This is a genomic window from Actinacidiphila rubida (assembly GCF_900110255.1).
In the GTDB taxonomy this organism is placed as follows: Bacteria; Actinomycetota; Actinomycetes; order Streptomycetales; family Streptomycetaceae; genus Actinacidiphila; species Actinacidiphila rubida.
In genome coordinates this window covers 1-57,671 of record NZ_FODD01000043.1, presented here as the reverse complement: position 1 = coordinate 57,671, position 57,671 = coordinate 1, and the positions used below count along the sequence as shown (strand labels likewise).

The following is a 57,671-nucleotide window of genomic DNA, read 5'->3' as shown; positions in this document are numbered from 1 at the left end:
TCCCGGACCACCTGCTGCAGTTGAGCGTCCCGGCATTCGAGTACCCGCGCAGCGACGCTCCCGCGGGGTTCCGCCTCATCGGGGCCATCCCTCCGGGCCCCGCAGGTGACTTCCCGCTACCGCACTGGTGGGCCGACCTGACGGCCGGTCGGCGGGTCGTCGTGGTCACACAGGGAACGGTCGCGAACGAAGACCTCGGGCAGCTCGTCGTCCCCACGATTCGGGCCCTGGAGGGCTCAGATGCCGTCGTCGTCGCCGCGACCGCACGCCCCGACGGCCCGGACCTGGTCCGTGCCGCGCTGGGCGACCGCGTCCCCGAGAACGTGCGCCTCGCCGGATTCGTCCCCTTCGAACACCTCCTGCCACTGGCGGACGTCCTGGTCACCAATGCCGGGTACGGCGGGGTGCAGTCCGCGCTGCGGCACGGTGTCCCGCTCGTGGTCGCAGGGGAGACCGAGGACAAGCCCGAGGTCGCCGCGCGCGTCACCTGGTCGGGCACCGGGGTCGACCTGCGCACGGCACGACCGGAGGAAGCCGCACTCCGCGCCGCCGTCGACAGGGTGACGTCCGAAGAGTCGTTCCGGGAGCGCGCGGAGGCCGTCCGGAACGAGATCGCGCAGCACGACCCCTTCGCGGCCGTCGCCGAGATCGTCGAGCGGGGTCGACCGACGACGCGGGGCTGAAGCCCAAGCCTCAGGCGCCCGCGTCCCCGCTGGTCCGCTCGATCGGGATCCAGAGCAGGGAGTCGGTCCCGCGCCGATCTTCACCGGCCGCGCCCGCAGGAGCTCCGGACCCGGTCGGCTCGCAATGGCTGCCGACTGGACGCGCTCGAAGGCGGATTCGTGTGAACGGAGCAGGGCGACGCGGGGGTGGCCGGCACGGCCACCCCCGCATGAGCAGTCCGGAGACCTGCCTCTGGTCAGGCTGTCGGGACGTAGGGGAAGGTCGCGCGCGGCTTGGAGGTGATCGACTCCTTGCCGATGGCGAGGGTGACAGCCCGATTGGCAGCGAAGGAGAACATCGCGTCGGGAGCATTGTCGATCAGCGAGCGGCCGTTCCAGGCGGCGAAGCCGAAGGACGCAGGCGTGCCGACCGTGTAGCGGAGGATGTTCGGCAGGAACCTCTCCGCCACCGTCCGGCCGTAAGCCTCGGCGTGTTCGGCGTTTCCGTAGGCCCGTACGACCCCGGCCACCTTGTCCGTGATCACCTTCCCGTAGGTCTCGCGGTCCTCGGAAGGGTGACTTTCGTTCAGGTGATCGCCCAGGTGCTCGTCCAGCTGGGTGAACAGCGGGTGGATCATCGGCAGCCCGGCGCGGTTGATCTGTCGCCAGCCCCCAGCGTCCGTCGCCAGAGACACGAGGCCCCAGACACCGATTCGGCGATCCGGCCCCGCGATCGGGGCAAGCTCCTCGTCGATGAGTTCCAGGACGAGCGAGTACACCGTGTGGCCGGCGAACAGGTTCGTGGCCAGGTCCGGAGTCCACTCGCCCAGCTCGATCCTCGTGCCGGCCTCGAAGGCGGCCCCCACCGCGTGCAGGACGTCCGGCTCGATCCAGAAGGGGTCGCCGGCCTTACCGGCCCAGGCCCGTCCACTCTCGAACTCGACGACCTGCCCTGTACGGCCCTGGGCGAGGACAACACCGCCGCCGAAGGCATCGCGCGCCTCCGCCCCGGCCAGCCGGCGTACCTCGTACGGCTGAGTGCCATCGCCCTCCGTCTCGCCGAAGGTGAAGCGATAGGTGACCTCCTCGATCGCGTCGCCATTCCCGTCGATCTTGAACTCGTACTTCCCCTCGGGGTGAAGACCGCGCGGGATGTCCTCGCCGGCGAGCGAGTGGCTGTGGTTGGTGACCAGGACCGTGCCCTGCTCGCCCCGGAAGACGTACAGATCGGTGATGTCCAGCCGGGGGTCCTGCCGGGCGATCGGAGAGTCCAGGTGGTGGGACATGGGGTGCGCTCTCTTCCAAGCGTTGGGTCGCGGCGAGCGAGCCGAAGAAACGAACCGGTCGTCGGCTGCCGCAAGGACGGGTCTTCTCCATCGCCTGACCGCACCGGGAGCCACCGGGCTCCGGGCGTGGGCCAGGCGTCGCGGCCGGCAGTGGCGCGGTACGGGGCGTCTGCGTCTTTGCAGAAGCCCCACCCGTCCACCGCCCGCGCTCCCTGATCCTCGGCGGGCGGGAGCCCGCCGGGTACCACCCGATCGGGAATGCCTCTCTAAACTGTGGTTATGAGAACGGCACCCCCCGACCTCAGCAATCTGAGCGTGCTGACGTCAGTGGCGGAGCTCGGCAGCATCGCGCAGGCCGCCGAGCGCCTGGGGATCAGCCAGCCGGCGGCGAGCAAGCGGCTGAGCCAACTGGAGCGCCATCTCGGGCTCAGGCTGGTGAAACGCGACACCCGCGGCTCGGTGCTGACCGTCGAAGGCAAGGCGGTGTGTCAATGGGCCGGGCGGGTACTGGCCGAAGTCGACTCGCTCATGGTCGGCGTCGCCGCGTTGCGCGGAGAACGCGCCATCGATCTGCACCTCGCGTCCAGCATGACGCTCGCCGAACACTTCGTGCCACGGTGGATCAGTGCTCTTCAACGCGTGGCGCCCGACACCTCCGTCACCCTCAAGGTGACCAACTCGGAACGCGTCACCGCGCTCGCCACAGCGAAGCGCATCAACCTGGGGTTCATCGAGACGTCCGCTGTTCCGTCCGGGCTCAACTCACGTCAGGTCGGCAGCGATCGGCTCATCGTCGTCGTGGCCCCCGAGCATCCCTGGGCGCAACTGCTGGAGCCCGTCGACCTGGACGAGCTGGCCCGGACCCGGCTCATCGTCCGGGAAAGAGGTTCCGGCACACGCGAGACCCTCGAACGAGTGCTCGCCCGGTCCGAGGCCAGGCCGGTCAGGCCGCTGATGGTGCTCGACGCCAACGCCGCGGTGCGCAGTGCCGTCATCGAAGGGGCCGGGCCGGCCGTGCTCAGCGCGGTCTCCGTCCAGGAGGACCTCGCCAACGGCCGCATCGTGGAGGTCCCGGTCAGCGGAGCAGACCTTCACCGGCAGCTTCACGCCGTGTGGCCGGAAGATCGCGCACTGACGGGTGCGGGCGGAGAGCTGCTTCAGATCGCACTACGCAGTCGCACCGCATGATGCCCCTGGGGGCGGACACCACGCTGACAGATCCGAGCCGCGGCACTCGCCGAAGGCAGTGACTCGAACGGGTCATCACACCGCTCGGGCAGGCCCAGCGACAGAGGTCACCGCATTGGCCCAAGGCGGCACGCGGGTGGACTTCGCTCACATGCGAGGAGAGCGCCTCATGTCTACATTTGAGGTGGAATGGGTGTTTCGTACTACAGATCAGCTAATTCCTTGCAATGCCTTGACGGCACCCTCTCGCGTCCCGCCTCACTCGGAGCCTACGAACCGCCGGAGGCCGTGGCAGCCTTCGCTCATTGCGGCACCCGAGTGTGCGGGCACCACGCCCACATCGAGTCGGAAGCCGTCGCCGGGGCTCCGGCGGACGCACCGTCCGCCCGGCGAGTGACCTGCGATGTGTGCCACCCGGCCGAAAGCGCCGCCGGACGCCACTGAGACGGGGCATCGGGCCGGCGCTGCCGCAAGGCCCACGCGGCTTGCCCCTGTCCGGCCACCGCTCGTCATCGGGTCCCCACGACACGCCGCTGTCGGCCCGGAAAGGCCGGCTCTCATCGACGACCTCTACGTCTTGGCCGGTGAAGGCAGCACTGTGTTCGTCGTGGACGTGATCTCCAACATCACCGGCGTCTCACCCGAACCAGCTTCCATCCCGAGGTCCGCTACGAATTCGAGGTGCACCTCGACGGCGCCGAACGCGAAGCGCTGACCTACCGATTCTCCTTCGGGCAGCCCGACGCCGATGGCAGCCAACCGCTGCGGGTGCACGCCTTGGCCGGCCCGGACGCACGCGAGGACTCCGCGGAGGGTGAGCTCGTGCTCGAAGGCCGCACGGGCTGCCGGCCATCGTCAACGGGACTGTGGCCAACGGCACCGCGGTGGACCTGTCGTCCTGGCGGCCGCGGGAAGCGATGTGTTCGCCCATGCGGGACCGCAATGACGTCGTTCGGCGGGATGGTGAGTGGGTTCGGCGCACGCTCGAGGAGATCGCGGTGCCGCCGACAATCCGAGACGCCGTCACCGAGCGGCTTGCCCGGATCGGCGCCGAGGCACAACGGGTTGCTGGCGGCTGCTGTACTGAGCGAGCCCGCGGACGAACGCACCCTGGGCGCGGTCAGCGGACTGGGCGGAGCCAAGCACTCCGCGATCGCCCGGCCGTCGAAGCAGCGGTCGCCGACGTCGGGCGCAGCGGCCTGCTCGTCGAGTACGGCTCAGGCGAGGGTCGGATCTCCTTCCGTCACGCACTTGCTGCCCGGACGGTATACAAACGTGCGGTGCCCGCCGCGCGCCGGGCTGCCCACCGGAGCGCGGCAGCCACGCTGGAGACCATGCGGCCCAAGCCCATCGGACGACTCGCCCACCATTGGCGGGAGGCCGGTGAGACGGTGCGCTGGTGCGGGTACGCCGAACAAGCGGCGGACATCGCTCTCGCGACCGGCGACCACATCGCCGCTGTCACCTCCGTCGCCGGCGGGCCGAGATGCCTCCGCAGGGGCCGCCCCAGATGACCACCGCCATCGCCGCGCCGGACGAGAAGTTCCCCGCCGCGGCCGAGCGCCTCGAGGCCGCCCGCGAGGACCTGCTGGCCTTCGCCGCGTTCCCACGCGTGGTCTGGAAGTCGATCTGGTCCAACACCCCGCAGGAACGGCTGAACAAGGAGATCCCCCGTCGCACCGACGTCGTCGGGATCTTCCCCGACCACACCTCGGTCATCCGCCTGATCGGCGCCGTCCTGGCCGAGCAGACCGATGAGTGGATCGAAGCCCGCCGCTACACCGGCAGCGAAACCCTCGCCCGCTGCCGCCTCCGCCCCATCGAAGGACAGGCCTCCGAACCAGTCACCGCCACAGCTTGACCGCCTAACGTGCAAACATCAGCAGTCCGGCTCGGCCAGGTTCGGGAGCGGTGTTTCCCTACGTAGCCAATCAATGCCAGGCTGTCGCCGTGAAGGGTTACATTCCGCTGGAGACGACGAGCTTCGTCGGCAGGGAACGCGAACTGGCGGAGCTGGAAACGGCCTTGAGCCGGCGTCGGCTGGTCTCGTTGACAGGGGTCGGCGGGGTCGGCAAGACACGGCTGGCGCAGCGAGCGGCGGGCGTGGCGGTCGGCGCCAAAATCGGGCAAGCACGGGACATCGGCGGACGAGCCGGTTCCGAAACTGCCGTCGGAGTCTCACGCTTCCCCGATGGCGTCTGGTGGGCCGACCTGAGCACGCTGGAAAGTCCGCGTTTGCTCCTCCCCACCATCAGCGACGCAGTCGACCTCGCCGACCACTCTCCCCAGATGCCCGTGGAGGCGCTGTGCGAGTGGCTGGCGGACAAACGGCTGCTACTCGTCCTCGATTCCTGCGAGCACCTCGTCGAGGAGTGCGCCCGCCTGCTGGGAGACCTTCTGACTACGGTCCCGGGTCTGACTGTTCTGGCCACCAGCCGCCGCCCGCTGGCCTCATGGGTCGAGGACATCCACGAGGTAGCGCCGCTGCCGGCCGACGGGGCAGAGGCACTCGTCCTGTTCAGCGAGCGGGTGGCGGCCAGGCTGGGCCCCACCTGGACGGCCGAGCCGGGCGCACTCGAGGCCGCCGCGTCCATCTGTCGCCGCCTGGAGGGAATCCCGCTGGCGATCGAGCTGGCCGCTGCCCAGGTCGGCCCGACCGCTGTCGGCGAGGTTGCCGCCCAGCTCAGCTCGCGCTTCGATATCTTGGCCCATTCCGGTTTCGTCTGGCCGCGGCGGCACCAGACCATGCGGACCGCGATCGGCTGGAGCCATGAGTTGTGCGCCCCGCTGGAGCGGCTGCTGTGGGCCCGCCTCAGTGTCTTCCGGGGCTCCTTCGACCTCGCTGCGGCTCAAGCGGTCGCTGTCGGCGGGCCCTTGGCTGCCCAGGAGCTGGAGCCGCTTCTGGAGCGGTTGGTCACCCAGAGCGTCGTCGACAAGACCACCGGTGACATCGGCGACCGCTACCGCATGCTCGACACCATTCGCGATTACGGCCACCAATGGTTGCAAGAGCTCGGCGAAGTCGCCGAGCACACCAGGAAGCACGGCGAGTACTTCACCGCACTCGCGCGACGGGCTGATGCCGGCTGGCCGGGCAGCGGCCAGCTCCTCGGCTACCGAATGATCGAGGACGCACACCCCGATCTGCGTTCCGCCCTGGACCACTGGCTTGTCCAGGACCCGGCCCAGGCCGCCGAACTCGCCGCGCTGCTGGTCTACTTCTGGACCTGCTGCGGTCATCTCAAGGAGGCCCGCGACTACCTCGATCGCGCACTGCAAGCCCACACCCTTCCTGGCCCGGCCCGCACTCGTGCCCTGATCGGCCTCGGGGCGACCGTCACCCTGCTCGGTGACCACGAGCTCGCCGCTCGGATCAGCACCGAGGTGCAGGCCGCGATGGACCTCGCCGGCGACAAGGAGGAGCACATCGGCGCCGCGTGTCTCACGGGTCTTCTGAACATGCTCACCGGCCATCCGCATGAGGCCCTCGACGCCGTACGCGCGGCGCTGAACGCCGCCCCGGGCGACGCCTTCGACTCCTCGGACCGGCTGCGCTGCCACTTGATCGAGGTCCTGTCCCTCACCGCCCTGGGTTCCTTCGCCGAAGGCCGGGAACGTGCCATGGAGTTACGCGGACGGTGCGTACAGGTCGGCGAGGTCTGGACCCGCTCCTATCTGGATTACCAGCTCTCCCTCGTCGCCCTCTTCTCCGGATCGCCCGCGGAAGCCGCCGCCTATGCGCGCGCCATGCTGGAGAGCAAACAGCTCCTCGGCGACGCCTTCGGCATCGCGCTGGGACTGGACCTCCTGGCGGCCGCGCTGGCGGCCGACGGCCACCCGGAAAACGCGGCGTCCGTCTACGGCACCAGCGGTGCATACTGGGCAAGCGTCGGCCACCCGCAACGCGGAGCACCAGAACTGCAGGCGATGCGCGAGCAGTGCGAGCGGACAGCCCGCGCCGCGCTCGGCGACGACTCCTACACCACCGCCTATGCCCGCGGTGCGACCATCCACGGCCCCACGGCAGTGGCCACAGCACTCCGCCTTTGACTATGGACGGCGGTCCAGGTCACTCCCGGTGAGACGGTCGGCTGAGCGTCAGGCCGTACCGCCGATGAGCCGGACTTCGACGCCGCCCGCAACGGCCGCTCCCTGCCGCATAGTTCCGGCGCCGTCGAGCGCAACGTAAGGAGTTCGGCATTCCTTGCCGAGCGATGCGCATGCGCATCCATCGGCGCAGTTCGGAGCCGAGGCGGGGCGGACGGCGGCAGGCACGCCGATAAAGAAGGCATGCCCGTGGCAGGCCCAGAATCAACCTCCTCGTGGGCCACCAATTTCCACGGCAGGTAGTAGTGCGGCTGATCTTCGGCCGTCGCTTCGGAACGCGTCAGAACGGCCACCACGGCAGGTGGCCGCCCGGGCACCTGCTCCTCAGGTAGGTGCCCGGGTCCATGCCGTTGTTGACGGAGAAGTCGACGGCGAACAACACAGCGCAGAGCACGAACGCGCCCAGCAGAGCGACCGCCGCACGGCTCCACCGCCTCTGGAGGGGGCAGACGCGCCTGGCGAGGAGGTCCCCCGCGACGAAGGCGGCGCCGTAGACCAGGACCCGGAGCAGCAACAACGGCAGCCACAGCGCCTGCCCGTCGTCGGGCGCCAGATACTCCCCGGGCGCCTCGTCGCTGCAGTACGTCCAGGTGCTCACCAGCGCACCGCTGAGCAGGAGCGAGGAGACGACGCCCGCCAGCAGGCCGATGAACACCCGCAGGCATCCGACTTTGCTCTCGCTCCTCGGCGCGACGAGGCCCGCCGGGTTCGCGGAGGCTGGGTTGGTGGGGGCCGGGTTCATGGGGCACGCCTCTCGTACACATCTCACGGACGGCCGCAGCCGCAGTGATCGTACGGCAGCGGTTCGCAGCGAAGGGGCGGGGGCGCCCCACCGGATCACCCGGTGGGCCGCCCCCGGCGGTCAGCCCCGGATCAGCCCTTGGACAGGCCGATCGGGCTGTTGGGCAGGTCACCTCCCTGCCAGTCCGACCCGGACGGAGGCGCCGTCAGGCTCGACGGGTAGGACTGGTACTCGGAGTACGGAGCCAACTGCGAAAGGTGCGCGTTGATCTCGTCGTCGATCGCCTGAGGAGTCAGCTGGTCCGGCTTGTAATGCGCGTACAGATCGATGCCGATCTGCCGGCCGACCCAGTTCCCCTGGGTGTTCGTCTGCGCGGCCCAGGCGTTGAGTTCGGCGCCGTGCTGGAGGTCGCCCGCACTGAATCCGGCCGCCCGCCCGACGTAGCCGTACGAGATGTTCGCCCAGATGTTGTAGTAGAGCTGGACGTTCGGGTTCTCGTTGAACCGCGTGTAGCCGGGGATCTCGCCCTGCTTGCTCGGCATACCCTGCAGGATCTTGACCACGGGGCCCTTGAAGTCCCACGGCTGGCCGGGAGCGACCATGGTCGCCCATTCTGCGAACGCCGACGTGATGTAGCTGCCGGGGTCGGCACCGGTGAGACCGCTCCACCACGGCGGGTTGGTGCCCATCTTGAGTTCGTCCTTGATGTCGCCGAACTGCCGGCTGCCGAGCATGTTGAAGATGGACGTGTAGATGAAGTCCCGCAGTGCCGTGTAGCGCGCCGACTTGGCGGCCTCGGCCTGCTGGGCCGCGTAGCGGTTCTCACAGGCCTCGATGCCCGCGACGTTACCCTCGCAGCCGCTGCCGTCGTCCGCGATCAGCCGGTGCCCGTCGAGCTCGACGTTGGACAACGGGTTGCCGCCGCCGAACGCGTAGCGGTTTCCGGTGTAGGGGTCCGTCGTCATGCCGCTGTCGGCCAGGGAGCTCTCGTACATGTCCCTGGTCAGGAACCGGTTGTCGGACGGGTCGTAGGTGCGGAACCCCATGTTGTAGTTGCCGGTGTCACTGTCGATCCGGTCCGCGTTGAACCGGTAGACGTTGTACGGGCTGGCCGCGGAGGTGCCGGAGGCGCCGTCGCCGGTTCCCTTGTCGACGCCGGTGTCCTGGCTGGTGTCGTCCTTTCCGTAGGCGGTGTAGCCGTAGGTCGACTTCGTGTTGCCGCTGGCGTCGGTGATGGCCTGCACGTCGGTGTGGGCGTTGTAGCTGTAGTAGCTCGCGGTCTCGGTCCCGTCGGTGGCGTGCGCGATCTGGTCGAGCCGTTCACCGTCGGGGGCGTACTGGTAGGTCTTGGTGACCGTGCCGTTGACCGTCTCGTCCACGATGGCCTTGGACGTGGCGAGATAGTCGAAGGCCGTCGTCTTCGCGCTGCCAGTGCCGGCGTTCTCGACCTGTGTGACGGTGCGGTCGTACGGGTCGTAGGTGTAGTCCGTGGTGACCGTGCTCGATCCGGTGTTCTTGGACTCGGACGCGATGTGGTCAAAACCGTCGTAGGTGTACCGGTTCACCACGGTGCCGGAGGCTGTCACCGTGTCGGTGCGGCCGAAGGGGTCGTAGTTGTAGTCGAGCGTGTTCCCGTTGATCGTCGCCGCCAGCAGGCGGTTCCGATCGTAGGTGTTGTTCGTGGTGGTCGCGCCGACGGTCTGGCTGGTGATGTTGCCCGCCAGGTCGTAGCTGTAGGTCTGGTTGTCGTTGCCGTCGGAGTTGGTGACGGAGGCGATCTGGTCCCGCGGTGTGTATGTGTCGGTTGCCGTGCGGTTCAGGTCCGAGGCGCTGTTGTCCGCGCTCTGGGTGGTCGAGGCGTCCTGCGTCTGGTTGCCGTTGGGGTCGTAGGTGTAGCTGTGCTGGGCCACCACCGTGCCGCCGGAGGTCTTCTCGACCGCGCCCGCCAGCGAATCGTCCAGATTGTAGGTGGAGGTCACGACATTGCCGTTGGCCTTGGTCTCGGTGGATATCCTGCCGGTGGCGGTGTAGGTGTAACCGGTGGTCTTCCCGCTGTCGCCGGAGTTCTCCTTGTTGACCACCTGCGTCACCAGGCTGCGCACGTCGTAGCCGAACGTGGCGGTGCCGCTGTCGTGTGTCTGGCTGACCAGTTTGCCGACGGAGTCGTAGCCGAATCCGGTGGTGTGTTTGACGGTGCCGCTCAGCTTCTCCTGCAGCTGCGTCAGGCGCCCCAGTCCGTCGTAGGAGTAGGCGTAGTCGTCGTACTGGGCGTTCGGCGACGTGTCGGCCAGGTCGCTGAGACTGCCGTTCGGGTCATAGGCGTAGGTGAAGGAGAGCGGCTGCGGCTGGGTGTCGCCGGAGTTGTCGCGGACCACCTTGATCGCGTCCGCGGTCACCGTCCCGCCGGAGCTCTGCGCCAGCGAGACCTGCTGGCCGCTGCCCGCCTGGGTGAAGGCGAACTTGCCCAGGGAAACCCACGTTCCGGCGTTCTTGCTCTGGTCGACAGTCGCGGTGGCCGTGCTGGTACCGCCGTTGTACTTGACGGTGTATCCGGCAGCGGTCGCCGCCCCCGCCACACTCGGGTACTGGGCGTAGACGGTGTAGTTGCCGTCCTGGGGGATGTTGAGGTTCCAGGTGAAGGCGTCGGTACCCGACCCGGACGCGTGACTCTGGTAGTTGGAGCCGTCGTAGCCGGTGCCGGTGCTGGAGGTGCTCCATGTGCCGGTCGCTGCCACGTTCTGGGTGTCGGAGTTGTCGACCATCTCGACGTTCAGGCCGACCGGGACGCCGTTGTCGCTGTGCGTCGCCAGCTTGCCGTCCGGGAAGTATGTCCAGGCCTGGGTGCGGGAGGAGGAGCCGCCCGCGCTGGTGATGCTGCGAGCGGTCTGCTTGCCGATCGCGTTGTAGTCGTAGGCAGTGGTGATGCCCCAGGGGTCGGTGGACGACTTGGTCCAGCCGTTGTCCCAGTAGCCGGTGGTGGTCACGGCCTTTGCCGTGCTGTTGCCCGAGGCGGGGGCCGTCACCTTGATGACACGGCCGTCGGCGTCGTAGGTGTAGTCGGTCTCCGGCGCGGTGTTGTAGTTCGCGTCGTTCGGGTTGTAGGCCCCGAACTCTGCGCTCTTGCGGTTGTCCGCGTCATAGCTGGTCTTCGTGGTGAAGGCGTTGGCGATGCCGGAGGCCACTCCGCGAGGTGAGACGACGGCGGTCCGGTTGCCGGCCTGATCGTACTGGTACTGCGTGGTGTCGTAGCTGATGGTGCCACCGGAGCTGGTGTGCGGTACCTGCTGCTGGATCAGGTCGCCGTTCTGGTCATAGCTGAGCAGCGTGGTGTTGCCGTTCTGGTCCGTGGTGGACGACTTCAGACCGTCGATGCCGTACGCGGTCGAGGTGGTGTCGCCTGCCGGGTCGGTCACCGTGGTGGCGCGATGGTCCAGGTCGTAGTCCGTCTTGGCGACGTGGCCCAACGGGTCGGTCACCTGTGTCTTGTTGCCGACGGTGTCGTAGGCGGTGGTGGTCTTGTGCCCCTCGGCGTCGGTGACCGAGGTGGCCTGGTTGGCAGCGTCGTACGCGGTCGTGGTGGTGTACGAACCGGCGGCGGCGCCCTGGACGTTGCCGTCCGGAGTGGTCGTGGTCAGCCGGTTGCCCACCGCGTCGTAGGTGTACGTGGTGATGCGGGCCGGCGAGCCGGTGCTGTCCTGCGGGGCGGTGGCCGACGTCACCTCGTCGTTGCCGTCGTACGCCATGCTCGTCACGGCGCTGTTGGCCGCGGTCTTCTGGGTGACGTTGTCGTTGGCGTCGTAGAGCGGGGCGGGGGTGGTGATGAAGAGCCCGTTGGCCTGGTCCTTGGGCTCCGTGACCTCCAGCGGGCGGCCGAAGACGTCATAGGTGCGCGTAGTGGTGTGGCCCAGTGCGTCGGTGGCCGACGTGATCTCGCCACGCGAGCCGTAGACCGTGCTCCCCGTGTTGCCGAGCGGGTCGGTGGCACTCTTCGGGTAGCCCGACGGGTCGTAGGCGGAGTAGGTGGTGGTGTTGTTGCCCGGGTCCTTGACCGTCAGCAGCTCACCCAGGCTGTCGTAGGTGTAGCTGGTGGTGTACCCCGAGCCCGCTGCAGTGCCGGCGGGGCTCTGCACGCTGGTCAGGTTGCCGTGCGTGTCGTAGCCGTAGTGCCAGTGGCGGCCGGCCGGGCTGACCTTGTCGGTGATGTCGGCGATGTGGCCGGACAGCGCGGTCTGGTACGTGTAGGTGATGGCGGCCGTGCCGCCCGCGTTGGCGACCGCGTCCGTGTGGCTGAGCGGGACGCCGGTGTTCGGGTCGTAGGTCCAGGTGCTGACGGCACCGTTGGCCTCGGTCAGCGATCTGACGTTGTTGTCGGCGTCCCAGGCCAGGTTGGTGGTGCGGTTCAGCGGATCGGTTGACTGCAGCAGCCGCCCGTTGGAGTCGGACTCGTACGACGCGGCATGACCGTTGGGATCGGTCACGGTGGTCGTGATCACCGAGTTGGCGACCGAGCCCGGCTCGGTGTAACCGATGCCCGTGGTGTGACCGAGGCGGTCGGTGATGTTCTGGGTCCACCAGTGGACCTTCGGATCCGTGGCCGGGTCGTAGTAGGCGATCTTCGTGCTGTTCCCCCGCGGGTCGGTGACCTGCGTGAGCTTGACGTTCTTGTTGCCCTGCGTGGCGTCATAGGTGAAGCCGAAGGTCTTGGCGGCGCTGCTGCCGGACCCGTCGACCATGCGCGCCATCAGGCCGTTGGTGGTGTAGTAGAAGGCGATCGTCCGGCCGGATACGTCGCTGATCGACTTGACCTGGTCGATGATCTGCGGGTCCGTCAGGTTCGTACCGGATACCAGGGCGCCGGTGGAGTCGACGTAGCTGTAGGTGTCGCCCTTGGCGTAGTAACTGACCGTCAGGGTTTTACGGCCCGTCGGGTCGGTGATGTACGCCAGGAACTCCCGCGGCGCGTTCTGCGACTGCCGGGAGGTGTAGGTGAAGTCGGCCTCGTTGCCGTTCTTGTCCACCACCGCGGTCGGGAAACCGTTGCAGTCGTAGTAGAACGCGGTACGGTCCGGGCGCGTCATCAGCCAGGCGCGCGAGTTGGTGACCTGCGGTCCGCAGGACGCCAGTTGCTGCAGGAACAGGTGCACGCCGGCGGGGGATGTCCAGGTGCTGGTGGTGGAGTTCCAGGTCCATACGTGGCTGGTGCCGTCACCGTCGGTCATGGTGACCTCGGTGGGGTTCGGGTTGGGGTGGAAGTCCAGGGGACTGCCGAGCCGGGTCGGCGTGGAGGCCTGCAGGGACCACCCGTAACCCATCGCCGCGTCGGTGGTGTCCAGCGAGTTGTACGAGACCCGGACGAAGGTGGCAAAGCCACGCGACGGGTTCGAGAAGGCGTTGTAGTTCCACACCGTGTTACCTGAGGAGGCGTTGCTGTACAGCGCCGCGCCCGCGCCGGTGGCCCGGGTGGTGTATTGGTAGAACTTCTCCAGCCCGAGCTGGTTGGAGCCGGGCTCCTCCACGCCTGTGGCCTGGGCCAGCGATCCGATGCCACCGCTGGAAGTGGACAGGTAGGCCCCGGTGGAGGTGTTCTTCAGGTCCCACGCGAGTGCGTACTGCCCGCGGGTGTTGGTGTCGCTCGGGGTGGGCGGGGTGACCTGTGCGTTGATGGTCTGCTGCGAGCCGGGAGCCATGTCGGCCGGCAGTTTGGTGGTCAACTGGTTCCCCGAGCCGGTGACGTCGGTGCCGTCGGGCAGGGTCCAGTGGTACGTCAGCTGCTCGGTCGAGGCGGCCCAGGTGGAGTTCGTCGTGTTGTTCACGGTCACCGGCACCGTGTAGGTGGTGCCCGGTGCCATCTTCGTCGGGGTGGTCGGCGCGTAGTACGTGTCGCCCGGGGTCGGGTCGAGGTAGGTGACCACCAGTGCCGGGGCCAGCAGCGGCTCGGCGGTGTTCGGGCCCGCGAACAGGGTCCGCTCCTGCGGCGCGCCCGACGCCTCACTGGACAGCTTGATCTCCAGACCGTGGTTCGAGCTGGGCGTGTTCACCCAGCCCTGCACGATCCCGGTGGCATCGAAGTTCTGGCGGTTGGGGTCGTCCGTCAGAGCGGAGATCGTACCGTTGGCGGTGGGCGCGTAGTCGCCGCCCGGGGTGGTCCAGGCCGTGCCGGTGGCGGCGTTGTTCCAGGTGGCCTGCGAACCGGTGAAGCTCCGGTTGAGGGCGTGCAACTCGTAGACGGCCCCTGCGGTTCCGGTGGTGGTCTGCTCCTGCCAGACCTTGAGGTGAGCCTCCATGACGGTCGCGGTGGAGGGGATCGAGGACGGCAGCGTCCCGAAGCCGAACACCGCGCGGGCGTTCCCGTAGGTGGCGGAGTTGTCACCGACCTCCAGCCACTGCTGCGGCACCGAGGAGGAGCCGTCGGACAGGGTGTTCAGCACCGTGGTCGGCTTAGCCGACGACAGCGTGGTCGCCGAACCGCCACGCAGGATCACGGTCGTCAGACCAGCCTTCGGCAGCCTGACCAGCTGGGTCGGCGCCGGAATCAGCGCCCCCGAGGCGGTCTTGACCACCACCATGTAGTAGTAAGCGTTGCCGTACGGGTCGGTGCTGCTGGTCGGCGTCGGCTGTGCCGTGGTGTCCGTGAAGCTCGTGGTGCCGGCCGCGACCGGAGCCACCTCGGTGGAGGACGACGGAGTGAAGGTCTGGTACACGCTGCGGTGCACCTGGTACTCGACGAGGTCGTTCGCCGAGTTGCCCGTTCCATTGGTGTAGCCGGACCAGGACAGCTCCGCACCGGTGGAGTGGATCACCGACGGCGGGTCCAACGTCACGCCCGGCACCCCGTACGTGAGCACCAGCTGCGGGTAGTTGGCCGTCTCCCCGCCGTAGGCGTAGAGACTTCCCTCGTACCGCGGACCGCCCTGGTTGAGCGTCGACTCGTTCGCCGCCTTCACCACGAACCCGTAATTCGGCGACGTGCCGTTGAGCCACCCCTGCACCGTGGACGTCACCGGGAAGGAGTTCCACACGTCCTGCGTGTTCGCTGCCTTGGTCGCGGTCCCCGACAGGGCGCCGGTGATCGCGTTCGCGCTGTTCCACGTCGCGGTCGTCGGGTCCCAGGCCGCGCCGGCCGCGTGGGCCTCCAGGGGAACGTTGTTCGCCGCGGTGGTGTGCGTCTGGTCGTAGTACAGGTTCAGCGACGCGGAGGAGATCGTCGTGTTCGCCGGGACCGTGGGCAGCGGGAACTTGATCAGCGCCCGCGACGCCCCGGTACTCGTGGTGCCGACCGACAGCCGCCAGCTGGTGTCGTAGTTCGACGACGGCCCGTCCGAGGAGATCATCACGTTCGCGGCCTGCGACGGAGTCGGAGCGACCAGGATCGTCGGATCGATCGTCACCGGATAGCGGCGCCCGGAGGCGGCGAGCCAGGACGCGTCGGGGCGCAGCGTCAGCCGCAGCGTGCTCGTCGTGGCGTTCCAGTCCATCGACTGCGAGATCTTCGTCGAGTACACGTTCCCGTACGGTGAGGAGGCATCCGCGCGCGCGTCGGACATGTACGGTGCCGGGATGACGAACGCCGGGCTCACGGCCTCCGTGCCGTAGAAGGCGATCGACCCGTCCCGGCGCCGGCGGGGGGTGAACCCGCCGAGTTTCAGCGTGAAGGAGTACGAAACTCCGGGTGAGGGCGCCTTGTTGAGGACGATGCGCTCCTTCAGGCCGCCCTCACCGACCTGGTACGCCAGATCCGCACCGCCGGCCAGCGCACCCGGATAGGTGACGGTGTCGCCGGACACCTTCGGCACTCCGGTACGGGCCTTGTCGGCGCCCATCTGCACGTATCCGGTGCCCTGTTCCACCCGGACCAGCGAGTTCGCGTGCGCTGAGAAGTAGCTGCGCAGCGAGTTGGAGGCCGCGGCGAGAGAGAATCCGCGGTGGGAGAGCGGGACGACCTTCGTGGAGATCGTCTGCCATGCGCCGTTTCCGTCCCGGTAGTGGACGGGCACCGCCGAGAGCACCTCGCGCACCCGGCCGTCCGACAGCCGGAAGAACGACGCGTTGGCCGTGCGGCGCTGTTTCAGCTCGGCGACGACGTGGGCCTTCGGGTCCGCCTTCACGCGCGGCGCGGTTCGCCCCCTGGGCGCTGTCCAGTCGAACGTCGAAGACTTGGGATGGGACGGCTTGATGCCGGTGACATCGCCGTTCTTGTCGCGTGGGATCACGCTGGATCCCTTGGTGTGCGTGGTCGCGTAGGCGACCTGCGGCAGCGCGGTCGCGAACATCGCCGCCACCGCGGAAACCACAACCAACCGTCTGAGCCGTGCCATTCTCACGTCCCCTCATCCGAACCCGTATGGGCGCGCACGGCCCGAAGACCGTCCACCCGCACACCGCAACAGGGCCCGGGAACGTCACCACGGGACGCGAAGAGTGACTCACGTCACACGACTCATGTGAGGTGACCATCGTTGCCCCGCTTTGCCCCCGCCACCCGTGAGGAGAGGTGCTCACAGGGTCTACAGATACGACGAACAGCCGCTGTAACGTCTGCGCTCGCTGAGACAGCCGCGCCGCCAAGGGCGTTGCCACCTCGGCCAACCGCTGTACCAGAGGAGGGGGACCGCACATGTCCGCATCGGCCCGCACACTGCTCTCCCGGATCACCACCGTCTCCGCAGCCGGAACCTGCCTGCTCGCCGCCGCCTGCAGCGGCACGTCCTCAGCCGCCGGCCATCCGGCACAAGACTCCCCCCGGCCGACCAGACACATCGTCAGCTACCAGGTCGACGGCCACGGCACCGCCGACATCACCTGGTCCGGTACGTCCGGCGGCACCGCCACGGGGGTCACCTTGCCCTGGCACAGGACGGGCCAGCGAAGCGACGGCACGCGCGGTGTGACGCTCACCGTGGTACTCGGACGGACCGGCGGGAAGGCCACCTGCTCCCTCACGGTCGACGGGCGACGTGTCGGCACTTCCCTCGCCCAGGGTTCCTACGGCCGCGCCGCATGCACGACCCAGGCCACGGCGACGGCACGTGGCAACGCCGCATCCGATGCCTGACCCGCACTTCCCGCCAACCGGTGTCTCCTCCAACCGCGCATCAGACGTGCTGCTCACGGTCGCCATCGAGCGCGCCCGCACCGGCGACGAGGACGCCTTTCGCCTCGTCTACCGGGCTGTGCAGCCGCGCCTGCTGAACTACCTGCGCGCCATGGTCGGCGAGACCGACGCCGAGGACATCGCCTCGGAGACCTGGGCCCGCGTCGCACGCGACATTCGGTCCTTCACCGGGGACGCGGACGGCTTCCGCGGCTGGACCACAACGATCGCCCGCCACCGCGCCATCGACCAACTCCGCCGACGGCGCCCTACACTGCCGCTGGAAGAGATCGGCCAGCGCCCCGCGGCCGACGACACCGAACAGGCCGCCACGGATTCCCTCTCCACCACCGCCGCCCTCGCACTCATCGCCCAACTCCCCCACGAACAGGCCCAAGCCATCCTGTTACGCGTCGTCATAGGCCTCGATGCCGCCTCGGCCGGCCGCATCCTCGACAAGAAACCGGGGGCCATCCGCACCGCGGCCCACCGTGGCCTGCGCAGTCTGGCCGGCAGGCTCCGTGAGCCGGTGCCCTCGGGGAACACGGTGTGACACCATCGACTCGCGATCAGCGAGAGGGGGCGCAATGAGCAACGGCAGCCCGGACGAAGAACTGGACGCCCACGAGGCGGAGGACCTCCTCGAGACTGCCCGCCATCGCCGGCCACCGGCCGACGACCCTGTCGCCGCCCTGCTCTCCGCCACGACGTTTCCCGACGTGGCACGGGTAGGCAGGGGCGAGGAAGCCGCGGTCGCGGCCTTCCGCGCCGCGGGACGATCCGAGGCCCGGTTCGCCGCGCCCGTCAAGTCCACGGGTCGCCGTCTCCTGAAATCGTTCGGGATCGCGGCCGCCGCGGCACTCACCCTGGCCGGCGCAGCCTTCGCCGCCGATCGCACGGGGATGCCTCTCCCCTTCAGCCACGCCACGCCTGCACACGCCCCCTCAGGCACCCCCTCCCCTCTCCCTACCGGCATGCCGACTTCGGCCCATGGCCCTCATACGTGGGAAACCAATCACGCACAGCCGCCCGAGGCGCCGTCGCAGAACGTTCCTCGCCCACATTCCGCGGTCCGCACTCAAGAGGTGCGCCCGTCACGACTCGGGAAGAAGCTGCACCCGCACGTGGCCCGGCCCCACGGTCCCAAACGTGGGCACTCCGCCGCCCGCGCGGTCGGGCTCAAGGCCGTGCCCAAGGCGGTGACCATGGCCGTTGCAACTGCCTGGTACACGCAGCGTTCCGGTCCGCGAATGTCGCCCGACGAATCCTGTGCGGCCCCGGCGCCCGTCCCCTGACCTGCCGGGACGGCGGCATCCCATCCCGCTGCGCCGTGCGTCCCACGTTCGGGCCGCACAACATCACGGTCTGCACCGCCGAACCCGGCACCGAGGACGCCGAACGCCTCGAACTGCTCGCCGTCATAGGGACCCAGTCGCTCGTCGACCGAAGGCAGGGGCCTGACGTACGTTCCCGGCGCACCCGGCTCAGTGCACGCAGCGCAGGCCGTCCAGGAATACGTCCAGCAACACCCCCGCTCTCTACCCGGCGAACCGTAAAGGGTTTGATGAGACCTGGCGGAGCCGGCGGCCTCGCTCGTTGTGCGCCGATCTGAACTTCTGAAAGGAACGCCGTCGTGAAGACCTTCACCTTGCCCGGCACCGACATCCTCGCGCCGAACGTCGTCCTCGGCCTGATGCGTATCGCCGACAAGACCGACGAGGAGGTCCGGGAACTCGTGCGCACCGCGCGTGACGCGGGTATCGACTTCGTCGACCACGCCGACATCTACGGCGGCGAACTGCACGCCTGTGAGCGCCGCTTCGCCGAGGCGATGGCGCTGACCCCGTCGCAGCGCGACGAGATCACGATCCAGACCAAGGCGGGAATCGTCACAGAGGGGCCGTACTTCGACTTCTCCTACGAGCACATCGTGAAGTCGGTCGAAGGTTCACTCGCAGCCCTGGGGACCGACCGCATCGACATCCTGCTGCTCCACCGCCCCGACGCTCTGGTCGAGCCGGAAGAGGTGGCTCGTGCCTTCGACGAGCTCGCGTCCTCGGGTAAGGTCCGGGCCTTCGGCGTCTCGAACCACACGCCACGTCAGATCGACCTGCTGCGCAGGTACGTGCGCCAGCCCATCGTGGCCAACCAGCTTCAGCTCTCGATCACGCACGCGCCGATCGTCACGCAAGGGGTCGCCGCGAACATGCTCGCGGAGCAGCAGTCCGTCACCCTCGACGGCGGCGGGATCGTCGACTACTGCCGCCTGAACGACATCACCGTCCAGGCCTGGTCGCCCTTCCAGGCCGGTTTCTTCACGGGCGTCTTCCTCGGCTCGCCGGACTACCCCGAGCTCAACGCCGTCATCGACCGCCTCGCCGCCCGCTACGACGTCCCCGCCATCGCGATCGCGACCGCCTGGATCACCCGCCACCCCGCTCAGATGCAGGTCGTGCTCGGCACCACCAGCCCCGAGCGCGTCGCGGGCGCGGCCCAGGGCTCGGACCTGCCGCTGACCCGGGCCGAGTGGTACGAGCTGTTCCGCGCGGCGGGCCACCTCGTTCCCTGATTGCGGGACGCTGTCGTCGACCTGCGTCGCCTGGACTCCGGCCCCGGACTGCGTCCCGAGGGGGACCAGGTCGTCGATCCTGACGACCGACGTTCGACCCTGACGGCAGCGGGTTCTCCGTGCGCAGGCCCCGGTAGCGGCGCTGTTGCCGGGTGGGCGGTGAACGTCCGGGAGCGGAGGTGGCGGAGGTGTGGCACGCAGATGTGAAGCAGCGGTGCCGGGTCGGTGGGTAGCCCCAGGCCGACCCGGCACCGCCGGGCTCACCTCACCGGGTCGTGAGTGCCACGTTCACCGGCGGGATGACGTAGGGCGTGTCGGTGACGAAGGCCAACTGGGCCTGGTACGTGCCCGGAGTGGACACCGCGGAGGCGTCCGTGCGCACCTGGACGGTCACGGTCTTGCCCGCCGGGACGGTGACCTGGGCCCGGGACGTCGAGAGCCATCCGACGTCCGAGCCGGTGACGCAGGCGTCCTGTCCCGGCAGCACCTCGGCGTACGGCGCCGGCATGGAGGAGGAGAGCCCGCCGCCGACGCGTGTCAGACCGCAGGCCGCGCCGCCGCGGAAGAGCGCGTAGGTCGCATTGGGCAGTGCCGACCACACACCCGTGGTGGGGTCGTACTCCTCCGCCTGGTTGGTGGCGTCGTAGGTGACGATGCCGCCGACGATCTGCAGTTTTCCTCCGGCGCCTGTGTAGCCCATTCCCCAGGTGGGATTCGGCATGTCGGTCACGCGCTTCCAGGTGTCGGACCCGGCGCTGTACTGGTACGCCGCGCCGGTCGGGTCGTCCGTCACCGGCCCGATGCCGCCGGCGCAGACCAGGCCGTCGCCCGATGCCGCGCAGCCGAGCAGTACCTCGTCCTGCGGGTAGTCGGCCAGCCGCGTCCAGACGTCCGTGTGCGGGTCGTACCGGTAGACGGACGACGCGGTGTCGCAGAGGGAGGTGGAGCAGCCCGCGACGACGTACAGGTGCCCGCCCACGACGGCCGCGGCCGCGTCCGTTGCCGCTGCCGGCATGTCCGCCGCCCGCGACCAGGAGTCCTTGGCCGGGTCGTAGACGTACGTCGTCGACGTCGGGTCGCCCTGCGGGTCCCAGCCGCCGGTGACGTACAGCTTCCCGTTGACGAACCCGCCCATGGCGTTCTCGCGCGCCTGCGGCATGGGGGCGATCGCTCGCCACGTCCCGGCGGACGGGTCGTACGCGGCTCCGTCGGCCGTGACTCCCGAGTCGTTGTAGCCGCTTACCGAGTAGACGGTCCCGCCGTGCTCCGCCACGACGTTGTCCATGATCGGCGTGGGGTAGTCCGGCAGGTCCGACCAGGCCGGGTTGACCTCGGCCTCCTTCGGTGGTGGCGTCCCTGCTCCGGCCGCGTGTCGGGGGCCGAAGGGACGCGGCGACGTCGCAACCTTCGTCCGCTTCAGCGGCGCTCCGGGCGAGGTGTCCTGGTGCTTCCCACCCTGAGGGGTGAAGCCGCCGTCCTGCTCGACGATGCTCACCGTCGCCGGCTGTGTGCCGGTGTTGGTCAGCGTCAGGGTGCTCCTCTGCGACGTCGTCGAGGAGCCCTTGCCGGAGCGCACCGAGATCGATGCCGGTCCGGCCGTCACCTGTCCGGCCTGCAGCGCCCAGTCCTTGTCGACGACCGCGTGCGCTCGCGGGGTGACCGTGGCCGTTGCCGTGGTGTAGTGGCGACCGGCCGCGGTCGTCGACCGGCCGGCAGTGCCGGGAGCGAAGAGCCAGTAGAAGCCGTCGCCGAGTGCCGGGTCGTCGTTCGTGGTCCCGGTGACGCCGGGAGTGCCGCCGGGCATCGAGACCTCGGCGCCCGTCAGCGGGGCACCGGTGTTCGCGTCCGTGACCTGGCCGGCGACGAGTCCGCCTGCCTGGGCAGTGCACGAGCGCGAGCCCACGAAGACGTTGTCGAGCTCCCAGAAGTTGTCGTAGTCCCCGGGGAACCGGAAGCGGACCTTGACGTCGGAGGCCCCGGCGGCCTGCGGCAGGGGCAGCGTGATCTGGCCCTGGATCATCAGGTGCGGTGTCGTCCAGACCGTCTGCCAGGTGGCGCCGCCGTCGAGGCTGAGATCGACGTAGCCGGTCTGCTCGCCGAACCCGGGGTAGTAGAAATAGGTGTCGAAGCCGATCTGCGGGGCCGTCTGACGGGTGAGGTCGAGCGTGGGTGTCACCAGGCTGCTGTCGTGGGTGGCGCCGTGGTACCAGTCGTCGAGGATCGCGAACTGGCCGCTCCCGCCCGTCAGGTTGCCCTTCTGACCGGGGTCGTCGAAGACCCACGTCTTGCCCTGCCCGGCGTCGTCGGTGACCGACCAGCCGTCCTGCGCGGCCGACCAGCCCGTGAAGTCGGCACCGGCGCCGTCGTAGGTGTAGCCGTAGCCGGCGGCGGTGCAGGTCGTCGCGTCGACGTCGAGCCCGATGTCGTGGGTGACCGTGCCGGATCCGGCGCCGAGGTCGACCGTGCCCGTCGCCGTGCGGTAGCCGGGCATGTCGACAGGCGTCGCGCTCAGTGTGTATGACGTTCCCACCGGCAGGTGCACGCTGTACCGCCCGGTGACCGGGTCGGTGAAGACGGCGCCGTTCGGATCGCCCTTGACGGTGATCCTGGCGTAGATCGGCCAGCCCTGCCCCGAGGCGTCGTGGACTGTGCCGCTCACGGTGCGGGTCCGCAGCTTCCTGAGATCGACGGAGCGGCTGACGCTGTGGCCCGCCGTGACGGTCACCCCGTCGAGGGTGCCGCCGTCGTACCCGAAGTCGGATACCGCCATCCGGTAGGTGCCCGCCGCGACTGCGACGTCGTAGCGGCCGTGCGCGTCGGTGACGCCGTGGAAGGCGTAGCCGTCGGGGCCCGTGAGGGTGACCGAGGCGCCGGGGAGCGCCTTGTGGTCCGCGGTGACCTTGCCCGTGACGTCGGCGGACGGGCCGAGCGTGAGCGCGGAGACGCCGTTCGGCGTCCCGACGCCGGTCGGCCCGTCCCAGCCGGGACCGGCGGTGCACGAGATGTCGCCGCAGGAGTCGTTGGTGCCGTCGGTCACGTCATTGAGCGACGCGTGCTTGCGGTAGACGTAGCTCGCCGGGTAGGTGCCGGGCACCGCCGGGCCGGCGAGTGCGTACATCGCGGAGACCAGCGGTGAGGCCAGGGAGGTCCCGCCCCACTGTGCCCAGCCGTCCTGGCCGAGCGTGTTGTAGACGGCGAGGCCGCTTTCCGAGTCGGCGTCGGCGGCGACGTCGGCGGTCGCCCGCTTTCCGGCGCACCCGGTCGCACTGTCCTGCTGGAAGCCGGGCGCGGACTCGTACAACGAGCAGCCGCTGCCCCCGCTCCACCAGGCGGTCTCGGTCCACCCGCGTGACGAGGACGAATCCTTGTTCAGCGTCGTGCCGCCGACGGCTATGACGTCGGGGTCGGTCGCGGGATAGCTCTGCACATGGCCGGAGTCGCCGCTCGAGACCGTCACGGCGATGCCCGGGTGGTCGTAGTAGTGGTCGTAGGACGACTCGTACGGGAACTCGCCGTCCACGCCGTACGAGTTCGAGATGGCCACGGCGCCCAGGCGGGCTGCGGTGTCGACCGCCTGCCCGAGGTTCGGCGAGCCGTTGTTGTCCGCCTGCACCAGCAGGATGTGGCAGTCGGGGCAGGCCGAGGAGACGGCATCGACGTCGAGCGCCGTCTCGATCGACCAGTCGGGGTTCTCGGCCGGGTAGTCCGTGCCGCCGCGCTGGTCGACCTTGGTGAAGCAGCCGTTCTCCGTCGTACAGGGGGAAAGCCCGTAGTGAGCGCGGAATACGGCCAGATCGGACTCCGCGCTGTCGTAGCCGAACGCGTCGACGATGGCGACCGTGCGGCCGCCGCCGCCCGACGGCAGGTTGTACGCCTGCTGTATGTCGGTGGGCCCGAGCGAGGTCGGCAGCGGCTCGTCGTCCTGCTGCACGAGCCGGCCCTGCGCGTCGGCCAGACCGTTGGCGAAGCAGCGTGCGTAGGGGGTGTCGTTGCCGTCGTTACCCCGCGCGGTGTCATGGCCGATGTTGCACCCTGCCGGCACGGCGAACTTGTCAGGCGTGGGCCGCGCCGCCGCACGGGTGGGCGGCGGTGGTGCCGTCGCGGCTGCGGGTGTGGCCGTTCCGGCCTCGTTGCCGTCGGCCGCCTGGGCGGTGGTCGGCAGGACCACCGCGGCCGCGGCTGTGATGACCATCACCAGAGCCGCGGTCGACGAGCGGAGCGACAGGTGTGCCGCCCGCCTGCGTCGTCGAGTCGGTGAACGCATGTGCACGGGCTCCCATCTCGCATCCCACTGCGTGCTCGCATCCCACTGCGTGTCAGCTACCTGTCACATCAAGGGAGTTGTCGGGATCCTGTCAGACGGTAAACTCGGCCCACAATCATTTCCGGGTGCGGATTCCTGTCACCTGTCAGAGTTCTGACGTGCACTGACGAGGGGTGACCATGTGGGAAGCGGTCGGCATCTCCGGCGTCGACGCACTCGCGTACGAGGCCCTGGTGCGGCGAGGCCGGAGCGAGGCCGAGACCCTCGCGGCCGACATCGCCTTGTCGCGGGGCCAGACGAGCCGGATTCTGGGGCGGCTGGTCGAGCGCGGGCTGGCCACCAGGTTGCCCGTCAGCCCTGTCCAGTACGTCGCCGTGCCTCCGGATGCCGCGGCGAGCTCGCTGATCGCGGAACGGCAGCGGGAACTGATGCAGTTGCGGGCACACGCGCAGCAACTCGCCACCGAGCAGGCGGCGCTCGACCGGGACACGCCCGATCCTGCCTCACTGATCGAGATCGTCGACGGTGCGGTCAACGTGCAGAACGCCGTCATCCGGCTCCAGCGCACCGCGCAACGCCAGATCCGGGCGCTCGACATGCCGCCCTATCTCGACCACCCGGTGGCCGGCAATCCCGAGCAGTTCAGCCAGGCCGAGCAACGCGGCCTGGTGTACCGCGTCGTCTACCATCCGTCGGCCCTCGAGATTCCGGGTCGCCTGGACGACGTCTGGCGGCGCATCCAGCACGGCGAGCGCGCGCGGGTCTCCGGGCATGTGCCGATGAAGATGGTGCTCTGCGACGACCAGCTCGCGTTGATCCCGATCTCACGGCGAGCGGTGGCCGATGCGGCCTACCTCGTGCGGCCGTCGTCCATGCTCGACGCCTTCAGCGAGCTCTTCGAGGCGATCTGGGATCGGGCTGTCTCCTTCAACCGGATCAAGCGGGCCGGCATGCAGGCCGATCAACCCGCCGTCGCCGGGGAGCTCCTGGGCCTGCTCGCGACCGGGGCCACCGACGAGACGATCGCCCGCACGCTCGGCTGGAGTGTGCGGACGGTCCACCGCCACATCCACAAGATGATGGCGGAGACGGGGGCCGAGACCCGTTTCCAGGCCGGGATGGAGGTCGTACGCCGCGGGTGGGTCTGACCACGAATCGTCACGTTGCCGCGCTCCGCACCGGACCCGGTGGTGATCTGGTCGGCGGCAGCCCGGTACCGGGCCAGGTGGAACCGCCCGGTGCCGTCGGTGCCGCTCGTGGGTGGCCTGGAAGAGGCGGCTCAGGGGGCTGGTCCCGGTTCTTCTGAATTGCAGTCAGGTGAATGCCCCGTCAACCGCCGTCAGGCGGTTGAGGTTCGCACTTGCGCAACTTCGCGTACTCCCCCCGGACTTCTCCTTGTGGAGCGGGGGCGCGACGGCGAAGGTCGAGGCGAGCCGCGGGCGCGCTGGTGCGCCGCAGAGTTGATGTCCCACTACCGGGCCCCGCGCTGCGCAGGGCCGTCGGAGGCACTTGCCCATGTCATCACCCATACGTCATCGACCAGTTCGTGGACCCGGCCACGCAGGACCCGTTGCCCTGCTCGCCGTCACGGCCGCCCTGGCCCTCGGCGTGGCCACTCCCGCGCTGGCGGCCGGGTCGGCGAACGCGCCGGGAAGTGGCGCCGCGAAACCCGCGACCGAGGCTCCCACCCTGGTGGACGGGCTGTCCGACGCAGTGGCCGCCTCCGTGCCGGCCGCGACCGCGGCCCGCACCCACCTGGCGGACCACCAGGACCGCTACCACATCGCCCACCCCGACCGGGACCTGGCCACGGACACCGTGACCGCGGACCCCGACGGCACCGAGACGGTGCGGCTCGACCAGAAGTACCACGGGCTGCCGGTCCTGGGCGGGCAGTACGTGGTGCGCATGAGCCACAAGGACGGCAGGCGCACCGTCACCGGCACGTCCGGCGCCTACTTCACCGACCTCGACGTCGACACCGGCAAGGCGACCCTCCCCGCCGCGACCGCCGTCGACAGCGCGGTGCAGTACGTGCGGAACGGGCTCGCCAGGGGCGGCTACGTCCCCAGCCACGCGAAGAGCGCCGGCGCCTTCTCCGGCGTCGACCACGGGCTGGCCGTCCTGCCCGCGGGCAAGGGCGTCCTGGCCCGCCATGTCACCGTGAGCGGCTCCGACCCCGTCACCGGCACGCCGGTGGTGCAGGAGGTGTACGTCGACGCCGCCACCGGCCTTGCGCTGTTCGAATCGGGCGGGCTGGCCACTTTCGCCGCGCCGGGCCAGGCCCCGGGTGCCGCCGCCCGCCCGCGCGGCACGGCGGCGAAGCCCGGCCAGGCCGGCCGGTCCACGTCCAACGCGATCTCCCGGGCCGGCGCCCTGACCGCCTCTGCGCCGGCCTCCGGATCGGCGAGCGTCACCGGGAGCGGCACCCTGCTCAACGGCTCCACCGTGCCGCTGTACCTGACCAAGGACGCCGCCACCGGCGCCTACCTGCTGCGCGACACCGCGCACATGGCCGACACCGAGCAGCACAACGTCATCCAGACCTGGGACGCCTCCAGCCTGTGGTATCAGGATGTCTCGGGCGTCTGGCCGGACGGCGTGGTGCCGTTCACCTCGCCCACCCCCCAGATCGACCCGGAGCTGACCGAGGTCGGCGCGGTCGACGCACACTGGGCGGCCGGGAAGGTCTACGACTTCTACCGTGACACCTTCCACCGCAACAGCCTCGACGGCCAGGGCATGGCGATCAACTCCCTGGTGGGCGTGACCGACTACGGCAACCCCTTCGTCAACGCCTTCTGGGACCATACCAAGATGGTGTACGGCACCGGCGACGCCGAGTACCGCTCGCTGGCCTCCGACCTCGACGTGGTGGGCCACGAGATGACCCACGGCGTGGTCGAGCACACCGCGAACCTCGTCTACTCGGGCCAGTCGGGCGCCATGAACGAGGCCCTGGCCGACTACTTCGGCAATGTCATCGACATCACCGCCAACCACACCCCGATGAGCGATCCGGACGCCGGCCTCATCGGCGGCGACCTGTGCCGCACCCTGGCACCCGAGGACTGCGCCTTCCGGGACCTGAACGACGGTGCCACGACGAAGAGTTTCGCGGGCATGCCGCTCGGGTCGTCGTACGACAACGGCGGCGTGCACCTCAACTCCACCATCTTCAGCGGGGCGTTGTGGGACATCCGTGAGAGCCTCGGCGGCACGCTGTCCGACCGGATCGTCTACCGTGCGCTGACCTCCTACCTGACCCCCCTGGACGGCTTCGAGGACGGCCGGGACGCGGTCATCGCGGCGGCGAAGTCGCTCGGCGTGCACGGCCGGCAGATGACCACGGTGAAGGACGCCTTCGCGGCCCACGGCATCGTCCCGGGCTGGGAGAAGAGCCTCGGCCTTGACAGCAAGGTGCTCCTCGGCCGGCTGGGCACCCTCCCGCAGTACGTCGGGACGAGCAACGCCCCCAGCGTCGGCGGCGGTTGGTGGGCTGTTCCCAAGTCCAGCCCCGACAGCACCGCCCCGTACTCCGTGTGGGTCGGCCGCGTCGACGGCAAGGGCAAGCCCCGGCAGGTCTCCCCGAACGACGACAGGACGCACCTCAGTTCGGTCACCGACGGCAAGCGCGTGGTGTGGGTGGCCGTCGGCACCCCGTCGCCGGACGACCCGTACACGCACACCTACGACATCCTCTCCGCACCGGTCGCCGGTGGGGCGCCGACGACGCTCTACAGCACCGGCCGCTCGATCAGCGGGCTGAGCGTCGACGGTGACACGGTCGCGTGGTCCCAGCAGGACGAGCAGACCGGGCTCCAGCACGTCCTCTACCTGAAGGGCGGCGGCACCACCCCGCAGACCGTCCCGCTCGGCCGCGACTACAACGAGGCGGTCATGCCGTCCGTGAAGAACGGGCGCATCGCCTACGTCCACGAAGGCCTCTTCGACGGTCAGTACGGCTCCGTCGTCGAGGTCTACGACCTCGCGGCGGGAACGACCAAGGACCTGGGCGCGCCGTCCGAGCCGGAGTGGATCAGCCCGCCGGTGATGACCGCGTCCTCGGTGTACTGGCTCATCGACACGAACTACGCCGACGACGACTTCACCACCCTGCGCCGGGCGGACCCCGACGGATCCCACGTCACCGACGTCATCGCGGAGGACGGCGAGAACCCCGTCCGCGCCTGGGGTCTCGCCGCCACCGACAGCGCGATCACACTGACCGTGTACCCGTCCTACACCCAGGTCTTCGACAACTACAACGACTACCTGGCCAAGCTGTACCAGTTCACGCCCCAGGGGGCACCGCTGGGCCGGGTCTCCTGCAGCGTCGGCCAGCAGAGCAACGCCGCAGCCGACACCGGCAGCCGGGTCCTGTGGATGGACACCAGCACCACGGACACCGACCTGGTGGTCAAGAACGGGCCGGCGGGCACCTGCGTCTGAGCGCTCCGCACCCACGGTCGGCCCCCTTCGCGCCTGCGCGAGGGGGGCCGACCGCCTTGGTGATCTATTCCAAGATGTGAGTCCCCTGTCAGGGCGGTGAGGACTGGGCGGGAATTCCTCACGGCCGCGCTCCAAGGGAGGACCGACGATCCGCTGAAGGGATCGCCGCAGTTCGGCCTTGCCGTCCCGCCGCGTCCGCGGGACCGGCGGCACGGCCCGGCCGACCTTGACGGGCCAGGCCGCGCTCCGCAAAGATCCGGAGGTCACGGAGTCGCGCAGGTCCGCACATCCGCTGCCGCCCGCGACTGACAGCGCAGACGTACGATCAAGGCCGATGCGGCCGCGAGGGCAGGAGCGTCAGGCTGGATGGACGGCACGTCGGACGGACCGTGGGCGGGCACCGGCCTGGACGCCTGCAGCAGCCAGGTCCTCGAATACCTGCTCAGTCACCCCTCCGCCGATTCCCGCACCGTGTCCACAGCGGTCGGCGCGTCGTCAGAAGCGACCCAGCGGGCCCTGCGCAGCCTGGAGGACGCGCTGCTCGCCGTCCGGACGGACGACCGGCCGCCCCGGTGGACGGCCGGTCCGCCACGCTCGTCCCTGGGCCAGCTGCTGGCCCGCAAGCGCCGCGAGCTGGCCCAGGCCGAGCTGTACATGGAGCAGCTGAACGAGATCTACCAGTCCGTGTCCCTGCGCCGGTCCGCCCAGCTGATCGAGGTCATGGAACACCAGGAAGAGGTCTCCGCGCGCTACGCCTACCTCCTCAAGGGCAGCACCCGCGAAGTGCTCCACCTGTCCAAGCCGCCCTACGTGTCGGGGTCCGGGACCGCACGGGCCTCGGGCGACACCGGCTCCGCACAGCCCGCCGTCCAGCCGGGGGTGCGGCTGAGGTCGGTCTACGACACCGACGGCTTCACCGACGCCGTGTCGCTGGAGACGGCACTGCGAGGCACCGCCATCGGCGGTGAATTCCGGCTGAGCACACCGCTTCCCCTCAAGCTGGTCGTCTTCGACCGGACCGCGGCCCTGCTGCCCCTGCACGGTGACCGGCCGTCGGCCGGATCGCTGCTGGTCCACTCCCCCGCTCTCATCGACGCGGTCGCCGCTCTGTTCGAGAACATCTGGGAACGCGCGGCGCCGGCCTCGCTGGAGAGCCGCGGAGACTGGCCGTTCCCCCACCCACCGTACGAGGTCGAGCAGATCGACGAACGGACCCGGGAGATCCTCCGCCTCATGGCGACCGGGATGAAGGACGACTCCATCGCCCGAGTGCTCAATGTCAGCCGCCGTACCGTGCAGAAGCACATCAGCGAAGCGGGCAGCACTCTCGGGGTGAGAACGCGCTTCCAGATGGCGCTCCTCGCGGCGGAACGCGGCTGGCTCGGTTCGCGGCCGGCGTGAACCAGCGGCTCACGCAGGGTGCGGCGGCAGGAGTCCTCCAGCAGGGCCGCGGCACCGACCCCTACGCTCACCTGCTCGCCGCCGTCGTCGAGCTCGGCGGCAAGCTGGAGCTCCCAGCTACCCGTGACGGGCGCTTCAGGGGCGCGGTCATCCCAGAAGGCTGCGCGGTCAGCGCCGGCCGCCGCCGATGCGGCGGTCGTCGGCCAGTGCGGTGAGCGGGCCGAACTCGCCGGCGAGCTCGTTCCACGTCAGAACCTCGCCACAGCGGGCCGGGAACTCCTTCGGGTTGAACTCGGGCATGGTCCAGGTGCCAGTGCCCCGGTCCCGCAGCCATAGGTCCCCGTCACCGTCGACCACAGTCGGCGGGACCGGTACGGGCTCGGCCTGATCGGTGGGCTCCCAGGTGACCCGGCCCGGGTGGGAAACGCGGCGCAGTTCGGCGGTGGCCAGCCGCGCGGCCAAGTCACGGGTGGACTCTTCGGCGTCCTTGACCGACGCGAGTCGGAATGCGTCGTCGAGTACAGGCAGGGCTGGATTCTTGCTTCGCTTTGAACTCATACGCTGACTACCTCCGGTGGGGGGCGTCACATCCGTCATGGCACCCCGTAGAGGAACACGGTATCCGAGGCGGGAGCCGGGCCGGCTACGACCACTGTCCAGGCGGAGGCGCCGGCACACCGGGCGGTGGGGCTAGGAGCGGAGATCCTCGGGCGCTGTTGGGGTGCCTCCCGCGCCGTTGTCCACGCCGGGTTCTCGGCGGCCTGGCCGGCTGGAGACTCCCATCGGTTACCTCGGATTCCGGTGTGCCAACGACGCCTCCGGAGCCGCGTAGCTCGATTTATTAGGTCAGTTGCCCAATCGTCGGGGCTCGTTCACCCGTCCATACTCATCCGACACAGGCTCCCTTGCCCCGTCCCGACCCGAGGATTGGCCAGTTCATGATGAGACACGGGCGCCTGCGCGCCCTCCTGACCATGCTCATATCCGCCTGTCTGGCCGCCTTCGCCGCCGCCCAGACCCCCGCGGCCGCCGCGGCGGCGCGGACCCCGCAGACCGTCGCTCACCAGCCCGCGGCGACGCCCGCCCCGCAGATTCACCCGGCCGCCGCACCGGCTAAGCCCGCGCCGCGCGACGGCGACGACAAGCCCGCCGGCTGCTTCACGGCGACCCCGAAGCAGGGCAGAGCGAGCTGCTTCGCCTGGGTGCGGACCTCCGACGACCGCCGGATGTCCGGGCAGGACGGCCCGCCGAGCGCCGCGCTGACTCCCGCCGACATCCGGTCGGCCTACCGTCTGCCGGCCACCGGCCAGGGGCAGACCGTCGCTGTCGTGGACGCCTTCGGGTACGCCGCCGCCGAGGACGACCTCGGCACGTTCCGCAACCAGTACGGGCTCGGCCCCTGCACCACCGAGAACGGCTGCTTCCGCAAGGTGGACCAGCGCGGCGGCGACGGCTACCCCGCGGACGACGCCGGCTGGGCCCTGGAGACCGCGCTCGACGTGGACGCGGTCTCGTCTGCCTGCCCCGCGTGCCACATCCTGCTCGTCGAGGCGGACTCCGACTCCACGCGCGACCTGGGCGCCGCCGTGGACACCGCGGTGGAACTCGGCGCGACGTTCGTGTCCAACTCGTACGGCGCAGTGGACGCGCGCGCGGCCGGGAAGGTGAACGACGCCGACTACGACCACCCGGGCGTGGTGATCACCGCTTCGACCGGCGACGTCGGCAACGCGATCGAGTGGCCGTCCTCCAACCCCCACGTCACCGCGGTCGGCGGCACGACGCTGACCGCCGCCCCCGGCACCTCGCGCGGCTGGACCGAGAGCGCCTGGTCCGACGCCGGCAGCGGCTGCTCCTCCTTCGAACCCCCGTCCGTCTACCAGAGCGTCCTGGCGACCCACTGCGCGAACAAGGCGACGGCCGACATCTCCGCGGACGCCGACCCGCACACCGGGCTGGCCGTGTACAACTCCCTCAACGGCGGCTGGGTCCAGGCCGGCGGCACCAGCCTGGCCTCGCCGCTGATCGCGGCGATGTACGCGCTGGCCGGCACACCCGCCGCGGGCACCTACCCGGCGACCTACCCCTACATCCACGCCGCCGGCGACCTGTTCGACGTCACCGCGGGCTCCAACGGCGCCTGCGGAGACGTGCTGTGCACCGCCGGACCCGGCTGGGACGGACCCACCGGCCTCGGCACGCCGAACGGTGTCACCGCACTGGCCGTCGGCGCGCAGGGAACCGTCAGCGGCAAGGTCACCGACCGGACCAGTGGCGCACCGATGGCAGGCGCCCCCGTGGTCCTCGCGGACGCCACCGGCGACCTCACGTTCCGCGCGGTCACGGACAGCGCGGGCAGGTACCAGGCCAGTGTGTCCGCCGGCACATACGACCTGTCGGTCTCGGTGTTCGGCTATGGAAAGGGCGACGCTGACGGTCTCATGGTGACCGCCGGCCGGAACACCACCACCGACGTGGCGCTCACGAAGACACCCGAGCACACGGTCTCGGGCAAGGTCACCGACTCCGGCCACAGGTGGCCGCTCTACGCCAAGATCACCGTCCCCGGCGACCCGCACAGGCCGGTCTACACCGACCCCAGGACCGGCGCCTACACACTGCCGCTCCCCGAGCGCGCCGAGTACACCATGGACGTCACACCTCTCTACCCCGGGTACGCTCCGCACGCCACGACGTTCACGCTCGGAACGCACGACCTCCATCGCGACGTCTCCGTCGCGCCGGACACGGCCCTGTGCACCGCGCCCGGGTACGGTTACTCCGCGCAGGCCGACTTCACCGGCTGGACCACCGCGCCGAAGTACGGCTGGACCGTCACTACCGCGGGCACACCGGACACGGGCTGGCGGTTCGACGACCCGGCGGGCCGCGGGAACCTCACCGGCGCGACGGGCGGCTTCGCGGCCGTCGACCCGCAGAGCGTCGGCCAGGCCGCGGACACCAGCCTCACCTCGCCGGTGTTCGACCTGACCGGCCACCGCAGCGCCGATCTGAGGTTCGACGCCGCGGCCGTGCTCGCCGCCGGCTCCGAGGCCGACGCCTCCGTCACCACCGACGGCGGCCGGACGTGGCAGCAGGTGTACCGGGCTGACGCGGCGACCGCCGTGGCCGGCCCCGTCGACGTGCCGCTCACGCAGGCCCTCGGCCACCGCGCCGTCCAGGTCCGCTTCCACGTCGCGGGCCAGGGCGACACGTACGTCCAGCTGTCGAACGTGTCCGTGGGCCAGTGCCAGGCTCTCGGCGGCGGCCTGGTCATGGGCGCGGTCGGCGACGCCAACACCCACCGGCCGCTCGACGGCGCCACCGTCACGGACACCTCCGCTCCCGTCACGGACGTCTACGCCACCACGGTCAGCGTGACCGACGCCGACGACGCGCACCTGCCGGGCGGCTTCTACTGGCTGTACTCCCCGAAGCCCGGGCCGAACTCCCTCACCACTGCGGCGCCGCGGTACGCGACCGTGCGAACGGCCGTCACCGCCTCCGCCGCGGTGCACACCTACAGCCCCGTCCTGCGCGCGGGACGGCTGACGGTCACGCCCGCCGAGGTGACGCTGAAGAGCGCGCTCGGCGGCAGGGCGAGCCAGGACGTCGCCCTCACCAACACCGGGACCGCGCCCCTCAAGGTGACCGTCGGCGAGCAGAAGGTCGCCGCTCGCGCGACCACCACGCCGGCCACGGGCACGGCGGCCGGCGCCAGTTCCTGGCAGAGCCTGCCCGCCTATCCCGAACCGGTCGTCAACAGCGTCGTGGGCTCGTACGAGGGCAGGACGTACTCGGTCGGTGGCGCGTCGACCTTGTTCGTCGGCATGCTCGGACAGGCGGGGCTCGTCAAGCACAACTACGTCTACGACCCTTCGGTCGGCTCCTGGCAGCAGTTCGCCGACCTTCCGCAGCTGCGGACGGGCGCCACCGGCGCGTTCGTGAACGGCACGCTGTACGTCGTGGGGGGCATGGACTACCCGGGCGGCCGGATCGGCGCGTTCGAAGCGACCACCTACGCGTACCACCCGGACAGCGACACCTGGACGCGGGCCGCGGACCTGCCGAAGGCCGTGTCCTTCGCCGACGCGGCCGTGTTCGGCGGCCAGTTGTACGTCATCGGCGGCCAGACCGCCTCCGGGGACTCGGCGGCGGCCTACCGGTACGACCCGGCCGCCAACGCCTGGACCCGGGTCGCCGACTACCCGGTCCCGGTGGACTCGGGCGGCTGCGGCGGCGGCGTCGACGGCATCGTGTGCGCCGGCGGTGAGACGTCGCACGGCTTCGCGTTCGACACGTTGGCCGACACCTACCTGTACCGCCCGGACGCCAACGCCTGGACGCGAGCCGCCGACATGCCGTCCACGAGCTACCTGGGTTCGTACAGCTCCGCCAACGGCGAGCTGCAGGTGGCCGGCGGCGTGGGCGGCCAGACCGGTCGCACCGTGCAATACGACCCGGTGGCCGACGTCTGGACCCCCCTGCCCGACGCTCCCCTGGCCGCCTACGGCGCCGGTCGCGGCACCGGCTGCGGGCTGTCCCTGGTGGGCGGTTCGGTGTACGGCTTCCCCGCGTCCGGCACCACCGGCTTCACAACCCTGACCGGCTTCGACCAGTGCGGCGGGGACGATGTGAGCTGGCTGTCGGAGAACAGGACGACGGTGACGCTGGCGCCCGGCCAGTCGGTCCGGGTGCGGGTCACCGCCGACACCGGCGCCCTCCCCGCACCGGGCGCCTACGCAGCGTCCCTGGCCCTGATCACCGACACGCCCTACCTCAACCGCCCGGTCCCGGTGGGCCTCACTGCGGTTACCGCGCGGCACGGCAGCACCCCGAAGCCGGGCGCCGCTCGGGCGACCGGCTGACCCGCGGCGCGCCGCGCCGGCAGTCCGACGACGGCCGGCGCGGCGGGTCAGGAACCGGGGTTCTCCGGATCACTCACCCACCGGACGTCCCGGGGCCTCGGCGGTGAGGGACGAAGCCACCAAGCGGAGCCGCTCGGTGGCTTCGCCGGCGGAACCGGGAGCGAGTGCCTGCTGCGTGACCACTACAGCCAACGCGGTCCGCGACGACACACCGTGCTTGCGCATCGCCGAATTGAGCTGAGCCGCCACGGTCTTGGGCGAGCGTGAGAGCGCCACGGCGATCTCACGGTTCGACATGCCGCTGAGCAGCAGCTTCACGACTTCCATTTCCTTGGGCGACAGTTGGTGCTTGTAGCCGCGGCGCCCGGCACCGCGCCCGCGGCCCGTCACGGAGCCGTGCCGGCGCAGTGTGCCCAGCACCCGGTCGGCGTCGCTCTTCGCGCCGAGGGCGAGCAGTTCCCGTGCGACCACTGCCAGTTGGGTCAGTGCGGCGCTGTGATCACCCGCGTCGAACAGGCAGCTTCCGTGCCGTTCGCGGGCCAGCAGCGCCTCGTACGGACGCGGCAGTCCCTGCCAGGCCGTGGCGGCCTCCAGCCACGCGGCGGCCGCTGCGGCATGGTCCCCGAGCCCCTCGGCGAGCAGCCCGCGACAGGACCGCAGCGCCGCACGGGCGGTCGGGATGTCGCGGTCCTCCAGTCCCCGGTCGAACGCCGCGACCAGGGCGACGGCCTCGGGCTGCCGGTCCGCGCGGACCAGCGCCTCGACGCGCACCGGCATGGTGTCGGTGGCCCACAACCACATGCCGTTGCCGGCCACGACCTGCTCCACCTCGTCGGTGAGCTCCAGGGCCCCGGCGACGTCGCCGCTCGCGAGCCGGAACCGGGCCAGGGCGGCCGTCGACTCCAGGGACATGTCCACGACGCCGCGGCGAGCGCTGTGCTCGCGCACCGCCTGCAGGGTCTCCTCGGTGGACGGGTCCCCGCCGGCGGCGACGCCGAGCAGCCCGAGGATCAACCGGCTGTCGAGCTGGATCAGCGGCTCCTCGTCCAGCCGCGCCCAGTGGCGGGCGCGCTCGGCGAGGCGGTCCCACGCTCCCGTCAACCAGTCCAGGTGTACCAGCGTGACCTGGATGATGTCCTGCAGCCGCTGGTAGCGGTACTTGCCCGCGGCCTCGGCCCCGGCCAGCAGCCGCTCCCGGGCCTCCGGGTAACGCCCCCACCGCATGGCCGAGTTGCCGAAGTTCAGCGACGCGCGGGCGAACATGAGCGCGTCCTGCGACGTGGCCGGCCGGGTGGAGAACCGCTGCGCCAGGGTCCATCCGGCCTCCTCACCCAGGCCCAGCAGAGCGGTCGTCCGGTCGATCAGCAGGCTCTGACGGTCCCCCTCGGACAGCGAGGCGACCGGCACGAGGGCGGCCAGGTCGAGCCAGCGCCGGTGCTCGGCGGCCGGCCAGAGCAGGCCCGACGGGCCGCCGAGCATGATCATGGCCTGCGCTGTCTCGAACGGGCTGCCGGCGAGATCGGGGACCGCCCGCTTGACCTCCTCCGAACCCGCCTCCAGCTCACCGGCGTGCATCAGCATGCGGCCGAGCTGGGCGCGGATCCGGGCCCGGTCGCGGACCTCCAGCCGCTCGTCCGCCAGGACCGCGCGCAGCCGGCTGACCAGGTCGACACGGCCCAGATACCCGGTGAACGCCAGCAGCGGCATCTTCTTGGCGATCCGGGCGATGTCCCCGCCCGGCAGTCCTGGCTCGTTCAGCAACTCGGACAGGAAGGTCACCGCGGTCGGGTGATCCCCGGAGGACAGCGCAAGGTCCGCCGCCCGCTCGGCGTACCGACGCCACTTGGCGGCCTCGCGCCCTTTGCGGAAGTGGTAGGCCAGGCGTCCGATCGGTGCGTGCGGCGCCGACTCCAGGAGGGCGGCCGCCCGCCGGTGCGCGTCCCGGCGGTCGCGGCCGGCCGCCCGGTCGTAGACGGCCCTGGCAGCCAGGACGTGCCGGAACGCGAGGCGGCCGGTCTCGTCCTCGGTGACCAGCCCGCTGCGCAGAGCCTCCTGGATCGCCCGGCCCGCCTGGTCGGGCGGCAGGCCGCTGACGACCGACACGACGCCCTCGTCCGCGGCGTCGATCAGCACCGCAGCGGCCAGCAGCACGCGCTGAGCGGCGGGATCGAGTCCGCGGACCCGCTCGGTGACGGCGTCCCGGATGGATGGTGGGACGGCGATCTCGTCGAGTGACCTGCGGGTCCATGCTCCGTCCTGGCGGACCAGGTCCGCGCGGTCGTGCAGCAGGCGGACCGACTCCTCCAGCGCAAGCGGCACTCCCTCGGTGCGCTCGTGCAGGAACGCGGCGAAGGCGGTGGAGACCTGGTCGTCGCCCAGCATCGACGCCACCAGGTCAGCGGCCTGCGGCGCGCGCAGCCCGCCGAGCACGATGCCGGCGCGGCTGACGCCGGGCTGCAGCCGGGAGGACAGGCGCGGCAGAAGGGAGTCGGCGGGCAGATCCTCGGGCCGGTGGGTCAGCACCAGGCTGACGCGCTGCGGCTGCCGGGAGGCGAGGAACAGCACGAACTCCATGGTCGCCTCGTCCGCCCAGTGGACGTCCTCGACGATCAGGATCCGGACACCGAGCCGGTCGAGCACTTCCGCCAGGGCGCCGATCAGCCGGTGGCGTGCCGCGCCGGCGTCTTCCAGCGGCTCGGGCGCGGGCGGCAGCCCGTCCGCCCACTCGGGGAAGAGCGGACGCAACGTGCCCGCGAGCGCGGTCAGGCCGAGACCGGCGACGTCCGCGCGGGCCTGGCGCAGGGCGTCCACGATCGGGCCGAGGGTCAGCGGCTCGCGGAACGGAGGGCAGACCGCGGTGAGCGGACCGGCCCCGGACCCGACCGCCCCGGGGACCCCGACCGTCCGGGCCGCTTCGACGGCCCTGACAGCCTCGCGGACGAGGCGGCTCTTCCCGATGCCCGCCTCGCCCTCGACCAGCACCACGGCCGGAGCGCGGTTCAAGGCGTCCGTCAGCCGCCGGAGTTCGGCCTCGCGGCCGACGAATCGTGGGGGCGTGAGCTGAGGGGGCGCATCCCGCTCGCGGTCCCATGTGTGCCGATCCACTGCGTCACCATACTCGTTCTGCCTGGTCGGGTGGGTGCCATGTCATCACCGGAGGGCCTGCGGTGATCGGCCGGGAGGCGGGCCGACTTCGCTCCGGGACGCGGGCGGGGTCACCGGCCGGGCGGGCGGGTCGCACCTGCGGGGCCGTGATCTCCGACCACGGAGGAATCAACTCACCCCCAGTCCTCGCTGGGTGCCGATGTCGAACTAGTCTTCGGGCCATGGCCTTGCGACCTGACGAGTTCTACAACCACGCGCTTGCCGCCGCGGATGGTGAGCATCGGCTGCCGCTCGCGCGCATGACGGGGTGGGACATCAGCCCGTTCGAGCCGGACGGATTGCGCGTCGCGCCACTGCGACCTCCGGTTCTGCCCGAGCCCGCGCGACACGGGGAGGAACCGTCGAACTGCGAGGCGTGCAGCGGCCGAGACGATGGGATCTGGTTCAACGACAGCTGGCGGCTCACCCGGATCACGGGAGTTGGCGTGCCGCTGGTGCTCATGCTGCATCCGCGTGAGCACTACGACATGGCTGACCTGTCTGATGAGCTGGCGGCCGAGCTGGGGGTCGTGTCGACTCATATCGTCCGCCACGTGCAGGCCCTGCCGCACATTTCGCGAGCCCACGTCTACCGCATCGGAGATGGAGGCGCACACCTGCACATCTGGTTCTTCGCCCGGCCCGAGGGGCAGACCCAGCTGTACGGATCATGGATGCCCGTTTGGGATGATCTGCTGCCGGAATACCCGGCGGATGTTGCCGACGCAGACGCGGCGATCGTGGCAGACGCATTGGTCGCCTCCGTCGGGGGGCGTCGCTCGGCTGCCGGCGAGTCGCCACACGACTGATCCAGCACCGGAACGAGCACGAACTCCCCCCGCGGCTCGGTACCCGACCGCGTCGCCACCCGGGTGCTCCATCGTGATGGACTCCTGGCGGCCATGCCGGGCTTCCTGCCGTCGGCCGCGGTGCTCGTGGCCACGCTGGTGTCGCTCTTCCCGCACAACGACGGGGCACGACTGCCCACCCGTCAGGCGCTGATCGTGGCGTTCGATCCGGACACCGCCGAGCCCGCTGCCCTGCTGGACGGTACGGCCGGCACCGCAGCACCGTCGAACAGCGGGAGCGGTTGCCCAATCCGCGGGTCATACATGAGCTCGTCTTTGTGGCCGCGGCGGGGGTGCTCTGTCCATTGACTCGGTGGCAGCCCGCCGGTAGCTTCTGGCCGAGGCGATCCGAGACAACGTTGTCAATCCACCATCTGCCCCACTGCTGCCGACCGTGGCAGTGGAAGGAGGCGCTTCCGATGCGCTCGCACCGTCTACAACTCGCCCTGACCGGAGCCGCCGTGGCGGTCCTCGCGGCCGGCACCGTGTCAGCGGCATCGCCTGACGCGACCGCCCGGTCGGCGGACCCGGGTCAGAGGCAGTCCATGGCACACGCCAACGAGCTCCGCGCTACCGCGACGTACGCGTCGCTTGAGAAGTACTTCGGCACGAATGACGGTTCCGGACTGTTCCGCGAGCAGTATCCGGTGGCGGTCGGTGACAACGCCTACTCCTACGAGTGGCCCCTGTCCCAGGTGCACGTCGCGGCACTGGACATCGCGGCCGTCGAACCCGACTACAAGAAGGAACTGACCGCGGTTGACCGCGCGCAGGAGCACTACTGGAACCCTGCCTGTGGGACGACTGGGGTGGCCGGCTACGACTCCTACGTCATCGCCCCCTACGGAACGGGCGGCGACCTGTTCTACGACGACAACGAGTGGGTGGGCTTGGAGAAGGTCCAGGACTACCTCCAGCACCACGACCGTGCTGCGCTTTCGCGGGCAGAGCAGATCTTCACGCTGGTCAGGTCCGGGTGGGACACCGACCCGAGCCACGCTGCTCCCGGCGGCGTCTTCTGGACGCAGGCGCCCTGGAGCCAGGACCGGAACACCGTGTCGAACATGCCCGCTGCCGAGCTGGGATTGCGGCTCTACCAAATCACCGGCAAGCGTGCCTACCTCGACGACGCCAAGCGGTTCTACGACTGGACCAACGCCAATCTGCAGAGCCCGAGCGGGCTCTACTGGGACCATGTCAACCTCGGTGGGGACGTCGAGAAGACCTTTTGGACCTACAACCAGGGCGTTCCGATCGCAGTCAACGTCTTGCTCTACAAGGCCACTCACGACCGCACGTACCTCACGCGCGCCGAGCGCATCGCCGAGGCGGCTTACAGCTACTACGTCACCGGTGACAAGCTCAAGAACCAGCCGGTGTACTTCAACTCGATCTTCTTCAAGAACCTGCTGCTCCTGGAGTCGGTCACCGGAGGCAACACGTATCGGCAAGCGATGGCCGACTACGCCGACTGGCTGTGGGCCAGCACCCGGGACGTGACAACAGGCTTGGTGCACTTGAGCACCAGCGGCTCCACGCAGTCGATCGAACAGGCGGCCGCGGCGCAGGTGTTCGCGGTGCTCGCCTGGCCGCGAACAGAGTGGCCGGCACTGTACTGACCGTGGGCCGGGACCAATCGCCGGTCGAGGAGTGGGAAATCACGAGCAGTGACGGGACGCGGGATGCGGCGGCTTGTTGTGGCCACCGCTCTCGCGTCTCGCCCTCTGCATCACGGGCACAGCCGTCGCCTCGACGGTCCAGGTCGGCACCCATCCCGTCGACCAGACCAGCGCTAACAGTCATGTGGTCTCCGACGACCAGTACGCGGGCGTGGCCGCCGAACGGGATGTACGAGGAAGATGTGAGGTCCGCCCTCGCCCCGCCGCTGGCGGTCTCGGAGGGGGACCCGGGGCTGGGCGTTGCGTGGCTGGCCGACGGGGTCAGGCTCGGCTGGCCGCGGTCCGGATCAGGGACTGCTGGGTGCTGATGGTGTCCAGGAGGGCGGGATACTGCCGTTCGGTGTCCGGTGTGATGTCGTCGATCTGCTGGTACTCCATCACGGCCTGGTAGCAGAGGCCGAGGACCTCGGTGGCGCACTGGGAGTCCATCGGTGTCGAGGGCTCCTCACCGACGCACTGGTCCACCGCTGCCATCAGGGGGCCGACGCCCCACTGGCTGCTTTCGGACGCTTCGAACAGTTCTTCTTGGAGTTCGTCGTCCAGGACGGGCATGGCGGCACCGCCGGCGGCCTGGGCCTGGTGGAGCGCCGTGAGGCACCGCTGGTACACCTCGCGTGCCTCGGCGTCGCGGGACGCGTCAGGCAGGATGATCGCCGCGGTGCGCTCGACCTCGGTGACGGCGATGTCGAGAAGGTGACTTGCGGGGACATCCGCCAGCAGTGCGAGGTCGTCCTTCATCTCCAGGTCCCACAGCAGCATGGGGTCACTCTATCAACGTGACGTTGGGGTATTGGGCGATGCGGTCGCGGCAGTTCTGGCCCGGCACGCCGCTCGGCCGGAGGTCGTCGCAGGCGGGACGTGACGTGGCGAGCCGGCCGGCGTCGGGGATGCGGCCGGAGTCCATGGCGTTGAGCATGATCTGCTCGGCGTCGGTCTCCATCGGCGAGGTGTAGTACTTGCCGTTGATCCGCTCGTACCCGAGGGATTCGGCGAGTTTGCGCTGGGCCTCGGACGTCTTGTTGTTGTTGACCGTGTAGTAGAGGTTCCCGTGCGCGTCGGCGAAGGTCGAGACGGTCATCTTGCTGTGCGCGTACTTCGCGCTCTTCGCGCTCTTCCCGACCTTGACGGCGTCATGGATCAGCTTCGCGTGCGCCAGGAGCGTGGCGTCGCTGCGGTGCGGGCGTTTGGCCAGGCCCAGCGGGTCGGAGTCGGTGAGTGGGTTGTCGGCGTAGGCGACCGGGTTGGGCGCCGGGGCGAGGCCGAGCGGGTCGGGGCTGGTGTAGCGCGCGGTCTCGGGGTCGTAGTAGCGGTGGACGTTGTAGTTCAGGCCCGTCTCCGGGTCGGCGTACTGCCCGGGGAAGCGCAGCGGGCAGTCCACCTCGGCGCGCCCGCCCGCCCTCGGGCCGCCCCACAGGCCGCCCGTGCTGCGCCAGGCCACCTCGCCGTCGGCGGAGACCAGTTCCCTGGGTGTGCCGGCCGCGTCGGCGACGACGGCGTGGACGCGGACCAGGCCGCCGGTGCGGGTGACCTGGACGACCGGTTCGGACGACTGCGGGGCGTACTCCCAGACCGTGTTGGCGCCGGGACCGTCACCGGGGCCGGCGGCGGTGGACTCCGCCACCCGTACCCCGTCCCAGGAGAATCGGACCTCCTCCACCACCGTGCCGTCCGCGTCCAGCCGGGACTTGGCGATGCGCCGGCCGAGCCCGTCGTAGGTGTAGCGCCAGCGCTCACCGCCCGGGGTGACCGTCTCGCGGAGCCGGTCGGCCTCGTCCCAGACGAAGGTCTGCACCCGGCGGCGGCCGTCCAGCAGGCGGACCGTGCGCCTGACCAGGCGCCCGCGGTCGTCGTGCGTGTAGGCGGTGCGTCCCGAGCGGCGGATGACCGTGCCGTCGAACTCCTTGGGGGCGTGGCGCAGTTCGGCGGGCGTTGCCTGGTCGTCGGTGGTCGCGCCGGTGAGGTTCCCTGCGATGTCGTAGGTGTAGGCGGCCGTCCACCCCTCGGCCCGGACGGCGGTGACGCGGCCGACAGTGTCGGCGTCGAAGTGCCGCGTGCCGCCCGCGGGTTCGGTGATGGCGGCCACCATGCCGCCGGCGTCGTACCCGTAGGTCCGCAGCAGCGTCACGCCTGCCGGCGTGGCATTCGCCTCCGGGACGGCAGGGCCCAGCGCTTGAGCGGTCAGCCGGTCGACCTCGTCCCAGCTCTGGTGCAGCCGGACACGGTCGCCGAACGTGCGGGAGGTCTCCCGGCCCGCAGCGTCGTGCCCGAAGGCCACGCTCTGCCCGGCGATGCCGAGCGCCACGGGCTGCCCCGCGGCGTCGTAGCTCCACGTGGACTCCACACCGGACGGCAGCCGGCGGCTGAGCACGTTGCCCGTCGGGTCGTAGGTGTACGCGGTGGTGGCGCCGTTCACGGTCTCCGCCAGGACGCGCCCGACAGGGTCCACGTCCCGGGTGACGGCGGCGTCCTGGTTCTCGGCGGCGACGAGGTGCCCGCCGGGACTGTACCGGTACGCAGTCCACTGGCCCGGTCCCGGCCCGAACCGCTGGGTGACGACCTGACCGAGGACGTCGCGCTCGAAGGCCACGGCGGGGCCGTCCTCGGTCGCGACGGCGGCCAGGCGTCCGGCGGTGTCGTAGGCGTAGCTGCGCGCCCGCCCGTCGAAGTCGGCCTCCCGCGCCAGGCGTCCGGCCGCGTCGTAGGTGTAGTTCCAGGTGTGCCCTTCGGCGTTGGTGACCTCGGTCAGGCGCAGTTCGGTGTCGTAGGCGAAGTGCAGCCCGGAGCCGTCGGGTTCGGTGCTGGACGCCTCGCGGGCGAAGTGCGTGCTCGTGTGGTGGGAGGTGTTGCCTGCCGTGTCGGTGTGGCTGAGCAGCCCGCCCTCCGCGTCCCAGTCCCATTCCTCGCGCGACCCGTCGGCGAACTCCCGCCAGTGCGGGCGGCCTTCGGTCGTCCAGCCCATGCGGGTGACGTGGCCGAGGGGGTCGGTGACGGCGACGACCCGGCCCCATCCGTCCCGTTCCACGGTGGTGGTGCTGCCGAGCGGGTCGGTGAGGGACACCGGCAGGCCCGCGGCGTCGGTGCGCACCGTGGTGGTGTTGCCGAGCGCGTCGGTGACCGAGGTGAGGCGTCCCCGGTCGTCGTAGGCGTAGCGGGTGCGCGCGCCGGTGGGCTCGACGGCCTCGGTGCGGTTGCCCCGCGGATCGTAGGCGTACGACCAGGTGTTGCCGCCCGCGTCGGTCAGCGACAGCGGCCGGGGAAGGTCGGCGTGGTAGCGCACGCTGTAGGTGCCGCCGTCCGGCCGCACGGCGCCGGTCAGCCGGCCCTGCGCGTCGTAGGCGAACCGGGTCCGGGCGCCGAGCGCGTCGACAGACGCCAGGAGCCGGCCGAACGCGTCCCATTCCGCGTGCTGCGTGGCGCCCAGCGGATCGGTGACGGCGACCCGCTGAAGCCGGTCGTTGTGCCGGTGGACGGTGGTGTTGCCGAGCGAGTCGGTGTACGCGGTGGTGCGGGCCGCCTCGTCGTAGGCGATGGTGCAGTCGAGGACGCCGTCCGCGCCGGTGCCGCTGACGCAGCGATCGGCGTCGTCGTACGTGAAGCGATACCAGGAGCCCACGCGGTCGGTCCACTGGACAACCCGGCCCCGCTCGTCGTAGGCGTAGTGCTTGGCCACGCCGGTGCCGTCCACGACGCCGGTGAGGTGACCGCGGGCGTCGTAGTCGAAGCGGCGCAGCCGGTGGGAGGGCACGGGCCGCTCGGCCGACTCGGCGCCCGCCTCGTGGCTCCCGCCCTGAAGGAGCCGCAGCCCGGTGACGCGGCCTTGCGCGCAGTCGACCGCCACCGCGTAGCCGCAACTGTGCCGGACCGCGGTCGGGGTGCCGTCCGCGAGCCGCTCGATGCTGATCCGGTTGCCGTTGCGGTCGGTGACGGCGGTCAGATGCAGGACGAACGGCGCGGCGCTGGACGGTTCCAGGGGCGGCGAGAAGTGGCGGGTGTGGCCGCTGTCGGGGTCGCTGACCTGGATCTCGGACTGCGGGCTCCCGTCCCACAGCAGCGGCAACCGGGGGCCGTGCGTCGGCAGTACGGGCCGGCCCGGGCGCGGCACCGGGTAGACCAGCAGCATCCCGTCGGCGGTGGCGAGCACCAGGCCCTGCTCGTCGGCCTCCAGCCGCTCGTCCAGGGTGGACGCCCAGGACGGGCCGAACAGCCGGCCCGCCCGGTAACTCGACACATAGGTGCGGTCCAGCATCAGCGAGAGGACCGCGGGGAGTTGGACGTCGGTCTCGGTGATCAGGACCTCGCCGGACACCAGGTCGATCGGATCGCCGCCCTTGCAGCGGCCCTCGCCCGGCTTGCCGGTCTTCTCGGGATCCTCGGCGCCCTGCCGGGCAGTTGACGCCGCCTGCCGGTCGGCGTCGGCGGCCGCCTCCTCCCCGGGCTTCGCCTTCGCCGCCACGGCCGCGCCCGTGCCCCCGACGTCGGCGGGGTCGTGATGATGGTTCGGGGTGGGGTGGTGGGTGTGCCCGGCCTTGTCGGCGAGGTCCCCCTCGGCCTTCTCGAACGTGTCGGCCGCGCTTTCGACGTGCGCGGCGATGCGGTGGTGGCCGTGGCCCAGGGCCTTGGGGACCTTGGACGCGATGTGGTCGATGATCTCGACGACGGGTTTGGCGAGCTTGTTCGGCAGCCCGCTCATCGCCCGCACCGCCCCGGACGCATGGCGGCCCACTCGCCCGCCCGCTTCGAACGATGCCACCACACGTAAGCCATGCCGGTTTCCCCGCCCCCGCCGTATACGCCCCAACCAGCCCCTGTCAGCGACTACTTGCAGGCGTCACCCACGGTAGCGACGACGGGCCGGGGGACGAAAGACCTCCGCATCCGGCTGTGCAGAGCGACGCGAGCTTTGACCTGGCGGATCCAGTTCTGGCCGGGAGCCTCCCCGGACGTAGACGGCCCCGCGGCCCTTCGCAAGCACACCCAGCACGAAGGGTTCGACACCCGACCTGGAACCGATCCCACGCCCATACGTGTCGGAAGACCAGTGGATCCTCCGACATCGGTGTAGACCAACCGCCCGGCCGAAGTCGCGTCTCAGCAGGGCCCGGCGCCTGACGGATCCCATTGGAGGGCCCCATGTCGACGGCCGTCGCCGACTGGTTCGGAAGGGGAGGCCCGCCCCGAGGAACAGCGTCGCCCAAGATCCGGACCCACTCCGGCCCAGCTCTCGTCAGCGAGCTACGGAAACTGTCATTTCCCAGGTCAGGAAAGTTGCATCTGCTGTAGCACGAGCAGACCAAGAACCTGCTGGGTAAACAGCGGCACTACGAAACACAAAAAGTGGAAGGTCCGGCCCCCTGAATCTTTGACTGCGCGTGCAGAAGGCCCTGTGCGGTGGGGAAGCGGCTGGGGGCTGTCGCTGGTCACCTGGGCAGTGGAGGCGGGGTCCACGTCCGTCCGCGTCAATACGGGGAAACCCGCTGCTGGGGACGGGGCGAGCGCTGTTAGGATCAGCCGTTTTTCATCTCTTGTATCACTCGCGTTCGCACGCAGTCCGGGGAGAGCTCATGCGACACAAACGGCGCACCACCGCGCTGCTGGGGGCGGCGGCGCTGGCCGTGCCCGCGGTGGTCACCTTGGCCGCCACGCCCGCGCAGGCCGCCAGCGGGGGGCTGAAGGTCTACACGCTCACCCGGGCGGGGGCGCAGCTCAACGGCCAGGTCGCCGTCGTCGGTCTCGGCGGCACCTACGAGCAGTACGTCACCAGCGGGAAGACGATCTCCGTGCCGGCCGGCCGCTACGCCGTGATCGGCGACGTCTGGAACGGCAAGGACAACACCGACACCGTCGGCGGGCAGATCGTCACGGTCTCGGCGTCGAAGACGACCACCACGACGATCGACGCACGCAAGGGCCGGCCGGTCTCCGTCAAGCTCAGCTCCAGCCCCGGATCGGGCTACAGCCAGCAGATCCAGGTGTCGGCGTGCGCGTACATACCCGATGCCTGCATGGGGCCGATCATGCTGTCCAACGCCGGCGGCCACGTCTACGCGATCCCCAACGCCTCCAAACAGCTCCGCATGGCGTACATGTCCGTGTGGAACAAGGGCGACCAGGACGTGTACGCGGCCCGCGGCTACTACCTCAACGGGATGCCCACCTCGTTCGGCGGCACCTTCAGCCGGGCCAACACCACGACGGTGACGGCGGAAGTGCGGCGCGGCAGCAACTTCGGCGACTTCCAGGAGCTGACGATCCAGCCGCAGGGAACCGATCCCCTCCCCTGGCTCTACCAGGGTGTGGCGAGCGGCGGCCCGTTCACCACCAAGCTCCACCTCACGGCCGGCACCTGGCAGGTGGGCGCCGACGACAACGCCTCCTCCGGCGGCGGCATCGGTTCCCTCACCCAGACCCTCGCAGCGGCCCCCGGCCGCGCCTACTCGCCGATCTTCTTCCGCACCACCCTCGGTCCGGCCCGGACGATGCCGTACGTGCAGGGCGGCAGCGCCCACTTCGACATCTCCTCCATGTTCCAGGACCCCACCAGCCAGGGATTCGACGCGCTCAACCGGGCCACCACGACGCTGAGTTTCGGCAGCAAGACGATCGCCCGCAGCAGCCAGACCGAGTACGGCAGTTACGACAACGCGTTCTTCACCGGGCGCATGACGTCGACGGGCTGGTACACCCTGTACGTCGACGCCAACCGCTACGACCCCGGCCACACGCGCACCCCGTACATGCTCTCCACCGCGGCCACCCTGCGGTTCCACTTCTATGCGAACCCGAAGGTCAGCTCGCTGGTGCCCGGGTTCCTCACGCAGTTCGTGCCGAGCGGGCTGAACATGCACAGCGCGGCGGCGCCCGGGAGCACCACGAACGTGGCGCTGTGGCTGTCCCGGCCGGCCAACCCCAACGCCTCCACCCCGGCCGACTCCGTGTCGTCGGTCAAGGTGTGGGCGTCCTACGACGGCGGGAAGTCCTGGCACGCGGCAGCGGTCACGCACAGCGGCGGCAAGTGGGCCGCCCGCGTCACCAACCCGGCCTCGGGCGCGGTCTCGTTGCGCTCGACCGTCACCGACCCGCACGGCAACACCGCGGAGACCACGGTCTACCGGGCCTACGCAATCGGCTGAGCATGCGGTGAGAACAGGCACGCCCCGCCCGCGAACTCGCCGCCGAGACACGAGGGGCCGGGCGTCCGAACGCCCGGCCCCTCTGTCGAACACCAGCCGGGGGCGGGTGCGCACGGGCGTCGGCCCGTCCCGGCCGGGGAGGGGCCGCTGAACGCCGTGAACTCTCGCTCTACAGTGAGAAGTTGGCCGACAGGGGGGAGCCGTTGTGATCACCTAGCCGGAGATGTCGGACGGGTCAGACGGATCGGATGCGTCGCACGAATCGCACGGGACAGGTCAGCCGAGCGGGCCGGGCGGGCCTGTCGGGGAGCTCCCCGGCGAGCGTGAGGTTGTGCATCCGGGCGATGCCGGCCATGGCGTGGTGGACACCATCGCCCTTCAAGCGGCAGTCGCGGAGGTGGTCCCGGGTGGGGACCAGAGTGCCGTCCACGACGAGCACGGTGTCCTTGGCGAACCGCTTGGCGAGGCTGGAGCGCAAGCATCGGATGCTTCTATCACACTCAGGCAAGTCAGCCCTCTTCGCAGCAAACCACGCAGCACGGCGACCCCAGCACCCTGCCAGAACGTGTCGAAACTCGAGCTGGTCAATTCCTGGCAATCAAGCTTGACGGACGCTCGTCCGCGGCCTGACCCTGGGGCCTTTCTCGGAGGGGACAGTCATGGGCATGAGCGCGAAGAGCCGTCGGCAGTTGACCGAGCTGGCCGAACAGCTGATGGAACCGGGCGATCGCACCGTGCATTTGATGCGCGCCCAGGTCGGGAAGACACCGGTCAAGAAGAACGTAGGGGCGACGGCCGTCACCGTCGCGGCGAGCGTCGCGGTCGCCGCGATCGGCGGGGGCATGAGCATGGGCATGCTCTTCGTCAAGGGCGATGTCTTTATCGCCGTGACCGATCGTAAGGTGCTGATTTTCGGCGGCCGACGGAACCGGCCGGGCCCAGGACGGCTCTGGGCGAACGCGCCGCGCGAGGCGGTCACTGTGATCTCCGAGAAGGACAAGTTCCTCAACCACAAGCTTCTCCTCGGGGTCCCAGGCGCCGAACAGCCGCTTCGGCTGACGCTCGCCCCGATAAACCCCAGCATCCGGAACGACGGTCGCCACCTTGTCCAACTGCTGCGCCAGGCAAGCCCGGCGACCGACCCTCGCTGACCGGCCGCCTCGGTAATGACGGTGCCGGGCGGATCCGGGCGCTCGGCTCGGCGCGCAGGTCGCGGCCGCGGCGGTCCTGGGGATCCGCCGGCTGCTGCAGCGTCTCCAACTGGTCCGCGTCGAGGCCGTCGACCCACCGCCGCCGGCGCGCCGGCGGCCCGTTCAGGATCCGTCCCAGGGCGACGAGCAGCGCCCGGGTGGCCGCAAGGCCGGCGCCACAGACGTCGGCGAACGCCCTGAGCAGCCCCGGGCCGGGCAGGCGCCAGCCGGCGACGACGAACTGGAGGGTGCTGCGGGCGATCCGGCCGCGGGCCTGCGGCGCGTTGCAGACGGGGCGCAGGCTCGGGTGGCCGGCGGCTTCGCGCAGACGACGCATGGCGCGCACCAGCCCGGTCCGGGTGGCGGTGTGCCCCGGCACGTAATGGTCACGGAAGGGTCGGGCCTTGGGCGCCGCCGAGCGGCAGGCGGCCGCGGCAGCCGGCCCAAGATGCTTCCTGCCCTGCTCGCGGTGGTGGAGCGGGAGGGAGCGCGAGCACGCAGGCGGCCCCGACGAGGGCGGCCAGCGCGGCGCAAGCCGGGTCGCGGCAAAGGTGACCGTACGCCAAGTCATGCCGTAGGGTGGGCGCATCGTCGCGGGGTGGAGCAGCTCGGTAGCTCGCTGGGCTCATAACCCAGAGGTCGCAGGTTCAAATCCTGTCCCCGCTACCAAGATCCGGCCCCCGGTGACATCTCTTGTCACCGGGGGCCGGAGTCGTTCACGAGCACGAGCCCGGGCCACGTCCAGCCCCCGCCCCGACCCCGGGCTGAGGACCGGGTGTCACCGGTCGGCAGGCAAGCCCGTGAGGATGCAGCCTCCGTACGACACCCGCGGGACAAGCGGGCGGACCAGCTGCCGCATCGACGCATCCGCCGGGTTCGGGATCCCGTCGAGGGGCAGCCGCAGGTCGAGCGGTGTCCCCGAGAGACAAGGCCGTCGAGAGGCTCGTCCCATACCTGGCTGGTGCCGCATCAAGCAAGAGCCCACATCCGCCCGACCCGGCAAGGACCGCACGCGACCGGGTATCGACCGAAAGGGTCGATCGAGCAGGTTCGGGTCGAAACACCCAGTGCGACGAGGACCACGGCGCCGCAGACCAGGGGCAAGCTCCACAGCACAAAGGCCAGGAGTGCAGCAGACTCGCCCGAACGAGCTGAACTCTTAACCCCTTCTGAAGACTCCGCGAACGGGATCCTGACGTCCTACGCGGCATGGTGGAGATGGACTACCTGTCCCCCGACCCGGGGAGGCGCCTCATGCCCGTCCACCCGCCGAGCGGCGATCCGAGCGGTCACCGACCCGTGAGTGTGAGCGAAGCCGCGCAACGCAGAGAAGAGGGGCGCCGGCGCGTCGGCACGGCGACGCGCTGGGCGATGGCGACCGCCGTCGCCGGGGCCGCGGTTCTGGGCGCGGGCTACGCACACGAGATACCTGGCGTCCAGGCTCAACTGCCCGCGAGCCCGTCGGGGAGCACCCACTCCGGCACCTCTGGTGGGCTCCAGCCACCCTCATCTGCCCCCGGTGCGACTTCACGAGCCCCGCACACCCAGTCCGGTGCGTCCTGAGGGACGTTCTGTCCGACGGCGGCGAGGCGAACGGTAGGAGGTGCTCTCAACCGTGTTGCGCGCTCGCGGACTTGTCGTAGGCGTCATGCCAGGCGGCCTTCGCCCCGGACTCACCGATGCGGTAGACGTCCACGACGGAACCCGCGGACACGGCCACGGCAAGGGCCAGGACCCCGGCTCGCACGATGGCAGGCGCTGCCCGACGCGCGCCGGCCGGCGAGGGCCCGTCCGACGCGACGTGGCCGCGCTCGGTGGGCTGCCCGAACCGCCGCCCCGTCCACCACACGGCGAGCGTCGCCGCGAACAGCCCGAACGCCCAGGGCAGCAGGCCGTCACCGAGTTCGGTGTGCTGGTGCACGAGGGGATCGTCGCCAACTCGCGCTTCCAGCCACTCTCCTGCATGGGTCGTGACCGGCACCATGACGAGCGTCGCCAGTCCCAGCAGAGGAAGCACCAGGCCTATTCGCCGGGCGAAGCGCGGCTGGACCGCGCAGACGACTGCCGCCAGAGCCGTCAGGGGCACCATCACGACGATGAAGTGGACAAGGAGGACGTGGGCCGGCAGGCCGTCGATCTGCGTGGGGCTCATGAGTGCTCCGGTGAAGAAAAGGTCGTCAGGATGCGCACGAGGTCTTGTGGGACCCAAGTGGCGGCGCGAGAGCTGGCAGCCTTCCAGGGCAACTTCTGAGCATCCTCTGAGTCGGCAGCCGGAGTGAAGGTGACGGCTTGCCAGATGAAGGGGGTGCGGCCGGGAATGTGCGGTTCTCCCTGATGGGGAGGAGCGGTCCTCGCGTGACGGACCGCCGTTCCCCCGGAGGGACACGCAGGTGCGCGGCCTGGTCGCGAACCTAGGATGGGGGAATGCGGGTGCTGGTTGTGGAGGACGACCCCGGGATCGCCGACCTTCTCGTGCGCGGTCTGGAGCGGGCCGGGTACGAAGCTGCCGCCGTGCCGTCCGGGCAGGCGGCTCTCGCGGCGTCACCGGAGCCCGACGTCGTCCTGCTGGATCTCGGGTTGCCGGACATGGACGGCGTCGAGGTGTGCAGGCAGCTGCGCGGACGCTCCGAGCTGGCCATCATCGTCGTGACGGCTCGCGGCGAGGAGGGCGACCGGGTGGCGGCGCTCGACGAAGGCGCCGACGACTATCTGGTCAAGCCGTTCGGCCTGGCCGAGCTTCTCGCCCGGATCCGCGCGGTGCTGCGGCGGGTGCGCCCGGCCGATCGCGAACTGCTGCGGCACGCCGACCTCACCGTGGACCTGCGCACCCGGACGGTGACGGTCGGTGAACGCGAGGTGGCACTGACGCCGAAGGAGTTCGACATCCTGGAGGCGCTCGCCGTCGATCCGGGGCGTGTGGTCTCGCGGCAGGAGATCCTGGAACGCGTCTGGGACGCGCACTGGTACGGGCCGACGAAGGTGCTCGACGTGCACGTGGCGGGGCTGCGGCGCAAGCTGGACCGCCCCGGCCTCGTGGAGACCGTGTACGGCAGGGGGTTCCGGCTCGGCACTCCCGACGCCCAGCCCACTCCCCCTGAGGTGCCATGACCCGCCGCATCGCGCTGGCGGTCATGGCCCTGGTCACGGTGCTGCTGGTGCTGGCCGTCGTGCCGCTCGGGCTGTCGCTCTCCGGGCGTGAGCGGGCCTCGTTCCGGGACGGCACCGAAGCGGCGGACCGCACGCTGGCCGCCGCGGCCGAGGAGCACCTCTCCGACCGTGGTTCCTCGGCCTCTCTTCAGCAACTTCTCCGGCGAAGTGCCCAGCCCGGCGACTGTGCCGCTGTCTTCGACGCCACGGGAGGGGAGGTTGCCGTCACCTCCTGCCCGGACCAGGACGCCGCACAGAATGCCGCGACGCGTCAGGAGTGGTCCGCCCTCGCCCGCACGGTGCTCGCGCACGGCGGCACGGCCATGCGCACGGCGGACGACCGGCTGGCCGTCGCGGTGACGGTCGGCGACGAGTCCAAGCCGGTAGGCGCCTCGGTGCTGTCACGGTCGGAAGAACCGACGAACGACCGGATCGAGGCGATGTGGACGCGGCTGGCCGTCATCGGTCTCGGTGGTCTGGCCGCCGGAGCGCTGCTGGCGGTACTGCTCGCGCGATGGGTCGGCCGGCCGCTGCGAGCCGTCGATGTGGCCGCTCGCGACCTGGGCGAGGGCCGTCTGGACGTGCGTGCGGCCGGTGGACGGGGGCCGGTCGAGGTGCGACGGCTGGCGTCGACCTTCAACACGATGGCGGCCCGCATGGAAGCACTGATCCACGGCCATCGGGCGGTGATCGCGGATGTATCGCACCAGCTGAGGACGCCGCTTGCCGCGCTGCGCCTCCGGCTCGACATGCTCTCGGCCGATGCGGACGACGCCACCGGTGCGGAGCTCGCCGCCGCCCAGCAGGAGATCGCCCGGCTGTCGCGCCTCGTCGACGGGCTCCTGGCCGTGGCCCGCGCGGAGAACGCGGTGCCGCGGCCCGTCGCCGTGGGCGTGGACGAGGTGGTGGCGGACCGGATCGCAGCCTGGACGCCGGTAGCGCAGGAGCGGCAGGTCCGGCTCGCCGCCCGTTGCCGTCCTGGGCTCACTGCCCACCTCGGCCCCGGCGACCTTGAGCAGGTGCTCGACAACCTCCTCGCCAACGCGCTGGACGCCGTCGGGGAGGGCGCCCAGGTGACCGTCACCGGTCGGATGCGGCACGAGCGGGTGATCGTGACCGTGGCTGATGACGGCCCCGGGATGAGCGAGGAGGCGCAGAAGAGCGCCTTCCACCGTTTCAGCGGTGGTGAGGCCTCCGGGACAGGGCTGGGGCTGGCCATCGTGCACCGGCTGCTCACCGCCAACGGCGGGGCCGTGCAGCTGGAGGACACCCCGGGCGGAGGGCTGACCGTCGTCGTCGATCTTCCCTCCGATGCCCGCTGACCTGCACATTTGACGTGTCCACACAGGGCCAGGCAGGTCTTAACCACTTCTGAGCATTCCCTGAACGGGTTCCCGACGGCCCGCACGGCAGGCTGGTGAACAACCGTTGCCGTCTCCTGCCGTGAGGACATCCACGCCATGCGCCGTCACCACCAGTTCCGGAGTCCGCGCCCCACCGCCGATCTGCCGGTGGAGGAAACGGCACGCCGGCGTGAGCGGGGGCGGACGAGGGTCAGGGCCACCACCGGCCTGGCCGTGGCGGCCGCGGTCGTGGGCACCGCGGCGCTGGGGGCGGGTTACGCATCCGCGATCCCGGGTGGTTCAGCGCCGCACCCCTCCCCTACGCAGCCGCCGGCAGGCGGGCCGTCCAGCACCGCCGGGGCGCCGTCGGCTGTCGGCCACACGCCCTCGGGCTCGTCTGCCCGTCCGAGTCACGTACCGACTCCGGCGCATGGCGGAAGCACGTCTCCCCCGGCTCCCGGCCACCCCTCCCCCACGCCCAAGGCCGTCAAGCCGTCGTCCCCCGCGCACCGGACGGCCAAGCCCGCCAAGCCGTCCACCGGGCTGCGTCCCCCGACGCAACCCCCGGCGCCGACGACGCAGCCCCCCCAGACCACGACGGGAGGATCATGACGCCGACCTCCAGCCTGACCGGCCCCGCCGGTGCGATCGACCGCGTCTCCTTCCCCGCGCTCGGCACCACGGCGGTCCTGCTCACCACGGATCCTTCGCGCACCCACCGCGCCCTGGCCGTGCTCCGCTCGGAGCTCGCCGCCATCGACGCCGCGTGCAGCCGCTTCCGCCCGGACTCCGAGCTGTCCCGTGCGAACGCCTCCGCCGGCACGGGCCGTCCGGTGCCGGTGGGGCCGCTGCTGGCAGAGGCCATCGAGGTGGCTCTGCGCGCCGCACATCTGACCGACGGAGTCGTCGATCCCACGGTGGGGCCGGCCGAGGTGGCACTGGGCTACGACGTCACCTTCAGGCGGATCGCGCGCACCGGCCCGGCACCCGAGCTGCACCCGGCGAAGGGGTGGCAGTCGGTCGGCTGGGATCCGGAGCTACGGCTGCTGAGGCTCCCGGAGGGGGCCGCGCTCGATCTGGGTGCCACGGCCAAGGCGCTGGCCGCGGACCGCGCGGCGCGGGCGGCCGCCGCGGTGGCGGGCTGCGGCGTGCTGGTCAACCTCGGCGGCGATCTGTCGGCGGCGGGGCACGCACCGGACGCCGGATGGCGCATCGCCGTTGCCGACGACCACGCCGAGCCCGCCGGGCCGGGGGCACCCGTGATCAGTTTGAGCGGCGGCGGTCTCGCCACGTCCGGCACCACTGTGCGGGCATGGGAGCGCGGCGGCCGCCCGCGGCATCACATCGTCGACCCGGTCACGGGCGACAGTGCCCCGACGGTCTGGCGCACCGCGAGTGTCGCGGCGGCCTGCTGCGTCGACGCCAACACCGCCAGCACGGCAGCGATCGTGCTGGGCGAGCGTGCCGTGGACTGGGTGCGTGCCACCGGGCTGCCGGCGCGCCTGGTCCGTGCCGACGGAACGGCGGTGCGCCTCAACGGCTGGCCCCAGGAAGGGGTGGAACGGGAAGGGGTACACACATGAACTCCGCCCACGCCGCTGTCCTGCTCGCCTCGTCGTCCGGTCCGAGTCCTCTGTGGTACGCCACCCGGGCCGCCGGAACCGCCTCACTCGTCCTGCTGACGCTGTCCGTCGTCGTCGGGATCGCCGCGGCCGGGCGCTACGCACCCCGGAACATCGGCCGGTTCGAGGTGTCAGCGGTGCATCGCAATCTGTCGCTGCTGACGCTGGTGTTCCTGGCCCTGCACATCGTCACGGCCATCGCCGACAGTTTCACCCACATCGGCTGGCCGGCCACCGTCGTCCCGCTCGCCTCGTCGTACCGGCCCGTGTGGGTGGGCCTGGGCGCCGTCGCGCTGGACCTGCTGTTGGCCGTGGCCATCACCAGCGCGTTCCGGCAGAGGATCGGGCACCGCTGGTGGAAGGCGGTGCACTGGGCGGCGTACGCGGCGTGGCCCGTCGCCCTGTTCCATGCGGCCGGCACCGGCACCGACACCCGCCTCACCCCCCAATTGGTGCTGTATGCGGCGTGTCTCGCGGCCGTACTCGGCGCCGTGTGGTGGCGGTTGGCACGGGCCGGTGCCGAGGCGCGGCGCGTCCGCTGGTGGGTCCTGCCCGCCACCGCTCTCATCCCCGTGCTGCTCGCCGTGTTCCTCGCCACCGGCCCTCTGCGGCCCGGCTGGTCCCACCGCGCCGCTGCCACGTTCCCGTCCAACCCGTCCAGGCCCGCAGCCACCGCGCCGGCCGTTCCCCCGCCGCCCCACACGTCCGCACCCCACATCCCGGAAGGAGGGGACAGCGCATGAACTTCGAGACGGCCACGGCGATTGCCGCCCAGGACATGCCGGTACCCTACGGAGCCCGCCTTCTCGCCGGCTGGTACGCGACCGGCCGGCCCGCCGACCTGAGCGACCACCTGGCCCGCTACGGGCCGGCCCCGATCGACGGTGCGCCCGGCGCGCTCGCCGACGCCGTCGAGCAGGCCGGGCTCACCGGCCGCGGTGGCGGCGCCTTCCCGACCGGCCGCAAGCTGCGTGCGGTCGCCGGGCGGCGGGGTCCTGCCGTCGTGGTCGCGAACGGGATGGAGAGCGAACCGGCCAGCAGGAAGGACGAGACCCTGCTGGACCTCGCCCCGCACCTCGTACTGGACGGAGCCGTGCTGGCGGCGTCCGCGACCGGTGCCACGGTGGCGCATGTGTGCCTGCCTCGCACCCGGGCCGACCAGGCCGAGAGTCTCTCCCGGGCCACCGAGGAGCGGCACCGGGCAGGGCTGGATCCGGTGGAAATACGCGTCCACACCCTCCCGCACCACTTCGTCTCCAGCGAGGAGACCGCGCTGGTGAGCTGGCTGAACGGCGGCGGTGCGCACCCGCGCTCCACGCCGCCCCGCCCGTTCGAGAAGGGCGTCGGCAAGCGCCCCACCTTCATCGCCAACGTCGAGACCCTGGCCCACATGGCGCTCATCGCCCGCTACGGCCCGGGCTGGTTCCGTGAACTGGGCAGCGAGTCCGCCCCGGGGACGACGCTGGTGACGCTGTCGGGGGCCGTCCGGCACCCGGGCGTGTACGAGATCCCGATGGGCGGATCCGCCCGACAGGCGCTGGCCACGGCAGGTGGCCCCACCGAGCGCCTCGGGGCGGTTCTCGCCGGCGGATTCTTCGGAAGCTGGCTGCCGATGCCCCTGGATCCGGTGGCCCAGCCCCGCGGCGCCGGAGTCCTCGTGGCGTTGCCCGAGGACACCTGTGGTCTCGCCGAGACGGCAGGCGTGCTGGCCTACCTGGGCTCCCAGAGCGCGCGCCAGTGCGGTCCGTGCATGTTCGGGATCCCGTCGGTCGCCGACGACTTCGCCGAACTTGCGTGGGGACAGCCCGATACGGCCCTCCTGGACCGGCTCAACGGACGGCTCGGACTCCTGCCGGGCCGGGGAGCCTGCCGGCACCCCGACGGCGCGGCCCGGCTGGCCACGTCGGCGCTGCTGGCGTTCGGGGAGGAGGTCGTCCGGCACATGCAGTACGGCCCGTGCTCCCGCGCTGGCGGACCGCTGCGGCTGCCGATCCCTGCGGGACCTCCCGCAGCCGAGGAGGGATGGCGATGAATCGGGACCACGAGTTGAGCATCGATTTCGCGGCGTGCGACGGCCACGGCCTGTGCGCCGAACTGCTGCCGGAACGGATCACCTTGGACGAATGGGGCTACCCCGTCATACGGGACTCCACCGTCCCCGGCCCGCTGCTCACCCACGCCAAGCGTGCGGTGGCCGCCTGCCCGGTGCTGGCGCTGCGCCTCACCCGCGCCCGAGGCAGGGATCAGCAACCTCAACGCAGCCTGCACAGATAGGGGTCCGTGGCCTCCCGCGGCAGCACACGCAGACGGACGTCGAGAGCCCGGTCGCCGTCAGGGCGTGCGACCACCGGGCTCAGGTCGGCCTCGGCGAGCTGCGGCACGTCGCAGGCCAGAGCCGACAGGCGGAGCAGCAGTTGCTCCACTCCCGCAAGATCCACCGGATCGGAGCCGTTGACCCCGTACAGCAGCGGTGCGCAGCGGGGCGCGGCCATCAGGTCCCGCACATGCACGTCGGTCAACAGCGCGATGCGCGCGGCGTGATCCGCGAGCACCTCGGTGCCGGTGCCGCCCAGGCCGTGGCCAAAACCTGACCTGCCTCATGGTTCGGGTTGCAGCTGGGGTGGCTAACTGGCGGCGTGGATGGGGTCTTGTGCGGAGAGTAGTTCGTACTCGATGGGGGTGCGGTAGCCCAGTGCTGAATGTCGTCTCTGGCGGTTGTAGAAGATCTCGATGAACTCGAAGATCGCGTTGGCCAGTTCGACCCGGGTCTTCCAGCGCTTGCGGTTGAGCAGCTCGATCTGCATCGAGGACCAGAACGATTCCATCATCGCGTTGTCCAGGCCGTCCCCGACGGTGCCGAACGACGGCAGGAGGCCGGCGGAGCGGATCCGTTCGCCGAAGACCCAGGAGGTGAACTGGGTGCCGTGATCGGCGTGAA

At 70.6% G+C, this 57,671-nt stretch carries 34 protein-coding genes, 1 tRNA gene and 4 pseudogenes (2 of these 39 only partly in view); 26 read left to right on the top strand and 13 right to left on the bottom strand.

What is annotated here, in order from left to right:
- Positions 1 to 24, top strand: partial view of a glycosyltransferase gene (locus BMW99_RS42365; RefSeq protein WP_245791714.1) — the 3' end only. It extends 624 nt beyond the left edge of the window; only the last 24 of its 648 coding nucleotides appear in the window; the start codon falls outside the window, past its left edge; the stop codon is at positions 22 to 24.
- Positions 1 to 683: the 3' portion of a glycosyltransferase gene (locus BMW99_RS41545; protein ID WP_245791715.1), read on the top strand. 46 nt of this gene lie to the left of the window's left edge; the window shows 683 of its 729 coding nt (coding positions 47–729); the start codon falls outside the window, past its left edge; its stop codon occupies positions 681 to 683. The genes BMW99_RS42365 and BMW99_RS41545 overlap by 70 nt, the downstream gene beginning before the upstream one ends.
- Before the next feature lie 236 nt (positions 684 to 919).
- Here BMW99_RS41545 and BMW99_RS32105 read toward each other — a convergent pair whose 3' ends face one another.
- Positions 920 to 1,948 (bottom strand): DUF4331 family protein, encoded by a 1,029-nt coding sequence (locus BMW99_RS32105; protein WP_069462561.1) that lies wholly within the window; start codon positions 1,946 to 1,948, stop codon positions 920 to 922.
- Positions 1,949 to 2,227: 279 nt separating this feature from the next.
- Between BMW99_RS32105 and BMW99_RS32100 the strand changes: the two genes are divergently transcribed.
- Complete coding sequence (locus BMW99_RS32100; RefSeq protein ID WP_069462560.1) at positions 2,228 to 3,136, top strand: LysR family transcriptional regulator; 909 nt, start codon at positions 2,228 to 2,230, stop codon at positions 3,134 to 3,136.
- 570 nt (positions 3,137 to 3,706) lie between these two features.
- Here the strand turns inward: BMW99_RS32100 and BMW99_RS32095 are convergent.
- The gene (locus tag BMW99_RS32095) at positions 3,707 to 3,895 is read right to left on the bottom strand and encodes a hypothetical protein (RefSeq protein WP_141726039.1); all 189 of its coding nucleotides are present in this window, start codon (positions 3,893 to 3,895) and stop codon (positions 3,707 to 3,709) included.
- A 778-nt stretch (positions 3,896 to 4,673) separates the two neighbouring features.
- Between BMW99_RS32095 and BMW99_RS32090 the strand changes: the two are divergent.
- Positions 4,674 to 4,997, top strand: a pseudogene (locus BMW99_RS32090) (transposase); the annotation flags it as partial.
- 89 nt (positions 4,998 to 5,086) lie between these two features.
- Positions 5,087 to 7,186 (top strand): ATP-binding protein, encoded by a 2,100-nt coding sequence (locus tag BMW99_RS32085; protein WP_069462562.1) that lies wholly within the window; start codon positions 5,087 to 5,089, stop codon positions 7,184 to 7,186.
- A 337-nt stretch (positions 7,187 to 7,523) separates the two neighbouring features.
- Here BMW99_RS32085 and BMW99_RS32080 read toward each other — a convergent pair whose 3' ends face one another.
- Positions 7,524 to 7,985 (bottom strand): hypothetical protein, encoded by a 462-nt coding sequence (locus BMW99_RS32080; protein ID WP_141726038.1) that lies wholly within the window; start codon positions 7,983 to 7,985, stop codon positions 7,524 to 7,526.
- A gap of 131 nt (positions 7,986 to 8,116) precedes the next feature.
- On the bottom strand, positions 8,117 to 16,255 hold the full coding sequence (locus BMW99_RS32075) for a DNRLRE domain-containing protein (protein ID WP_075018058.1): 8,139 nt from the start codon (positions 16,253 to 16,255) through the stop codon (positions 8,117 to 8,119).
- A 344-nt stretch (positions 16,256 to 16,599) separates the two neighbouring features.
- On the opposite strand from BMW99_RS32075, the gene BMW99_RS32070 reads away from it, so the two are divergent.
- The 5 genes and pseudogenes from BMW99_RS32070 to BMW99_RS43205 all read left to right on the top strand — a co-directional run.
- Positions 16,600 to 17,037 carry a hypothetical protein gene (locus tag BMW99_RS32070; RefSeq protein ID WP_069462555.1) on the top strand — a complete coding sequence of 146 codons (438 nt, stop codon included), beginning with the start codon at positions 16,600 to 16,602 and terminating at the stop codon, positions 17,035 to 17,037.
- Complete coding sequence (locus tag BMW99_RS32065) at positions 17,030 to 17,629, top strand: RNA polymerase sigma factor (protein WP_069462554.1); 600 nt, start codon at positions 17,030 to 17,032, stop codon at positions 17,627 to 17,629. Before BMW99_RS32070 ends, BMW99_RS32065 begins: the two co-directional genes overlap by 8 nt.
- A gap of 34 nt (positions 17,630 to 17,663) precedes the next feature.
- The gene (locus BMW99_RS40920; RefSeq protein ID WP_141726037.1) at positions 17,664 to 18,371 is read left to right on the top strand and encodes a hypothetical protein; all 708 of its coding nucleotides are present in this window, start codon (positions 17,664 to 17,666) and stop codon (positions 18,369 to 18,371) included.
- Between the two features lie 338 nt (positions 18,372 to 18,709).
- Positions 18,710 to 19,645: an aldo/keto reductase gene (locus BMW99_RS32060; RefSeq protein ID WP_069462553.1), complete on the top strand. Its 936-nt coding sequence runs from the start codon at positions 18,710 to 18,712 to the stop codon at positions 19,643 to 19,645.
- Positions 19,646 to 19,657: 12 nt separating this feature from the next.
- Positions 19,658 to 19,753, top strand: a pseudogene (locus BMW99_RS43205) (aldo/keto reductase); the annotation flags it as partial.
- Positions 19,754 to 19,910: 157 nt separating this feature from the next.
- On the opposite strand, the gene BMW99_RS32055 reads toward BMW99_RS43205, so the two are convergent.
- Positions 19,911 to 23,909 (bottom strand): kelch repeat-containing protein, encoded by a 3,999-nt coding sequence (locus BMW99_RS32055; RefSeq protein ID WP_141726036.1) that lies wholly within the window; start codon positions 23,907 to 23,909, stop codon positions 19,911 to 19,913.
- Between the two features lie 179 nt (positions 23,910 to 24,088).
- On the opposite strand from BMW99_RS32055, the gene BMW99_RS32050 reads away from it, so the two are divergent.
- The 3 genes from BMW99_RS32050 to BMW99_RS32040 all read left to right on the top strand — a co-directional run bounded on the left by BMW99_RS32050 (position 24,089) and on the right by BMW99_RS32040 (position 29,762).
- Positions 24,089 to 25,057, top strand: a complete 969-nt coding sequence (locus BMW99_RS32050; RefSeq protein ID WP_069462551.1) for a helix-turn-helix domain-containing protein — start codon at positions 24,089 to 24,091, stop codon at positions 25,055 to 25,057.
- A 367-nt stretch (positions 25,058 to 25,424) separates the two neighbouring features.
- Positions 25,425 to 28,361, top strand: a complete 2,937-nt coding sequence (locus BMW99_RS32045) for a M4 family metallopeptidase (protein WP_069462550.1) — start codon at positions 25,425 to 25,427, stop codon at positions 28,359 to 28,361.
- 366 nt (positions 28,362 to 28,727) lie between these two features.
- Positions 28,728 to 29,762: a helix-turn-helix transcriptional regulator gene (locus BMW99_RS32040; RefSeq protein ID WP_069462549.1), complete on the top strand. Its 1,035-nt coding sequence runs from the start codon at positions 28,728 to 28,730 to the stop codon at positions 29,760 to 29,762.
- Positions 29,763 to 29,930: 168 nt separating this feature from the next.
- Here the strand turns inward: BMW99_RS32040 and BMW99_RS32035 are convergent, their stop codons facing one another.
- Positions 29,931 to 30,320, bottom strand: a complete 390-nt coding sequence (locus tag BMW99_RS32035; protein ID WP_069462548.1) for a hypothetical protein — start codon at positions 30,318 to 30,320, stop codon at positions 29,931 to 29,933.
- A 380-nt stretch (positions 30,321 to 30,700) separates the two neighbouring features.
- On the opposite strand from BMW99_RS32035, the gene BMW99_RS32030 reads away from it, so the two are divergent.
- Complete coding sequence (locus BMW99_RS32030) at positions 30,701 to 34,630, top strand: carboxypeptidase regulatory-like domain-containing protein (protein ID WP_069462547.1); 3,930 nt, start codon at positions 30,701 to 30,703, stop codon at positions 34,628 to 34,630.
- 69 nt (positions 34,631 to 34,699) lie between these two features.
- On the opposite strand, the gene BMW99_RS32025 is transcribed toward BMW99_RS32030, so the two are convergent.
- Positions 34,700 to 37,735 carry a helix-turn-helix transcriptional regulator gene (locus BMW99_RS32025; protein ID WP_075018056.1) on the bottom strand — a complete coding sequence of 1,012 codons (3,036 nt, stop codon included), beginning with the start codon at positions 37,733 to 37,735 and terminating at the stop codon, positions 34,700 to 34,702.
- 221 nt (positions 37,736 to 37,956) lie between these two features.
- Here BMW99_RS32025 and BMW99_RS32020 point away from each other — a divergent pair, with 221 nt between their 5' ends.
- The 3 genes and pseudogenes from BMW99_RS32020 (at position 37,957) to BMW99_RS32010 (ending at position 40,241) form a co-directional block, all read left to right on the top strand.
- On the top strand, positions 37,957 to 38,583 hold the full coding sequence (locus BMW99_RS32020; protein ID WP_069465409.1) for a hypothetical protein: 627 nt from the start codon (positions 37,957 to 37,959) through the stop codon (positions 38,581 to 38,583).
- Between the two features lie 42 nt (positions 38,584 to 38,625).
- Positions 38,626 to 38,931: pseudogene (locus BMW99_RS32015) on the top strand (ornithine cyclodeaminase family protein); the annotation flags it as partial.
- 50 nt (positions 38,932 to 38,981) lie between these two features.
- Positions 38,982 to 40,241: a glycoside hydrolase family 76 protein gene (locus tag BMW99_RS32010; protein WP_245791713.1), complete on the top strand. Its 1,260-nt coding sequence runs from the start codon at positions 38,982 to 38,984 to the stop codon at positions 40,239 to 40,241.
- A 321-nt stretch (positions 40,242 to 40,562) separates the two neighbouring features.
- Here BMW99_RS32010 and BMW99_RS32005 read toward each other — a convergent pair whose 3' ends face one another.
- Both BMW99_RS32005 and BMW99_RS32000 read right to left on the bottom strand, forming a co-directional pair.
- The gene (locus tag BMW99_RS32005; RefSeq protein ID WP_069465412.1) at positions 40,563 to 41,060 is read right to left on the bottom strand and encodes a hypothetical protein; all 498 of its coding nucleotides are present in this window, start codon (positions 41,058 to 41,060) and stop codon (positions 40,563 to 40,565) included.
- Positions 41,061 to 41,064: 4 nt separating this feature from the next.
- Positions 41,065 to 44,991 (bottom strand): RHS repeat-associated core domain-containing protein, encoded by a 3,927-nt coding sequence (locus BMW99_RS32000; protein ID WP_075018054.1) that lies wholly within the window; start codon positions 44,989 to 44,991, stop codon positions 41,065 to 41,067.
- Between the two features lie 871 nt (positions 44,992 to 45,862).
- On the opposite strand from BMW99_RS32000, the gene BMW99_RS31995 reads away from it, so the two are divergent.
- Positions 45,863 to 47,431, top strand: a complete 1,569-nt coding sequence (locus BMW99_RS31995; RefSeq protein WP_069466774.1) for a hypothetical protein — start codon at positions 45,863 to 45,865, stop codon at positions 47,429 to 47,431.
- Positions 47,432 to 47,666: 235 nt separating this feature from the next.
- Here the strand turns inward: BMW99_RS31995 and BMW99_RS43200 are convergent, their stop codons facing one another.
- The gene (locus BMW99_RS43200; protein ID WP_407640346.1) at positions 47,667 to 47,909 is read right to left on the bottom strand and encodes a hypothetical protein; all 243 of its coding nucleotides are present in this window, start codon (positions 47,907 to 47,909) and stop codon (positions 47,667 to 47,669) included.
- A 187-nt stretch (positions 47,910 to 48,096) separates the two neighbouring features.
- On the opposite strand from BMW99_RS43200, the gene BMW99_RS31985 reads away from it, so the two are divergent.
- Together BMW99_RS31985 and BMW99_RS31980 are read left to right on the top strand one after the other, a co-directional pair.
- A complete protein-coding gene (locus tag BMW99_RS31985; protein WP_141726355.1) occupies positions 48,097 to 48,582 on the top strand; it encodes a hypothetical protein in 486 nt (161 codons plus the stop codon).
- Positions 48,583 to 49,213: 631 nt separating this feature from the next.
- A tRNA-Met gene (locus BMW99_RS31980) sits at positions 49,214 to 49,290 on the top strand.
- A gap of 940 nt (positions 49,291 to 50,230) precedes the next feature.
- Here BMW99_RS31980 and BMW99_RS31975 read toward each other — a convergent pair.
- Positions 50,231 to 50,773 carry a DUF2231 domain-containing protein gene (locus tag BMW99_RS31975; RefSeq protein WP_069466057.1) on the bottom strand — a complete coding sequence of 181 codons (543 nt, stop codon included), beginning with the start codon at positions 50,771 to 50,773 and terminating at the stop codon, positions 50,231 to 50,233.
- A gap of 272 nt (positions 50,774 to 51,045) precedes the next feature.
- On the opposite strand from BMW99_RS31975, the gene BMW99_RS31970 reads away from it, so the two are divergent.
- The 6 genes from BMW99_RS31970 (at position 51,046) to BMW99_RS31945 (ending at position 57,007) form a co-directional block, all read left to right on the top strand.
- On the top strand, positions 51,046 to 51,729 hold the full coding sequence (locus BMW99_RS31970) for a response regulator transcription factor (RefSeq protein ID WP_069466058.1): 684 nt from the start codon (positions 51,046 to 51,048) through the stop codon (positions 51,727 to 51,729).
- On the top strand, positions 51,726 to 53,090 hold the full coding sequence (locus tag BMW99_RS31965; RefSeq protein WP_075018053.1) for a sensor histidine kinase: 1,365 nt from the start codon (positions 51,726 to 51,728) through the stop codon (positions 53,088 to 53,090). The genes BMW99_RS31970 and BMW99_RS31965 overlap by 4 nt, the downstream gene beginning before the upstream one ends.
- Before the next feature lie 629 nt (positions 53,091 to 53,719).
- On the top strand, positions 53,720 to 54,694 hold the full coding sequence (locus BMW99_RS31960) for an FAD:protein FMN transferase (protein ID WP_075018052.1): 975 nt from the start codon (positions 53,720 to 53,722) through the stop codon (positions 54,692 to 54,694).
- Entirely contained in the window at positions 54,691 to 55,476 is a 786-nt protein-coding gene (locus BMW99_RS31955; RefSeq protein WP_069465090.1) for a ferric reductase-like transmembrane domain-containing protein, read from the top strand. Before BMW99_RS31960 ends, BMW99_RS31955 begins: the two co-directional genes overlap by 4 nt.
- On the top strand, positions 55,473 to 56,765 hold the full coding sequence (locus BMW99_RS31950) for an NADH-ubiquinone oxidoreductase-F iron-sulfur binding region domain-containing protein (RefSeq protein ID WP_079138667.1): 1,293 nt from the start codon (positions 55,473 to 55,475) through the stop codon (positions 56,763 to 56,765). The genes BMW99_RS31955 and BMW99_RS31950 overlap by 4 nt, the downstream gene beginning before the upstream one ends.
- Positions 56,762 to 57,007: a ferredoxin gene (locus tag BMW99_RS31945; protein ID WP_069465089.1), complete on the top strand. Its 246-nt coding sequence runs from the start codon at positions 56,762 to 56,764 to the stop codon at positions 57,005 to 57,007. Before BMW99_RS31950 ends, BMW99_RS31945 begins: the two co-directional genes overlap by 4 nt.
- On the opposite strand, the pseudogene BMW99_RS31940 reads toward BMW99_RS31945, so the two are convergent.
- Positions 56,986 to 57,309 (bottom strand): annotated as a pseudogene (locus tag BMW99_RS31940) (acetate--CoA ligase family protein); the annotation flags it as partial. The gene BMW99_RS31945 and the pseudogene BMW99_RS31940 overlap by 22 nt on opposite strands.
- A 48-nt stretch (positions 57,310 to 57,357) precedes the next feature.
- The coding region (locus BMW99_RS31935) for an integrase core domain-containing protein (protein WP_143080552.1) at positions 57,358 to 57,671 on the bottom strand (314 nt) is incomplete at its 5' end.

What these genes read in the sequence shown, in the direction of transcription:
- BMW99_RS32105 (WP_069462561.1), bottom strand. Translation starts at nt 1,948, where the DNA reads ATGTCCCACCACCTGGACTCTCCGATCGCCCGGCAGGACCCCCGGCTG.
- BMW99_RS32100 (WP_069462560.1), top strand. Translation starts at nt 2,228, where the DNA reads ATGAGAACGGCACCCCCCGACCTCAGCAATCTGAGCGTGCTGACGTCA.
- BMW99_RS32080 (WP_141726038.1), bottom strand. Translation starts at nt 7,985, where the DNA reads ATGAACCCGGCCCCCACCAACCCAGCCTCCGCGAACCCGGCGGGCCTC.
- BMW99_RS32075 (WP_075018058.1), bottom strand. Translation starts at nt 16,255, where the DNA reads ATGTTCGCGACCGCGCTGCCGCAGGTCGCCTACGCGACCACGCACACC.
- BMW99_RS32070 (WP_069462555.1), top strand. Translation starts at nt 16,600, where the DNA reads ATGTCCGCATCGGCCCGCACACTGCTCTCCCGGATCACCACCGTCTCC.
- BMW99_RS32065 (WP_069462554.1), top strand. Translation starts at nt 17,030, where the DNA reads ATGCCTGACCCGCACTTCCCGCCAACCGGTGTCTCCTCCAACCGCGCA.
- BMW99_RS40920 (WP_141726037.1), top strand. Translation starts at nt 17,664, where the DNA reads ATGAGCAACGGCAGCCCGGACGAAGAACTGGACGCCCACGAGGCGGAG.
- BMW99_RS32055 (WP_141726036.1), bottom strand. Translation starts at nt 23,909, where the DNA reads ATGCGTTCACCGACTCGACGACGCAGGCGGGCGGCACACCTGTCGCTC.
- BMW99_RS32050 (WP_069462551.1), top strand. Translation starts at nt 24,089, where the DNA reads ATGTGGGAAGCGGTCGGCATCTCCGGCGTCGACGCACTCGCGTACGAG.
- BMW99_RS32045 (WP_069462550.1), top strand. Translation starts at nt 25,425, where the DNA reads ATGTCATCACCCATACGTCATCGACCAGTTCGTGGACCCGGCCACGCA.
- BMW99_RS32040 (WP_069462549.1), top strand. Translation starts at nt 28,728, where the DNA reads ATGGACGGCACGTCGGACGGACCGTGGGCGGGCACCGGCCTGGACGCC.
- BMW99_RS32035 (WP_069462548.1), bottom strand. Translation starts at nt 30,320, where the DNA reads ATGAGTTCAAAGCGAAGCAAGAATCCAGCCCTGCCTGTACTCGACGAC.
- BMW99_RS32030 (WP_069462547.1), top strand. Translation starts at nt 30,701, where the DNA reads ATGATGAGACACGGGCGCCTGCGCGCCCTCCTGACCATGCTCATATCC.
- BMW99_RS32020 (WP_069465409.1), top strand. Translation starts at nt 37,957, where the DNA reads ATGGCCTTGCGACCTGACGAGTTCTACAACCACGCGCTTGCCGCCGCG.
- BMW99_RS32005 (WP_069465412.1), bottom strand. Translation starts at nt 41,060, where the DNA reads ATGCTGCTGTGGGACCTGGAGATGAAGGACGACCTCGCACTGCTGGCG.
- BMW99_RS32000 (WP_075018054.1), bottom strand. Translation starts at nt 44,991, where the DNA reads ATGAGCGGGCTGCCGAACAAGCTCGCCAAACCCGTCGTCGAGATCATC.
- BMW99_RS31995 (WP_069466774.1), top strand. Translation starts at nt 45,863, where the DNA reads ATGCGACACAAACGGCGCACCACCGCGCTGCTGGGGGCGGCGGCGCTG.
- BMW99_RS31985 (WP_141726355.1), top strand. Translation starts at nt 48,097, where the DNA reads ATGAGCGCGAAGAGCCGTCGGCAGTTGACCGAGCTGGCCGAACAGCTG.
- BMW99_RS31975 (WP_069466057.1), bottom strand. Translation starts at nt 50,773, where the DNA reads ATGAGCCCCACGCAGATCGACGGCCTGCCGGCCCACGTCCTCCTTGTC.
- BMW99_RS31970 (WP_069466058.1), top strand. Translation starts at nt 51,046, where the DNA reads ATGCGGGTGCTGGTTGTGGAGGACGACCCCGGGATCGCCGACCTTCTC.
- BMW99_RS31965 (WP_075018053.1), top strand. Translation starts at nt 51,726, where the DNA reads ATGACCCGCCGCATCGCGCTGGCGGTCATGGCCCTGGTCACGGTGCTG.
- BMW99_RS31960 (WP_075018052.1), top strand. Translation starts at nt 53,720, where the DNA reads ATGACGCCGACCTCCAGCCTGACCGGCCCCGCCGGTGCGATCGACCGC.
- BMW99_RS31955 (WP_069465090.1), top strand. Translation starts at nt 54,691, where the DNA reads ATGAACTCCGCCCACGCCGCTGTCCTGCTCGCCTCGTCGTCCGGTCCG.
- BMW99_RS31950 (WP_079138667.1), top strand. Translation starts at nt 55,473, where the DNA reads ATGAACTTCGAGACGGCCACGGCGATTGCCGCCCAGGACATGCCGGTA.
- BMW99_RS31945 (WP_069465089.1), top strand. Translation starts at nt 56,762, where the DNA reads ATGAATCGGGACCACGAGTTGAGCATCGATTTCGCGGCGTGCGACGGC.